Origin of the sequence: Mesorhizobium sp. Cs1321R2N1 (assembly GCF_037179725.1) — a bacterium.
In the GTDB taxonomy this organism is placed as follows: domain Bacteria; phylum Pseudomonadota; class Alphaproteobacteria; order Rhizobiales; family Rhizobiaceae; genus Mesorhizobium; species Mesorhizobium salmacidum.
In genome coordinates, this window is the sequence record NZ_JAPYKP010000009.1 from 1 (window position 1) to 54,888 (window position 54,888).

Annotated in this window: 56 protein-coding genes, 3 pseudogenes and 1 riboswitch; of the genes and pseudogenes, 37 read left to right on the plus strand and 22 right to left on the minus strand. The window is 61.3% G+C overall.

Annotated features, from left to right (window positions below; genetic code table 11):
* Positions 1 to 804 precede the first annotated feature (804 nt).
* On the plus strand, positions 805 to 1,503 hold the full coding sequence (locus O7A61_RS04255; RefSeq protein ID WP_337128548.1) for a host specificity protein: 699 nt from the start codon (positions 805 to 807) through the stop codon (positions 1,501 to 1,503).
* A gap of 209 nt (positions 1,504 to 1,712) precedes the next feature.
* Here the strand turns inward: O7A61_RS04255 and O7A61_RS04260 are convergent, their stop codons facing one another.
* Positions 1,713 to 2,120, minus strand: a complete 408-nt coding sequence (locus O7A61_RS04260; RefSeq protein ID WP_442921042.1) for an IS66 family transposase — start codon at positions 2,118 to 2,120, stop codon at positions 1,713 to 1,715.
* A 447-nt stretch (positions 2,121 to 2,567) separates the two neighbouring features.
* Between O7A61_RS04260 and O7A61_RS04265 the strand changes: the two genes are divergently transcribed.
* Both O7A61_RS04265 and O7A61_RS04270 read left to right on the plus strand, forming a co-directional pair.
* Positions 2,568 to 4,613 carry a ParB/RepB/Spo0J family partition protein gene (locus O7A61_RS04265; protein WP_442921043.1) on the plus strand — a complete coding sequence of 682 codons (2,046 nt, stop codon included), beginning with the start codon at positions 2,568 to 2,570 and terminating at the stop codon, positions 4,611 to 4,613.
* Positions 4,614 to 5,546: 933 nt separating this feature from the next.
* Positions 5,547 to 5,858: a DUF736 domain-containing protein gene (locus O7A61_RS04270; RefSeq protein ID WP_337128550.1), complete on the plus strand. Its 312-nt coding sequence runs from the start codon at positions 5,547 to 5,549 to the stop codon at positions 5,856 to 5,858.
* A 98-nt stretch (positions 5,859 to 5,956) separates the two neighbouring features.
* Here the strand turns inward: O7A61_RS04270 and O7A61_RS04275 are convergent, their stop codons facing one another.
* Positions 5,957 to 6,490, minus strand: coding sequence for a MucR family transcriptional regulator (locus O7A61_RS04275; RefSeq protein WP_337128551.1), 534 nt, complete (start codon positions 6,488 to 6,490; stop codon positions 5,957 to 5,959).
* Between the two features lie 413 nt (positions 6,491 to 6,903).
* Here O7A61_RS04275 and O7A61_RS04280 point away from each other — a divergent pair, with 413 nt between their 5' ends.
* A complete protein-coding gene (locus O7A61_RS04280) occupies positions 6,904 to 8,118 on the plus strand; it encodes a DUF932 domain-containing protein (RefSeq protein WP_337128640.1) in 1,215 nt (404 codons plus the stop codon).
* 186 nt (positions 8,119 to 8,304) lie between these two features.
* On the opposite strand, the gene O7A61_RS04285 is transcribed toward O7A61_RS04280, so the two are convergent.
* On the minus strand, positions 8,305 to 8,565 hold the full coding sequence (locus tag O7A61_RS04285; protein ID WP_337128553.1) for a helix-turn-helix domain-containing protein: 261 nt from the start codon (positions 8,563 to 8,565) through the stop codon (positions 8,305 to 8,307).
* A 37-nt stretch (positions 8,566 to 8,602) separates the two neighbouring features.
* Between O7A61_RS04285 and O7A61_RS04290 the strand changes: the two genes are divergently transcribed.
* The 4 genes from O7A61_RS04290 (at position 8,603) to O7A61_RS04305 (ending at position 9,958) form a co-directional block, all read left to right on the plus strand.
* The gene (locus O7A61_RS04290; protein ID WP_337128554.1) at positions 8,603 to 8,761 is read left to right on the plus strand and encodes a hypothetical protein; all 159 of its coding nucleotides are present in this window, start codon (positions 8,603 to 8,605) and stop codon (positions 8,759 to 8,761) included.
* Complete coding sequence (locus O7A61_RS04295) at positions 8,754 to 9,032, plus strand: DNA -binding domain-containing protein (protein WP_337128555.1); 279 nt, start codon at positions 8,754 to 8,756, stop codon at positions 9,030 to 9,032. The genes O7A61_RS04290 and O7A61_RS04295 overlap by 8 nt, the downstream gene beginning before the upstream one ends.
* Before the next feature lie 133 nt (positions 9,033 to 9,165).
* On the plus strand, positions 9,166 to 9,390 hold the full coding sequence (locus tag O7A61_RS04300; RefSeq protein ID WP_337128642.1) for a transcriptional regulator domain-containing protein: 225 nt from the start codon (positions 9,166 to 9,168) through the stop codon (positions 9,388 to 9,390).
* The gene (locus tag O7A61_RS04305) at positions 9,332 to 9,958 is read left to right on the plus strand and encodes a DUF2285 domain-containing protein (RefSeq protein ID WP_337128557.1); all 627 of its coding nucleotides are present in this window, start codon (positions 9,332 to 9,334) and stop codon (positions 9,956 to 9,958) included. The genes O7A61_RS04300 and O7A61_RS04305 overlap by 59 nt, the downstream gene beginning before the upstream one ends.
* Here O7A61_RS04305 and O7A61_RS04310 read toward each other — a convergent pair.
* On the minus strand, positions 9,953 to 10,198 hold the full coding sequence (locus O7A61_RS04310) for a hypothetical protein (protein WP_337128559.1): 246 nt from the start codon (positions 10,196 to 10,198) through the stop codon (positions 9,953 to 9,955). The two genes, O7A61_RS04305 and O7A61_RS04310, sit on opposite strands and share 6 nt — an antisense overlap.
* Positions 10,199 to 10,476: 278 nt before the next feature.
* Here O7A61_RS04310 and O7A61_RS04315 point away from each other — a divergent pair, with 278 nt between their 5' ends.
* The 9 genes from O7A61_RS04315 (at position 10,477) to O7A61_RS04355 (ending at position 17,577) form a co-directional block, all read left to right on the plus strand.
* Positions 10,477 to 10,758 (plus strand): helix-turn-helix transcriptional regulator, encoded by a 282-nt coding sequence (locus O7A61_RS04315; protein ID WP_337128561.1) that lies wholly within the window; start codon positions 10,477 to 10,479, stop codon positions 10,756 to 10,758.
* 24 nt (positions 10,759 to 10,782) lie between these two features.
* Positions 10,783 to 11,649, plus strand: coding sequence for a replication initiator protein A (locus O7A61_RS04320; protein ID WP_337128562.1), 867 nt, complete (start codon positions 10,783 to 10,785; stop codon positions 11,647 to 11,649).
* A 292-nt stretch (positions 11,650 to 11,941) separates the two neighbouring features.
* On the plus strand, positions 11,942 to 12,406 hold the full coding sequence (locus tag O7A61_RS04325) for a DUF2840 domain-containing protein (protein WP_337128563.1): 465 nt from the start codon (positions 11,942 to 11,944) through the stop codon (positions 12,404 to 12,406).
* On the plus strand, positions 12,403 to 12,963 hold the full coding sequence (locus O7A61_RS04330; protein WP_337128564.1) for a S26 family signal peptidase: 561 nt from the start codon (positions 12,403 to 12,405) through the stop codon (positions 12,961 to 12,963). The genes O7A61_RS04325 and O7A61_RS04330 overlap by 4 nt, the downstream gene beginning before the upstream one ends.
* A 34-nt stretch (positions 12,964 to 12,997) precedes the next feature.
* Complete coding sequence (locus O7A61_RS04335; protein ID WP_337128566.1) at positions 12,998 to 13,324, plus strand: DUF736 domain-containing protein; 327 nt, start codon at positions 12,998 to 13,000, stop codon at positions 13,322 to 13,324.
* Between the two features lie 389 nt (positions 13,325 to 13,713).
* Positions 13,714 to 14,418, plus strand: a complete 705-nt coding sequence (locus tag O7A61_RS04340) for a lytic transglycosylase domain-containing protein (protein ID WP_337128568.1) — start codon at positions 13,714 to 13,716, stop codon at positions 14,416 to 14,418.
* Positions 14,419 to 14,664: 246 nt separating this feature from the next.
* Complete coding sequence (locus O7A61_RS04345) at positions 14,665 to 16,404, plus strand: relaxase/mobilization nuclease domain-containing protein (protein WP_337128569.1); 1,740 nt, start codon at positions 14,665 to 14,667, stop codon at positions 16,402 to 16,404.
* A 388-nt stretch (positions 16,405 to 16,792) separates the two neighbouring features.
* Positions 16,793 to 17,314, plus strand: coding sequence for a hypothetical protein (locus O7A61_RS04350; RefSeq protein WP_337128570.1), 522 nt, complete (start codon positions 16,793 to 16,795; stop codon positions 17,312 to 17,314).
* Positions 17,315 to 17,415: 101 nt separating this feature from the next.
* Entirely contained in the window at positions 17,416 to 17,577 is a 162-nt protein-coding gene (locus O7A61_RS04355) for a hypothetical protein (protein WP_337128650.1), read from the plus strand.
* A 381-nt stretch (positions 17,578 to 17,958) separates the two neighbouring features.
* Here the strand turns inward: O7A61_RS04355 and O7A61_RS04360 are convergent, their stop codons facing one another.
* Positions 17,959 to 18,237: a DNA -binding domain-containing protein gene (locus tag O7A61_RS04360; protein ID WP_149906625.1), complete on the minus strand. Its 279-nt coding sequence runs from the start codon at positions 18,235 to 18,237 to the stop codon at positions 17,959 to 17,961.
* A 108-nt stretch (positions 18,238 to 18,345) separates the two neighbouring features.
* On the opposite strand from O7A61_RS04360, the pseudogene O7A61_RS04365 reads away from it, so the two are divergent.
* Positions 18,346 to 18,558: pseudogene (locus O7A61_RS04365) on the plus strand (helix-turn-helix domain-containing protein); the annotation flags it as partial.
* On the opposite strand, the pseudogene O7A61_RS32545 reads toward O7A61_RS04365, so the two are convergent.
* A pseudogene (locus O7A61_RS32545) lies at positions 18,522 to 18,617 on the minus strand (hypothetical protein); the annotation flags it as partial. The pseudogenes O7A61_RS04365 and O7A61_RS32545 sit on opposite strands and share 37 nt — an antisense overlap.
* 90 nt (positions 18,618 to 18,707) lie before the next feature.
* Between O7A61_RS32545 and O7A61_RS32550 the strand changes: the two are divergent.
* Entirely contained in the window at positions 18,708 to 18,893 is a 186-nt protein-coding gene (locus O7A61_RS32550; RefSeq protein WP_442921044.1) for a transcriptional regulator domain-containing protein, read from the plus strand.
* A gap of 488 nt (positions 18,894 to 19,381) precedes the next feature.
* Here the strand turns inward: O7A61_RS32550 and O7A61_RS04375 are convergent, their stop codons facing one another.
* Both O7A61_RS04375 and O7A61_RS04380 read right to left on the minus strand, forming a co-directional pair.
* Complete coding sequence (locus tag O7A61_RS04375; protein ID WP_337128575.1) at positions 19,382 to 20,812, minus strand: sigma-54-dependent transcriptional regulator; 1,431 nt, start codon at positions 20,810 to 20,812, stop codon at positions 19,382 to 19,384.
* A 6-nt stretch (positions 20,813 to 20,818) separates the two neighbouring features.
* The gene (locus O7A61_RS04380; RefSeq protein ID WP_337128644.1) at positions 20,819 to 22,690 is read right to left on the minus strand and encodes a sensor histidine kinase; all 1,872 of its coding nucleotides are present in this window, start codon (positions 22,688 to 22,690) and stop codon (positions 20,819 to 20,821) included.
* Positions 22,691 to 22,909: 219 nt separating this feature from the next.
* Between O7A61_RS04380 and O7A61_RS04385 the strand changes: the two genes are divergently transcribed.
* Entirely contained in the window at positions 22,910 to 24,304 is a 1,395-nt protein-coding gene (locus O7A61_RS04385; RefSeq protein ID WP_337128576.1) for a dicarboxylate/amino acid:cation symporter, read from the plus strand.
* Positions 24,305 to 24,547: 243 nt separating this feature from the next.
* On the opposite strand, the gene thiD is transcribed toward O7A61_RS04385, so the two are convergent.
* The 6 genes from thiD to thiC are packed head-to-tail and all read right to left on the minus strand — an operon-like array spanning position 24,548 to position 29,664.
* Positions 24,548 to 25,309: a bifunctional hydroxymethylpyrimidine kinase/phosphomethylpyrimidine kinase gene (gene thiD / locus O7A61_RS04390; protein ID WP_337128577.1), complete on the minus strand. Its 762-nt coding sequence runs from the start codon at positions 25,307 to 25,309 to the stop codon at positions 24,548 to 24,550.
* On the minus strand, positions 25,300 to 25,905 hold the full coding sequence (locus O7A61_RS04395; RefSeq protein ID WP_337128578.1) for a thiamine phosphate synthase: 606 nt from the start codon (positions 25,903 to 25,905) through the stop codon (positions 25,300 to 25,302). The genes thiD and O7A61_RS04395 overlap by 10 nt, the downstream gene beginning before the upstream one ends.
* Positions 25,902 to 26,675 (minus strand): thiazole synthase, encoded by a 774-nt coding sequence (locus tag O7A61_RS04400; RefSeq protein WP_337128579.1) that lies wholly within the window; start codon positions 26,673 to 26,675, stop codon positions 25,902 to 25,904. Before O7A61_RS04400 ends, O7A61_RS04395 begins: the two co-directional genes overlap by 4 nt.
* Position 26,676: 1 nt before the next feature.
* The gene (thiS, locus tag O7A61_RS04405) at positions 26,677 to 26,874 is read right to left on the minus strand and encodes a sulfur carrier protein ThiS (protein WP_337128581.1); all 198 of its coding nucleotides are present in this window, start codon (positions 26,872 to 26,874) and stop codon (positions 26,677 to 26,679) included.
* Positions 26,843 to 27,844, minus strand: coding sequence for a glycine oxidase ThiO (gene thiO / locus O7A61_RS04410; protein WP_337128583.1), 1,002 nt, complete (start codon positions 27,842 to 27,844; stop codon positions 26,843 to 26,845). The genes thiS and thiO overlap by 32 nt, the downstream gene beginning before the upstream one ends.
* Entirely contained in the window at positions 27,841 to 29,664 is a 1,824-nt protein-coding gene (gene thiC / locus O7A61_RS04415; RefSeq protein ID WP_337128584.1) for a phosphomethylpyrimidine synthase ThiC, read from the minus strand. The genes thiO and thiC overlap by 4 nt, the downstream gene beginning before the upstream one ends.
* Positions 29,665 to 29,766: 102 nt before the next feature.
* Positions 29,767 to 29,883: riboswitch (TPP riboswitch) on the minus strand.
* Between the two features lie 664 nt (positions 29,884 to 30,547).
* Between thiC and O7A61_RS04420 the strand changes: the two genes are divergently transcribed.
* The 3 genes from O7A61_RS04420 (at position 30,548) to O7A61_RS04430 (ending at position 33,819) form a co-directional block, all read left to right on the plus strand.
* Positions 30,548 to 32,380 (plus strand): potassium transporter Kup, encoded by a 1,833-nt coding sequence (locus O7A61_RS04420; protein WP_442921045.1) that lies wholly within the window; start codon positions 30,548 to 30,550, stop codon positions 32,378 to 32,380.
* A 924-nt stretch (positions 32,381 to 33,304) separates the two neighbouring features.
* On the plus strand, positions 33,305 to 33,646 hold the full coding sequence (locus tag O7A61_RS04425; RefSeq protein ID WP_337128586.1) for a DUF3307 domain-containing protein: 342 nt from the start codon (positions 33,305 to 33,307) through the stop codon (positions 33,644 to 33,646).
* Complete coding sequence (locus O7A61_RS04430) at positions 33,643 to 33,819, plus strand: hypothetical protein (RefSeq protein WP_337128588.1); 177 nt, start codon at positions 33,643 to 33,645, stop codon at positions 33,817 to 33,819. The genes O7A61_RS04425 and O7A61_RS04430 overlap by 4 nt, the downstream gene beginning before the upstream one ends.
* A gap of 511 nt (positions 33,820 to 34,330) precedes the next feature.
* Here the strand turns inward: O7A61_RS04430 and O7A61_RS04435 are convergent.
* Positions 34,331 to 34,519, minus strand: a complete 189-nt coding sequence (locus O7A61_RS04435; RefSeq protein ID WP_337128589.1) for a hypothetical protein — start codon at positions 34,517 to 34,519, stop codon at positions 34,331 to 34,333.
* Between the two features lie 535 nt (positions 34,520 to 35,054).
* Here O7A61_RS04435 and O7A61_RS04440 point away from each other — a divergent pair.
* Positions 35,055 to 35,267 carry a cold-shock protein gene (locus O7A61_RS04440; protein ID WP_337128590.1) on the plus strand — a complete coding sequence of 71 codons (213 nt, stop codon included), beginning with the start codon at positions 35,055 to 35,057 and terminating at the stop codon, positions 35,265 to 35,267.
* A gap of 1,111 nt (positions 35,268 to 36,378) precedes the next feature.
* Here O7A61_RS04440 and O7A61_RS04445 read toward each other — a convergent pair.
* Positions 36,379 to 36,644 (minus strand): annotated as a pseudogene (locus O7A61_RS04445) (IS3 family transposase); the annotation flags it as partial.
* 131 nt (positions 36,645 to 36,775) lie between these two features.
* Here O7A61_RS04445 and O7A61_RS04450 point away from each other — a divergent pair.
* The 8 genes from O7A61_RS04450 to trbK-alt all read left to right on the plus strand — a co-directional run bounded on the left by O7A61_RS04450 (position 36,776) and on the right by trbK-alt (position 44,651).
* The gene (locus O7A61_RS04450; protein WP_337128591.1) at positions 36,776 to 38,767 is read left to right on the plus strand and encodes a conjugal transfer protein TraG; all 1,992 of its coding nucleotides are present in this window, start codon (positions 36,776 to 36,778) and stop codon (positions 38,765 to 38,767) included.
* 5 nt (positions 38,768 to 38,772) lie between these two features.
* On the plus strand, positions 38,773 to 39,216 hold the full coding sequence (locus tag O7A61_RS04455) for a CopG family transcriptional regulator (protein WP_337128646.1): 444 nt from the start codon (positions 38,773 to 38,775) through the stop codon (positions 39,214 to 39,216).
* 213 nt (positions 39,217 to 39,429) lie between these two features.
* Positions 39,430 to 40,428, plus strand: coding sequence for a P-type conjugative transfer ATPase TrbB (trbB, locus tag O7A61_RS04460; protein WP_337128592.1), 999 nt, complete (start codon positions 39,430 to 39,432; stop codon positions 40,426 to 40,428).
* A gap of 34 nt (positions 40,429 to 40,462) precedes the next feature.
* Positions 40,463 to 40,741 (plus strand): TrbC/VirB2 family protein, encoded by a 279-nt coding sequence (locus O7A61_RS04465; RefSeq protein ID WP_337128647.1) that lies wholly within the window; start codon positions 40,463 to 40,465, stop codon positions 40,739 to 40,741.
* Positions 40,741 to 41,004 carry a VirB3 family type IV secretion system protein gene (locus O7A61_RS04470; protein ID WP_337128594.1) on the plus strand — a complete coding sequence of 88 codons (264 nt, stop codon included), beginning with the start codon at positions 40,741 to 40,743 and terminating at the stop codon, positions 41,002 to 41,004. Before O7A61_RS04465 ends, O7A61_RS04470 begins: the two co-directional genes overlap by 1 nt.
* A gap of 13 nt (positions 41,005 to 41,017) precedes the next feature.
* Entirely contained in the window at positions 41,018 to 43,567 is a 2,550-nt protein-coding gene (gene trbE / locus O7A61_RS04475; RefSeq protein ID WP_337128596.1) for a conjugal transfer protein TrbE, read from the plus strand.
* Positions 43,564 to 44,313, plus strand: coding sequence for a P-type conjugative transfer protein TrbJ (gene trbJ / locus O7A61_RS04480; RefSeq protein ID WP_337128597.1), 750 nt, complete (start codon positions 43,564 to 43,566; stop codon positions 44,311 to 44,313). The genes trbE and trbJ overlap by 4 nt, the downstream gene beginning before the upstream one ends.
* A gap of 11 nt (positions 44,314 to 44,324) precedes the next feature.
* Positions 44,325 to 44,651 (plus strand): putative entry exclusion protein TrbK-alt, encoded by a 327-nt coding sequence (gene trbK-alt / locus O7A61_RS04485; protein ID WP_337128599.1) that lies wholly within the window; start codon positions 44,325 to 44,327, stop codon positions 44,649 to 44,651.
* Positions 44,652 to 44,779: 128 nt separating this feature from the next.
* Here trbK-alt and ltrA read toward each other — a convergent pair whose 3' ends face one another.
* Positions 44,780 to 46,306 carry a group II intron reverse transcriptase/maturase gene (gene ltrA, locus O7A61_RS04490; protein ID WP_337128601.1) on the minus strand — a complete coding sequence of 509 codons (1,527 nt, stop codon included), beginning with the start codon at positions 46,304 to 46,306 and terminating at the stop codon, positions 44,780 to 44,782.
* Positions 46,307 to 46,944: 638 nt separating this feature from the next.
* On the opposite strand from ltrA, the gene trbL reads away from it, so the two are divergent.
* The 5 genes from trbL to O7A61_RS04515 are packed head-to-tail and all read left to right on the plus strand — an operon-like array spanning position 46,945 to position 51,515.
* A complete protein-coding gene (gene trbL, locus O7A61_RS04495) occupies positions 46,945 to 48,342 on the plus strand; it encodes a P-type conjugative transfer protein TrbL (RefSeq protein WP_337128602.1) in 1,398 nt (465 codons plus the stop codon).
* Positions 48,339 to 49,025, plus strand: coding sequence for a conjugal transfer protein TrbF (trbF, locus tag O7A61_RS04500; RefSeq protein ID WP_337128604.1), 687 nt, complete (start codon positions 48,339 to 48,341; stop codon positions 49,023 to 49,025). The genes trbL and trbF overlap by 4 nt, the downstream gene beginning before the upstream one ends.
* A gap of 47 nt (positions 49,026 to 49,072) precedes the next feature.
* The gene (gene trbG / locus O7A61_RS04505) at positions 49,073 to 50,086 is read left to right on the plus strand and encodes a P-type conjugative transfer protein TrbG (RefSeq protein ID WP_337128606.1); all 1,014 of its coding nucleotides are present in this window, start codon (positions 49,073 to 49,075) and stop codon (positions 50,084 to 50,086) included.
* Complete coding sequence (locus O7A61_RS04510; protein WP_337128607.1) at positions 50,083 to 51,294, plus strand: TrbI/VirB10 family protein; 1,212 nt, start codon at positions 50,083 to 50,085, stop codon at positions 51,292 to 51,294. The genes trbG and O7A61_RS04510 overlap by 4 nt, the downstream gene beginning before the upstream one ends.
* The gene (locus tag O7A61_RS04515) at positions 51,291 to 51,515 is read left to right on the plus strand and encodes a DUF2274 domain-containing protein (protein ID WP_337128609.1); all 225 of its coding nucleotides are present in this window, start codon (positions 51,291 to 51,293) and stop codon (positions 51,513 to 51,515) included. Before O7A61_RS04510 ends, O7A61_RS04515 begins: the two co-directional genes overlap by 4 nt.
* A gap of 24 nt (positions 51,516 to 51,539) precedes the next feature.
* On the opposite strand, the gene O7A61_RS04520 is transcribed toward O7A61_RS04515, so the two are convergent.
* The 5 genes from O7A61_RS04520 to O7A61_RS04540 form a co-directional block, all read right to left on the minus strand.
* Positions 51,540 to 51,953 carry a LysR family transcriptional regulator gene (locus tag O7A61_RS04520; RefSeq protein ID WP_337128611.1) on the minus strand — a complete coding sequence of 138 codons (414 nt, stop codon included), beginning with the start codon at positions 51,951 to 51,953 and terminating at the stop codon, positions 51,540 to 51,542.
* A gap of 34 nt (positions 51,954 to 51,987) precedes the next feature.
* A complete protein-coding gene (locus O7A61_RS04525; RefSeq protein ID WP_337128613.1) occupies positions 51,988 to 52,590 on the minus strand; it encodes an acyl-homoserine-lactone synthase in 603 nt (200 codons plus the stop codon).
* Positions 52,591 to 52,665: 75 nt separating this feature from the next.
* Complete coding sequence (locus O7A61_RS04530) at positions 52,666 to 53,415, minus strand: helix-turn-helix transcriptional regulator (RefSeq protein WP_337128615.1); 750 nt, start codon at positions 53,413 to 53,415, stop codon at positions 52,666 to 52,668.
* 461 nt (positions 53,416 to 53,876) lie between these two features.
* On the minus strand, positions 53,877 to 54,308 hold the full coding sequence (locus O7A61_RS04535) for a type II toxin-antitoxin system VapC family toxin (protein WP_337128616.1): 432 nt from the start codon (positions 54,306 to 54,308) through the stop codon (positions 53,877 to 53,879).
* Complete coding sequence (locus tag O7A61_RS04540; protein ID WP_337128617.1) at positions 54,305 to 54,604, minus strand: hypothetical protein; 300 nt, start codon at positions 54,602 to 54,604, stop codon at positions 54,305 to 54,307. Before O7A61_RS04540 ends, O7A61_RS04535 begins: the two co-directional genes overlap by 4 nt.
* Positions 54,605 to 54,888: the final 284 nt, after the last annotated feature.

The window sequence follows — 54,888 nt, forward strand, 5'->3', positions numbered from 1 at the left end:
CAACCCGACCTTACCGGCGAACTGTCGATGACCACCGCAAAGCAGCTCGCTCGCTACAGCGCTGTTGAGGGCGCGCTCGCGAGCGGCTTCGCTACCGCCGAGCTACACCACCTGTGGGGACGCGACCGAGTCGATCAGTGATGGCTGCATGGACTGTTCATGTATGGCTTCGGCGTGATCAAAACCGAGCTTGGTGCACCTGACGAGTTTCGAAATGCGTTGCGGAAATCGTCAGCGTGAAGCAGTTAGAATTATCGACTTCGTCCGACCAGCCAGACCCAACCGCCCGCTCATATGGGAATTGCCCAAAACTCAATCGTCGGTTGGGCACGTAATCCCGCACGCTCGGCGGCAGAAGCTGTGCCTCATCAATCTTCCAGGGGCGAAATTCCTTGCTCATAAATCCGCAAGGAATCAGACCCGTCCCAACTTAACCAGTGACTACTCGGACCGGCTCCTAGCTTAAACGCAACGAATTCAAATCCACGCGTAAGCTTATGGTCAGCTAACCGGTCTAGCGTGCTCTTCAGTGCTTGGGAACAATCAGCCCGGGTGCCATTCAAACCTACCGACAGGAGAGCGAATCTGATGTACGGCCGAATCAATGCCTCGTCCAGCCGGTCCCCAAGTCCTAACCGGGCCGGCGGATCAAATCGGGCAGCAGATACTGACCGCTTTGCGGAGAATGTTGCAGGCGTGGCGTCCGATCTTCGCCCAAGTTCATCCTCGGGAGAGCCGCGGTCATATTTCCTGACTTCGCAACCTCCGATCGAGGAGATCGACAGGTCCACCTTCAGGAGAGAAGTGAAGGCTTTCTATGGCGATGATATCAAGCACATTGCCGATAATCCGCAAGAGTACTCGGGTTTCGTGTCGCTAAAGGCCTTGAGCGCGGCAAACGTTGCTAGAGGCTACGCCAACACCAACAACGATGCGGCCGAGGCACGATATTTCAGCTATAAGCTAGGCGACAAAAGCGTTGGCCTTCTGAAGACAGAAGGCAGCTTGAGGGTCCCCCCGGGTGGTGGACGGTTTCACGCCCAGTTTCCCGGGCGAACTGAAATCACCTCCCAAGTAGCTCTTCGGGTTACTCACCCCCTTGTCGAGAATGCCGGTGATATCCTGCTTGAGCATCAACTTCGGCTTGACGGCGAACGCCCATTGGTCCTGTCACGCCCTGCCGCTAGGGGGGCAGAGGGCCGTCTCACGCAGATGGGTTTTGCTCATGTGGGAAGAGATAACTGGGTCCTTGATCCTGCACAGCATCCGGAAAAATGGAATAATGATGACGGTGAATGGCGGCGGACAGACAAGCCTACGCTATATCTTTCCAAGAGCGGTGACGACCATAGGGAAGCAAGCGTAGAGACAGACTCGTCCGATGATGATGATCCGTCCTGGTATTTCGAACGCCTTAATATCGAGCGGGACGGTAATATCGAGCGGGACCGTAATATCGAGCGGGGCCGTGCGCCGCGGACGCGAGATGATTATACAAGGTGAGCGCTACACAGCCGAGCTGAGGACTAGGGAAGTGGATCCGAACCGATTTCCGGCTCTCAGCAAAGCTCCATCTATCTCATCCGACGCTTGAGATGGCTGAACGCGCTCGGGCAGCAACCCCACGCGTCAGCGGCCTGGTTGTCATTTTGTGGCTCCTCGACTGTAGCGCAACGGCCGCCGCGTCGCGCGCCAGGAGAGGAGCCGGCCGATCATGGCCGAGTTCGAGCCTTGGTTGAATAGAGCTCGCCGATGTGCCTCAGCGCCTCGCTGGCGATCGGCGCTGGACCGGCAACTGCCAGTTCATAAGCGCCGGCGGACGTGTGCCCTGCAGAAGGCACTCTTCTCGGCCAGCGTGCGATAGCCGCCATAACCCTCGACCTGCTGGAAGCCGCTAGACTAAAGCCGGAGAGATGGGCAATCGGCCGCTCGGCTTTGCGGTCCGGCGCATAGACATATGCTACACCCGGCGGTTCGCTGCCCTGCCATGGCCGGTCATCGCGGGCATAGGCCCATAACTGCCCGACAAAGAGCTTGGGCGGGCCTTCAGCTTCTCCAGCCGCCGCTCGTGAATGGGACGCATATGCCAGCTGACGAGAGTCGTTCGGTGACGGCTGCATGACTGTTCATGTACCGCTTCGGCGTGATCAAAGCCGAGCTTGGCGCACCTGACGAGTTTCGGAATGCGGTGCGGAAATGGTCAGCGTGAAGCAGTTAGAATTATTCACTTCGTCCCACAAGCCAACCGCCCGCTCATGTGGGAATTGCCCAAAAATTCGATCGTCGGTCTGTCAGCTATATATCTCCTCTACCTATGAGCCGAAGGGCGAAGGGAGAGATGGTCTTGGCCATCTCTCCCCCGCGATTGCCGCCTGCGCAGGGCGGGGCCGCCCGCTCGCAAGGCGGCGCTGATCCACATCGTCTGAGCTGACACGATCCGCCCCGCTCGACGCGCAGCCCAGCTCCGCTCGCCCGCATTCGCCCCCCTCTCTGCCGCGCGCTCACGCGCCCCCGGAAGGCATGCCGAGGGGCATGCCTTCGGCATGTAACGGGAAAGGACCAGAACCATGACCATCCATGCAAAGAACGTTGAAACCGCCAATGTCAGCGCAAGCGGCACCGAGGTTTTCATTCCGCTGAACAAGTTGAAAAAGTCGCCCCGCAATGCGCGCAAGACCCCTCACAGCGAGGCGATCATAGAAGCCTATGCGGCGAGCATCGCCGCCAAGGGCATACTGCAAAACCTTGTAGTTGAACCGGAGCTTGACGGCGAGGGCAGGGAAACCGGTTTCTATCTCGTCAGCATCGGCGAAGGTCGCCGGCTTGCGCAGCTACTTCGTGTCAAGCGCAAGCAGATCAAGAAAACCGAACCTGTCCGCTGCATCATCGACACCGTCAACGATGCCCACGAAATCAGCCTGGATGAAAACGTCACCCGCGAGGCGATGCACCCAGCGGATCAGTTCGAGGCCTTCCGTCGCCTCAATGAGGAACGGGGATGGGGCGCGGAAGAAATCGCCGCCCGCTTCGGTGTCACAGCACACGTGGTGAGGCAGCGCCTGCGCCTCGGTTCTGTCAGCCCCAAGCTGATGCAGGTCTATCGCGATGGTGATCTGACCCTCGATCAGTTGATGGCGTTCACCATCACTGAGGATCATGCACGGCAGGAGCAGGTTTTTGACAACCTCACCTACAATCGCGATCCCTACATGATCCGCCGCCAGCTTACACAGACCCATGTTGCGGCCGCCGACCGCCGCGCCGTCTTCATCGGCGCGGAGGCATACATCGGCGCGGGCGGTATGATCATCCGCGACCTGTTCACGGATGATCGCGGCGGCTTTTACGATGACGCGGCTTTGCTCGACCGAATGGTCATCGAAAAGCTGCAAGGCTTCGCGGAAAGCGTCAGGCAGGCCGAAGGCTGGAAATGGGCTGATGTCCATATCGACTATCCGCATGCGCATGGCCTGCGCCGCATTTATGCGCAGCCGGTCGCTCTGTCGGAGGAAGACGAAGCCGCCTATGCGGCGGCGTCCGACGAGCTCAACCGGCTGACGGAAGAATGGAGCAGCGCCGAGGAACTTCCCGATGATGTCGACAAGCGCTTTGGCAAACTAGAGGCTGAACTCGAGCGCATCGACGCTTTGCGTCACGCCTACGACCCGGATGTCATCACGCACGGTGGTGTGTTTGTCGTGCTTTCCCATGACGGGACGGCGCGCATCGAACGCGGCTTCATCCGCGCCGAAGACGATCAGCCGGAAAGGCAAGCGCAAGAAGGTAGCGATGGCTACACCATCAACGATGATGGTGAGATCATCGAGGAAGGTATCGGTCCGGAACGCGATGGCGATAGCGACGACGAAACGCAGGACGCTGGCAAGCCGCTTTCCGATCTTCTCGTCCGCGACCTGACCGCCCACCGCACACTCGGTCTCCGTCTCGCACTCGGCGAACACCCGGACATTGCGCTTCTTGCTGTGACGCATACGCTCGCCGCACAGGCTTTCTATCAGGGCGCAGAAGCGCACTGCTTGGAAATCCGGCCAACCAGCACCTACCTTGCCGGCCACGCGAATGGCATCGAGGACACGGCAGCGGCCAAGGCTCTTGCGGATCGCCACGCAGGATGGGCAGCGGATATGCCCGGTGATGTGGCGAACCTATGGGGCTTCATCGCTTCGCTCGACCATGCCAGTGTTATGGCGCTGTTTGCGCATTGCGCCTCACTCACGGTCAACGCCATGAAGCAACCTTGGGAGCGCAAGCCGTGCGCTCATGAAACGGCCGACAGGCTGGCAGCGGCGCTTAGCCTCGACATGACCGCCCACTGGGCGCCGACGGTACGCACCTACCTCGGGCGCATAACCAAGGCACATATCCTCGCCGCCATATGCGAGGCAGTGAGCGAAGAGGCGGCGGAAAGGCTCGCTGCCTTGAAGAAGCAGCCGATGGCCGAAGCCGCCGAGCAGTTGCTCGCCGGAACCGGTTGGCTGCCGCCGCTGATGCGAACGGAGCCCACTGTGCTTGCCGAGACAGGTGACGCTCGCAGCGAGGAGGCGAACGAACCGCCAGCGGGAGACCTTGCACCTCTGGATGCAACGGATTGATCGCAGGCAACAGCGGCAGCATGGCCGAGGAAGGCCAACCCTTCTACATTGCGGCCGAGTGATAGGCAAAGGCCGGAGCCGCATCAGTGGCTCCGGTTAGCATCTTTGACAGGTAGGAGAATTTTCCGGCCGCGCGGAAGCGCGGCCGGGGACCTCGACAGCACGACACCATCGGTCGCAGCAACGAAAAGGCCACTCCGATAACGCGTAATGCGCGTCAACCCACGACGGCGACGATGCTGGCGGACTCTCCCGCCGAAGCTCCGGCGAGGCACGCAAGCTTCCCGGTTGGCGGATCACGCGGCGACGCTGCGCAGGATCAGGTGCAAATGTATCGTGCCGCGCTGTGGTCTCGACCAGGCTCGCTTGGATCGGAGCGCGACAACTCGGATCTTCTGTAAGATGGGGCGTTAGTCGCTGCCTCGGTGCGCGTATTGTTTCCGTGTCGCATCGAATGCAGTGGGGTGCAGGGCAAGGGCGCCGACAAGCCTGGACCTTCCATTGCCACCATCATATTTCCGCGGTGAAGTGATCCCTGCCTTGCCGTGAATAGGCTCCCGCACCGATCCAAGAGCCTGTTGCGGTGTGAATCCAGTCGACCGCGATTGCGGCGGTTCCTCTTCATCTGCTGGCAAGCCACGCCCACGGCGCCCTCGGATGGGTTGGTCTGACCGAAGACCGGCTTCGCCTCGATCGTCTTCCCGCAACGGCCGCCGCTGGCTTTTTTCCGCCGCCGGCCCAAGCGGCCGGCTTTGCATCGCGAGACAAAAAAGCCAGCGTCAGCCGCCTTTCACTTCGTTCCAGCCCTGAGGACCACCCCATTGCGCAAGCGCAACGGGGACCCCGGTGGGTGCGGATCCGATCGTCCCCGGTCTCACGACCCCCATCGAGGCCGCGATGGGCGCGGCCCGATCAACAGAAGGAACCACCGCAATGGCTACGATCGGCATCTTCACCAGCACCGGCAAGGGCTTCAAGGGCTCCGTCAAGACCCTCAACCTCAACGTCAAGACCGTGGATTTCATCCCCGCCGATGGCGACAACGAAAAGGGTCCGGACTTCCGCATCTTCGCCGGGGGCACTGAATTCGGGGCGGCATGGAAGAAGACCTCGCGCGAGGGACGTGATTATCACTCGGTCAAACTCGACGATCCAAGCTTCCCCGCTCCGATTTATGCCAGCCTGGTCGAGACCGAAACGCAGGGCGAGTTCTCGCTCATCTGGTCCCGCCGCACCGCCGAGTGAAATCGGCCTAACCAAAAAACAAGCCCCGGCGCGCAGCGCCGGGGCTTCACCATGCTCAGTCCGCCACCGCCGGACAATAGGCAATTGGCCGCAGCAGGCTAGCCCTTCGCAGCAACTTTGCGCGTTTTCTTGGCAGGCGATTTTGCGGCGGGCGCCGTTACCGCGGCGGGCGCGGCGCGCGGCATCCGTTTCGGTTTCTCCACCTTGGCTGCTTCTGGTGCCGCCGGCTTGCGCCCGAGCCCGGCTGCCTTCGCCATCGCGGAGCGAGCGGCGGCGTAGTTTGGCGCCACCATCGGATAATCGGCAGGCAGGCTCCACTTGTGCCGATAGTCCCCAGGACTCAGATTGTAACGGGTAGCGAGGTGCCGCTTCAGCGATTTGAACTTCTTTCCGTCTTCCAGGCAGATGATGTACTCCGGCGTTACCGACTTTCTGACCGATACGGCTGGCTCCAGTTTAACCGCAGGTTCGGCAACGGGTGTGCCGACGTTTCGCAAAGCAAAATGGATATCGCCGATCAGCTTCGGCAATTCCGCGACAGGCACTGGATTGTTCGACACATAAGCGGAGACGATATCAGCAGCAATCGCCATGAGATCGGTTTTGTCCTGTTGCTCATCGGAAACGGTCATGGAGGTTCCTTCTTTGTCATCAATCACATCCCCATGCTATTTGTGCATTTGTACAATAGATCAAGCGAAATATCATTTGTTCGCTCCACAAATCGCCAAATGCGCGAAATTCCGGCCAAACGTCGTTGCGATCTATTGTGATCACTGCGGAACAATCTGCCAACTGCCCTAAGGGAAGCGAGGAGACTTTCCCCTCGCTTCCCCGCCATTGCCGCCTGTGCAGAGCAGGGCCGCCGGCTCGCAAAGCGGCCCACCAATCACCAACAGCGCGATCAATCCCCTACGCTTCGCTCGACCGTGCAGCCCGGCTCCGCGCGCCGTCAATGGCCCCCATCACTCCCGCGCGCTCACGCGCCCCCGGAAGGCATGCCGCAGGACATGCCTTCGGCATCGACAAAAACAGGAGTGACCCTATGAACGTGACCACGACCATCGGCACCGCCGACAACAACCACCACCAGCAAGCTGTTTCCAGCGCGTTTGGCGTCGACATCGCGCGCGGCGAGCGCATCGGGCGCGTTTCGTCGGAATGGTTCTCGCGCCCCGACGATGAGCGTTATCTGTCGCTGACCGAACTTTATAATGCGGTGCGCATGCGGGCGGATCGTGCCACGGCCCGCACCGTTGAGAGCCGCGCGGTTCGCGTCGAGGCAAGCCGGGACAATGCCGAGCGGCTTTCACTGATCGTTCCTGGTCAGGAGCAGATGATCGCCCCCACCCATTGGAGCTTCGGCCAGCTGTGCAGCCTTGTCGGTGCGCCCGCAACCTACATGCGCCAGCTTCCCGCACCGCTGGCTGGCATCAACCTGCAGCACGGCCTGCTCTCCCATCGCGCCGAGCTTGTCAAAACTTTGGAGGCGGAGGACGGACGGTTCGAGCTTCGAGCCGTCACCGGCCCTGACTATGGCCGCATCTGGGATCATGAACTGGTCGCAGCCGTCATGAAGATCGCCGGCAACGGCACCGGCGACACCATGTGGAAGGTACCGGGTATGCTGGACTGGGCGACCATGACCCACAATCCCTTCGTGGACATCACCAAGGACACCACCACGCTTTACGCCAGCGATCGCGACGTGTTCCTGTTCCTGGTCGACGATACCCATCCGATCGAGGCTGGACGCCTGCCGAACGGAGAGCCGGATTTGTATTTCCGGGGATTTTATTGCTGGAATTCGGAAGTCGGCAGCAAGACGCTTGGCATCGCGTCGTTCTATCTTCGCGCTGTCTGCATGAACCGCAACATTTGGGGCGTCGAAGGTTTCGAGGAAATTAGCATCCGGCATTCGAAATTCGCGGCGCAACGGTTTGCCCATGAGGCGGCACCAGCTTTGACCAGCTTTGCCAACTCCTCGCCGGCGCCGTTCATCGCCGGCATCAAGGCGGCGCGCGAGAAGATTGTCGCCCGCAGCGATGATGATCGCAAAAGCTTCCTGCGCAAGCGCGGCTTCTCCAAAGCCGAAACGGGCAAGGTCATCGAGGCGGTTTTGCACGAGGAGGGTAGGCCACCCGAAAGCATTTTTGATTTCGTGCAAGGCATGACCGCGCACGCCCGTACCAAGTCCCATCAGGACAGCCGCCTCGAGCTTGAAGGAAAGGCGAAGGCATTGCTGGAAAAGGCAGCTTGATCGTTCCGACACTGCGCGGCCGGACATCCGGCCGCGCGGATATCCGCGCAATTCGCCGCCGATCCGCGACCTGGATCGTTGCGGCCGCGCCTGGTGGGCGGCCGCCGCTCGCCGGGCTATGCCCGGCTCGCGATGCGACTGCAGTCAGTTTGCGATGCGTGGCTGGTCATCAAACGCGACAAATCGTCAGCGACGCTTTGACGTGGCGTTTTGAACGGATACAACCTCACGCAAGACCTCGTGCGGATCGAAGCCGATCGTTTCGGCCAGATTGATAAATTCGACAACGTCGATTCGTCGGCCTCCGGATTCGATGGCCGCGACCACCGATTGGTATCTGTCCAACGCCTTCGCCAGATCAGCCTGGCTCAGGCCGGCTTTCCTGCGCTTTTCGACGATCAGTTGGACAAGACGCAGATGTCTTGGTGATCGAAGCGTCTTCTGCATTTTTGCCGGTCCTTGACGAAGCCGGCAGATCAATTAAATGGAAAATCAGATAACCAGAAAATCTGATAATCTGGTCGCCCTCATCGATCAGCATGAACTCATCGAGGTGAAAGCCGTGGTGCATCCAGGCATCCCAATCAGGATTTGGCAGCACATCGAAGAAAAAGGTCTCGGCGCACGAGATTGCCATGCTTAAGCCTCTCCTCGATCCCGATGTCGCCGACGTCGCGCCAGACGTCCCCATCCTGACCGGCTACGACGAGGAGCGGCTGCTCACCTACATCCGCCTTCTCGATGCAGCAGCCGAAGACGCCGACTGGCGCGAGGTGGCCAGGATCGTTCTGCACATCGATCCCGCAAAGGAGCCGGAACGGGCATTCAGGGCGTGGGAGACGCATCTCGCTCGCGCCCGGTGGATGACCACCAACGGCTATCGCTACCTCCTGGCCGGCGGTGCACCACACTAGGCACGCGAACCGACGCTGTGCTCATTCAGCAAAGCGGTTTGCCGAACCTCTGACTACTCAAAGCAACAGTTGCCTCGGAAGCTGATGGCGAAGCTCGCGGCAGACCGCGGGCGTCGGTGTGGGGACCGTGGCCATGCACAGCGATTGGACCGATCCGGCAGTATACGAGCACATGCGCGGCTACGAAGCCGACGCGTTTGCCGCCGAGTATCTGATCCGGAACGCCGATTTCGTCGCCGAATGTGAGCGCTTGGCGTCAGGTCAGCTGACGGCAGGAGAAATCACCGGCTCGCCCGACTTTGCCGCTCGCTGGGGCGCGCGATTTCACGATTCCGGGTGCCGAGCCTCTCTCGCCTGAACACATCGTCTGGACAGAACAGGCCTCGCCACGGGTTCTTCGCGCAACGCGGTTGAGGACTGGCGCTTCATCGTCGCTGCCGGCCGCTCGACTTCAACTCAGGACGGCTCGCGGGTGGACAGAAGCCGGGCGAGTTCATGCTCTCTGGCCGTCGGCACAAGAGACATATCACATCGTCTCGGCTGAACCAGGAAGCCTGCTCGACATCAATGCTGTTGTCCTGCCGCTCGATGCGAATTTTGAAATACGGCTCGACGCCGCGCGCGGCTTCTGGCGCGCATTGAATGGTCGACAGGCCGGCGTCCGCCACGGTTCCCTACCTCTGCAAAGCAAGTTGAGGCACATCCTCAATCTGCGCGCTGTCGATGGAAGGCGCGCGCGGGTTCCCTACCGACGGCTCGCGGAGGAGCTGCTGGCGCGCGAGCCCATCGCACCGCGTGACTGGCGCGACCATCACCTTCGCCACAAGATACGGGCGATCCTGCGACGGGCCGACCGCCTGATCGCCGGCGGCTATCGCGGCCTTATCGTCTATCCTCAAAGCCGCCGCCGCAAAACCGGGTTATGAGGCTGGGCTCTCATCAGCAATAGCCTTCGCTAGGAACCCAACGAAGCAATCCAACGCTTGGCGATGAAGAGGATTGCGCGGCGTCCACGCCAGAAAATCCTCAACTGACATCCACCCTTTGGACACGGGAGTAGAGCCGAAGCGAATGAACTCCACTCGAAGGTGGAGTGCTTCGCGATCGAAAGCGAGTTGCCATTTTCCGGCTTTATCTTCGGCCAGGCAGAAGCTGACGAGTGGCATGACGTGCCCCCTTTGCCGGTAAGAGGCCACAGCAAGATCCGAGGTCGATCATCAGATCCTGGTATTGATCATTGCTCGCCTGCAGCCCCAAAAATGTATCGGCCGGGCTCACCCAGATGAGGTCTGCGGCAACGTGAGCGCGGACGCCGTGCAGCCGGAGGGCGCAAAAACACCCACTCGCATCTTTGCCCTCCCTCGCTTTTTCTCATTTCGGCCATCGTCCGTTTTGCGCGTCCCGGCAGGCCAGGACGACAGCAGAACCGGATGGAGATCGAGCAATGTCGAAGGGTCCCGCGGACGCGCCCCAAAAATATCTTAGGACCAAGGAGGCCGCGCCTATCCTTGGCCTCTGCGCCCGGACACTGGAAAAACACCGGACCTATGGCACTGGTCCCAAATACCGCAAGGTCGGTGGCCGCGTTCTCTACGACATCGCCGACCTGCATGCCTGGATCGAGCTTGGCGCGCGCACCTCCACCAGCGACACGAATGCCACCTATGTTCCGCCCGCCAAGCCGCACGCGGCGCGGGCGCCGGCGTATGCCGGCAAATCGCGCTGAACTTCCAGCTCTGCGGATTTGGACATGCGACCACCACCGACAGACCTGGAGCCGATTGCGCTGTTTCATGCGCGTCCCGGCAAGATGGCGTTGCGCGATGCACAGGACCTGATGGCCTGGCCATTCTTCTCGCTGGCCAAATCGCGCCGCATCAGACCGATCGATTTCCGCATGGGTGAAATTGCCATCCGTGTCGAGGCAACCATCGAGCACGGGATGGCGACTATCTGGGATGCCGACATCCTGATCTGGGCCGCCTCGCAGATTGTCGATGCTCGTGACAAGGGACTGCGGACCTCGCGCATGATGGCAGCGACGCCGCACGAAATCCTCACCTTCATCGGACGAGGCACGTCCGCCCGCGAGTATCTGCTGCTCAAGGCGGCGCTCGACCGTCTCCAGGCGACCACTGTCGCCACCTCGATCCGCCAACCCACCGAGCGGCGCATGCACCGCTTCTCCTGGATAAACGAATGGAAGGAACGGGCCGACCATCGCTCTCGACCGCTTGGCATCGAGCTTGTCCTGCCCGACTGGTTCTACGCCGGCATCATGGTCGATGCCTTCGTGCTCACCATTGACCGCGCCTACTTCGAGCTGACCGGAGGCATCGAACGCTGGCTCTATCGCCTCGTGCGCAAGCACGGCGGCCGACAGGCGCATGGCTGGTCGTTCGACTTGCGCCATCTCCACGTGAAATCCGGCAGCCTGTCTACCTATAAGCGCTTCGCATTCGAAGTTCGCGGCATCGTTCGCCGGCAATCCTTGCCGGGTTATCGACTCGCGCTGGGTGTGACGCAGGCCGGCGAACCTCTGCTCACTTTCAAGGCCTGCCATCCCGACCCTTTCAATCGCTTCGGCAAGGCCAGGGCAGCGGAGGACAAGCTGTGAATCAATTCGTCATTTCAGGAACCCGACGGCACGGGATTTCAGGAACCCGATCCTCGTCATTTCGGGAACCCAAACCGCAATCAACCCGTGGAATCGAAAGACGAATTCGCGCCTCTAACTTACCTAACGTCGAATCCTTTGGATTCTTTCTAACGGCAAGTGCACATCCGACGAGCTGTGAACGACCTGAGCGCCGGTTCACGTTTGGCAAGATCAAAATCCGTTCTCGTACCAGCCGGTCTTTCCCTAAGCACGCCGTTCCGACTGCTCGCCTCCCGCAAGGGAGGGCGGCATGAACGAGCTCACACATGTCGAACTGCTCTGGCTGAAGAAGCGGATCGAGAACTACATCCGCTTCGGCAGAACCGTCGAGAACAGGATCATCGACAAAAGCCGCCGCGTCGTCGCGTTCGCGCCCGGCAGCATCTTCGCCTTCGTTCGATGGAGGGCCAACGATTTCGGTACCATCGCTTCGCGCATCGACATTCTGCACGCCGTCGGCCCGGGCAAACGCTGCTCGACGATCGCTTATGTGCGGCCCGGCGCCGACATATTACTGACCGCCATTGGCTGGCCGAAGGTCGAGCGGGTGCTCGAGATCATCGATGCCGTCGAAGCGCTCGATCTCGACGCTGCAGACGTTCCACCGGAATACTGGCGACATGTCCATAGCCGGCTCGCCGCGCGGGAAAGTCCTCGGCCCTACACACGGCAGCGGCATGAAGCATGGCTGCTGCGCCGCCGGATCGAGCCATGAGCGCGCGCGGCAGGATCTTCGCGGCAATGCTCGCCGGCGCGACCCTTGCCGTCGCTCCGGCCTTGAGCAGACATACGCCGTGGCTGATCTGGAATGTCTCGGCCAGCGTTCCGATCGGGCTCTATCGCATCGCGCCTGTCCGCAAGATCGATGTCGGCGACATCGCCGTCGTCATGCCGCCCGAACCCCTGGCCGGCTTGCTTGCAGAGCGCCGATATCTGCCGCGCGGCGTGCCGCTGTTGAAGCACGTCCTGGCGCTCGGCAGACAAACCGTTTGTCGTGATGGCGCTGCCATCATCGCGCACGGCAAGATCTATGGAACCGCGATCGAGCACGACAGCAAGGGTCGACCACTGCCGGTCTGGCGCGGCTGTCGTGTGCTTGCCGATGGCGAAGTGTTCCTCATGAACTGGGATGTCGCCGACAGTTTTGACAGTCGGTATTTCGGCCCAGTCCCAATCACCGACATCGTTGGTCGCGCGGTCCCCCTCTGGACCACCAACCGTATTTTCCCGGCGCCGGATGCCTCCGGCGAACCGGCTCCCGACGAGCCGTGATGGCTCGTCTCCCTCACCTTGAAAGGACAGTCGCATGAGTCAGATCGGCATTTTTACCCGCAACGATGACGGCTTCTTCGGCAACATCGTCACGCTGACGATCGACGCCAAGCTCGCCATCCTGCCTGTCGAGAAATCGGACGCGGAAAATGCCCCCGAACACCGCATCTACTGCGACGGCGTCGAAATCGGCGCGGCGTGGGACCGCACCGGGGAGAAGGCAGGCGCCTACCTCTCGGTGCTCATCGACGATCCGTCCTTCACGCAGCCAATACGCGCCAACCTGTTCCAGGTCCCCACGGAAAAGGACGTCTGGAATCTGCACTGGAGCCGGCCGTCGAAGCGCGAAGAACGGGCCTGAGTTCGATGTTTCGATCGCGCACCATCGATCTTGCCATGGCAAACCCTTTGATCGATCGAATGCCGGTCAAACCCTTCGACCCGATCGCCTGTCAGGCGGCCGTCGCGCGCAGCGGAGGTCAAGGGCGGCCGAACGGTTCTCCATCGACTGAGGCGCTGCTTGCGCTGCAGTCTTGCATGAGAAGCATGGTCGGTCGGCGAAGCCTTGCCCTTGACGGAAGCGAGCACGGCGGCAGTCTCTCGACGGGTCGGGACTGTGGTCCACGCGTCACTCGCCTACGTATGTCGACGCTTTCGGCATGCGCGCTGCTCATGTTTGTCTCTGTGTCCAGCCCGGCAGCAGAACCTCCATCATACCTGCTAAAATCCTGCGCCGGGAGAGCGATCGGGATGAGCGGGACGTGGTCCGCTTACATCTGTGAAGCCGCGAAACGTTATGATCTCCCCGAGCGCTTGATACGCGCAGTGATGTATGTCGAGAGCGCCGCCGATGTGCGTGCTCTCTCGCCAAAGGGTGCCATGGGCTTGATGCAGATCATGCCCACCACCTGGGAAGAACTGCGCGTCAAACAGGGTCTCGGAACCGATCCGTTCAATCCGCGAGACAACATCCTGGCTGGCGCCGCGTATCTTCGCGAGATGCTCGATCGTTTCGGTCCGAAGGGATTTCTTGCCGCCTACAACGCCGGACCACAACGCTACCAGGAGCATCTTTCAACCGGTCGTCCGCTGCCTCGCGAAACGATCGACTACGTTGCGAAGCTGATGCCGTTGATCAAGGGAGCTGTTGCGATCCCGCCCCAATTGGGACGATTGGGAAAGCGGTCGAGCGCGGATCGTTCGCAGCTTTTTGCTCGCGAGTTTGCTCGGATAAATGACATCGAATGGCGAGACAAAAGAGGTTTCGATTCCGTCGACCAAACGGTGTTCGCGCAGATGCGTTCAGTCGCAATGCCGCCACAGAGCGACGCGACGTTGAGCGATCTCACAGCGCTTGAGCCGGAGCCGGCTACTTTGCGCACAAACGCCTATCCCACCCCAAAGCCGGCTGCGAACAACCTCTTCATCCCACGATCGCGCGGTGCATCTCGATGAGCGCTGGATTTCGCGTCGATCTGGTTCTGGCCTGTTTTGTCGCGGAATGGGCGGCGGAAGTGCTGGCGGCTAGGGAGGTCGGCGAGGGATGGCAAGATAAAAGGCCGCGATGTGCGGCTCGGTCGGTCGGTTGTTTTGATTGGCTTTTCTCGAGCTTTGCGCACATCGCCAGAAATACACGCACATCGCGCGAATTGGTATTCTGCAACGGTTTCAGCGTGGATCGCACATCGCGGGGGAATTGTCGTGAGAGGTGACGATGATTTCCGCGTGCGGCCCGGCCGTATCCGCTCGCGCCAAAGCCAAAGGGCACGGCCCTTCATCGCCCAAGCGCTTGCCGCCGCGCGGAAAGCTGGGGGGAGGATTTCTCGCCATGGCAGAATCACGAACGGGCACGGCTCCTATTTTGGACGCGGCCGGGTGGCGAGCATTCGCGCCAGTCGCTTCATCAGCCGCCGCTCTCGTTCCTGCACAGTCAAGGCGCTCGTGGTCCGTCACAAGCGACAGAATGGCCCGCTTGCCCGACACCTCAATTATCTGCGGCGCGAAGGGGTCACCCGCGACGGCGAGAAGGCGCGCATGTTTGGACTGCAAACCGACGATGTCGATGTCAAAGATTTCGCCGACCGGTGCGCGGATGATCGGCACCATTTTCGCTTCATCGTCTCGCCCCAAGACGCCCTCGACATGGCCGATCTCAAGACCTTCACTCGCGATCTGATGGTGCAGGCTGAGAAGGACCTTGGCACCACTCTAGATTGGCTGGCCGTCGATCATTGGAACACCGACAATCCCCACGTCCACATCATCCTGCGCGGCAGATCCGGGGACGGTCAGGATCTCGTCATCTCTCGCGACTACATAAAAAATGGGATGCGCAGTCGTGCGCAGGATCTGATCACTCAGGAACTTGGGCCAAGGACCGATCGTGAAATTGATCGCACATTCCATCGACAAATCGAAGCCGAACGCTGGACGGAACTCGACCGCCAGCTTGTTCGTGAACTCGACAGGCATGGCATGGTCGACGTCGCCCCTATCGGAGGTCGGAAGCCTGATGACTATCTCACGGTGAAAGTCGGCCGCTTACGAAAGTTGGAAAGCCTCGGCCTCGCGCACCCGATCGGTGGAGGCCAGTGGACAATGGTCGCCGAAGCCGAAGCCACCCTGCGGGCGCTTGGCGAGCGCAACGACATCATCAAGCGGATGCATCGCACGCTGGCCGAACATGGGCTCGACAGAGGCGCTGCCGACCAAGTTCTTGCGGGCGAGGCGAGCGACGCGCCCATCATCGGCAGGCTCATGGGCCGAGGCCTCGATGACGAGTTGCGCGCGTCTGCGTACGCAATTGTCGACGGCATCGATGGCCGCACCCACTACATCCGGTTTCAAGATCTGGATGCCACGGGAGATTCTGCACCAGGTTCGATTGTCGAGCTTCGGCGCTACGAAGACGGGCAGGGCCGGAGCCGGGTCGCCCTTGCTGTCCGTTCGGATCTTTCGATCAAAGAACAGGTCGGTGCTGACGGCGCGACGTGGCTCGATCGGCAACTGGTGGCGCATCGGCCAGCCAGACTAGGCGAGGGCGGATTTGCACAGGAGGTTAGACAGGCGCTGGAGAACCGCACCCAACACCTGGTCGAGCAAGGCTTGGCGCGGCGTGAGGCTGAACGTGTCATATTCGCGCGCAACCTAATTGCAGAGCTTCGCGGTCGCGAGATTGATGCACTGGGCGCGCAGCTAGCCGCCGCGACAGGTCTGGTATTCGCGAAGGCAGCTGAAGGTGACCAAATTGCTGGTGCCTGCCGACGGCGCTTCTCTCTTGCGACAGGCCGCTTCGCGATGATCGACGATGGGCTCGGCTTCAAGCTTGTGCCTTGGTCACCCCGACTCGAGACTCACCTGGGCAGGCATGTTACCGGCGTCATGCGGGCCGGGGGTGGTGTGGATTGGACACTAGGCAGGAAACGAGGGCTCGGGCTATGAGGCTGGTTGGTCAGGTACGCGACATAGTCCGGTCGAGCCCCTTTTTTCATAGGAGCAACCCCGTTGCTGCGCAGTCGGCGCGGCTCTTGAGTCTGACTTCTCCCGACAAAAAAAGGTCGCCGTATCCCAGTCTGTCCCCTGCTGATCAATCTGAAGAAGAATGTGACCAACATGTCACCGTCGTCAGAGAGACCATGCGCGCGCGAATGCAGAGTTGGCTTGGCGGCAACATCCTGCGATCTGGGTATCTCAAACAGACGACGACCTTGTTCAAACAGCTGAGATCCAGAGTTGACACTCTGCGCGTCCTGCTCTTGACCGCCGCGCGGACGCTCGCTGCCCCGATGCATGAATGGGTTGCCGGAGGGCATATCGAAGGGACAAGACCATGACCAAGATCGCCCTCGTCGCGATGACCATTGTCGGCTGCGACTGCGACGCCAAGCTGTGCGAATATATCGGCGAGACGCCGGCTAAATGGTCGACCATCGCCGAGTGCGAAGCCGCGATGAAGAGCCAGATCCTGCATGAGCGCAATTTCGACTACCCGCTCGTCTCCGGCATCTGCCGCACCAAAGGGTCGTCGTCCACCGCGAAAGGGGCCGCGACCGCTTCCCGCCCGAAACTGAAGTCTACGAGCCCAACCACTGAGCCTGAAAGAGCGCTGCCGGCAGAGCTCAGCCATCGCCCCAGTGTGCCGGTCGGTTCACCGACCACGGCCACGGAGGCCGCCGCCGCCCGACCTGTCGCCTACGAACTGGTGGTCGATGGCGGGACCGGCGTGCTTTATCGGACGAAAAACGGATATGCGGTGGTCGAGACCGATCTTGGCCGCGCCGTCTCGGCGATCGCCGAGGCCGCAAAACGCTCAGTGAACTGGCTAGCCGGCCTGATGCCGACGGGTCTGTAGGCTGGCCTCTACGTCTTCAGCTTGAGGCTCTCAGAACTTGTCGGTCAGCGGCTGTTCGGTAGCGGCGTCCTCGCCGGCGACGCGCTGATGTACATGAGACCGTGATCGGCAAGGCCGAGGCAGCGCTCGCCGCAGACGGCGGCACATACGGATTCCTGCTCGAAAACGGCTGGAAGTGGTTCGTTATTCCCGACCATTGCCCACCGATTGTCACCCCAAATCGTATGTACAAGATCGGCAGTGCAGATGAGCCGGGTGAATAGCTCTGATGTCCAAGGCGACGACCCATCACGCGCCGGCTTGCACGCGCAGCCGATGCTGGGGCCGCTGAACTGTGTATTCAATGCGGTCGAGCCAAACTGATCCGGCCTGTGAACCAGCTCACCCAGGCCGTTTATTGGCGTAAACCATTCGGCCCTTCCGGCAGGAAACGAACGTGGTGGCTTTTGATGCCGCAGCGCAGGGACAATTGAAGATCTCCAATTGCCGGATCGGTCCAATCGCTGTACATTGCAGCGGTCCCCACTGCCCGCCCGCGGTCTGCCGCGAGCTTCGCCATCAGCTTCCGAGGCAACTGTTCCTTTGGGTAGTCAAAGGTTCGGCAAACCGCTTTGCTGAATGAGCACAGCGTCGGTTGGCGTGCCTTAGTGTGGTGCACCGCCGGCCAGGAGGTAGCGATAGCCGTTGGTGGTCATCCACCGGGCGCGAGCGAGATGCGTCTCCCACGCCCTGAATGCCCGTTCCGGCTCCTTTGCGGGATCGATGTGCAGAACGATCCTGGCCACCTCGCGCCAGTCGGCGTCTTCGGCTGCTGCATCGAGAAGGCGGATGTAGGTGAGCAGCCGCTCCTCGTCGTAGCCGGTCAGAATGGGGGCGTCTGGCGCGACGTCGGCGACGTCGGGATCGAGCAACGGTTTCAGCACAGTACGACTTCCCCCCTTCAACGAGCACTCTTCGGACGTGCACTGAGTATAGCGAATAGGAACGATCATTCCTAGAACGTCAGTTCCTCTTCTGATTCCTAGTCCGTCATGGATCTCAAGGAGATCTTGGCGATCAATTTGCGTCGTTTGCGCCATGATCAGGACCTGACGCAGGAGGAGCTGGCATCCCGTTCGGGGCTGAGCATGCGTTACCTCGGCTCGATCGAGCGTGCTCGGGTTTCGGCCAGTGTCAGTGTTCTGGGTAGAATTGCAGATGCGTTTGAAGTCGACCCATGCGAACTCATCAGTCTCGCAAAACGGCAAGTTCCGCAGGGGTCCGACCGGCGCAATAGCGTGTGAAAGTCCTGGGCCGCTGTCATTGGCGCGGCGCTGGGCCGTGCCGTAGCTTGGGCTGTGATTCGAGGCCCGGGTCTTCGGGGTTTAGTCCACCCAATAGAGTATACGAGCACATGCGCGGCTACGAACCCGACGCGTTTGCCGCCGAGTATCTGATCCGGAACGCTGATTTCGTCGCCGAATGTGAGCGCCTGGCTTCAGGTCCGCTCACGCCAGGAGAAATCACCGGCTCGCCCGACTTCGCCGCTCGCTGGGGCGCGCGATTTCACAATTCCGGGTGCCGAGCCTCTCTCACCTGAACACATCTTCTGGACAGAGGCCTCGCCACGGGTTCTTCGCGCAACGCGGTGGACAGCTGCCGCCGGCTCCTCGCAGCCGGCCCGGCGACACACTCGACTCAGCAGAGTTCAGAGCTGGACAGAAGCCCGAGATTTATGCCGCGCCGCGTCGATGCCACTGACAATCCGCTCTCCAGCGGTGCAGGACGAAAAGCCCGCGCCTCCAAGGAGACGCGGGCATGTTGCCTGGGCGCTTGTGGCGCCGCGGTACTCGAAACATTACCGCAGGATTGAACCCTGCCGATTTGCGGTAAAGATAAGCTTAACCCACCGGCGCGTCTCGCAGGCTATTCGCACCGTAAAAGAATTGGATGGGATGGCCGCGCCTAACCTGCGATCCAGACGCCGAAGTTGGAGCCCGACAGGAGAATTCTCAACTCGCATCATCACTACAGTCGCGGCGCCACCGAGCACAGCACACGGCCGATTCAGCGGCGTCGGACGATTTTTCAGCCTGGGCCGAACTGCCGCCTGCCTTTCTCGCGTGCGTCCAGCGCTTTTGCACTCAGTTCGGAGACCCCCGATTGCTTGGAAAAATCGCCGCGTACGATGCCGTGGCGCTGCAGCTTATCGTAAAACGTCTTGCGCGGAATGCCGAGCGCCTCGACCGTGCGCCTGACATCGCCGCCGTTGCGGCCGAGCGTCTCGCGGATGATGTGTGCCTCATAGCGCTCCAGGCGCTCGGGCAAGGACACGACGGTGTCCGGATCGGCCGGCCGAAGAGAAGAGCTGCCACCGATCTCTTCCAACCCGAGCACGAAGCGCTCGGCAAAATGCGCGAGTTCGCGAACATTGCCGGGCCAATCATGTTGCCGGAGATGGTGCTGGACGGCGGCTGGCACGGCGGGCACCGGGCGACGAAAGCGGATTGCGGCGCGCTCTGCGAAGTAGCCGAACAGAAGAGCGACATCATCGCGGCGCTCGCGCAGCGGTGGAATGGAGACGGTGACCACGTTGAGCCGGTAATAGAGGTCCTCCCGGAAATCGCCGCGCTGGCGCGGGTCGCCGAGATCAACTTTGGCGGCGGCGACGACGCGCAGATCCACCGGCCTCACGTCATTGGTGCCAAGCGGCATGACCTCGCGCATTTCCAACACCCGCAACATGCGCACCTGTGTCGAAACCGGCATGCTTTCGATCTCGTCGAGGAACAGCGTGCCGCCGCTTGAATGTTCGACACGGCCGATCCGCTTCTTTTGCGCGCCGGTGAAAGCGCCGGCCTCGTGTCCGAACAATTCGCTTTCGATCACCGTCTCCGGAAGGGTGCCGCAATTGAGAGCGACGAAATTGCCCTTGGCGCGGCGGCTCCAGCGATGCAGCAGCCCGGCCACCACCTCCTTGCCGGAGCCGGTCTCGCCGGTTACCAGCACGTCGACATCGGTGTCTGCAATTTGCCGTAAGGTGCGGCGCAGCCTTTCCATCGCGGGGGTCTGGCCGATCAGCGGCAGGCTGTCCTGTGCCAGCTCACCCGCCTCGCGCAACGCCCGGTTCTCCATCGTCAGACGCCGCTTTTCCGCGGCCCGCCGCACGCTCTGTGCCAGGCCCTCAGCGGCGAACGGCTTGGTGATGAAGTCGTAAGCGCCATCCTTGATCGCCTTGACAGCCATTGCGACGTCCCCGTGGCCGGTGACAAGAATGACGGGGATGTCCGGATCGAGCCGCAGGATGCGGTCGAAAAGCTGCAACCCGTCGATCTCGGGCATGCGGATATCGGACACCACCACACCGGCAAAATCGGAATCGATCCCGGCCAAGGCCTTCGCCGCCATCGAGAAGGCCGACACCGAGAATCCGGCCAGCTCAAGCGTCTGGGCGGTGGCTTTCAGGAGGTCACGGTCGTCCTCGATTAGTATCACTGGTGCTGGGCTCTGGTGCGTCATGTTCGACTACGCTGCCTTCAAAAGATGTATGGTGAAGCAGGTGCCCCTCTCGCCGCTCTCTACCTCGATGCGGCCGCCATAGTCGGCGACGATTTCCTTCGAGATCACCAAGCCAAGGCCGAGGCCGGTTTCCTTCGACGTGTTGAACGGCGTGAACAGCGACTTCAGGATGGTCGGCGGAATGCCGGGCCCGTTGTCCAACACGCTGAGCGCCACACCATCGGCCGTTTCATCGATCGAGACGTCCACCCTAGCGTGATCGCAGCCGTCAAGCGCTTCCAGGGCATTCTGGAAGAGATTGATTAGCACCTGTTCGAGCCGGACCCGGTTTCCCATGACCTTGAAGGAGGCAGGCGCGGGCTCGATGACAAGCGCGTCGAGCCGGGCCGCAAAACGACTTCTCAGCAGGACGACTGCACTGTCGATGACGCCGCGCAAGTCCACCGGCGCAGCGGCCGTGCGGCCCTTGCGGGCGAAGGCCTTTAGTTCATTGGTGATTGAGCCGATGCGTTCCGTCAGCGCGGCTATGGCGCCGAGGTTCTCCTCTGCCGGAGCGGTTTGCTTGCGCTCCAGGAAGACGCGGGCGTTGTCGGCATAGGCCCGGATGGTGGCAACCGGCTGATTGATCTCATGCGCAACGCCGGCCGCGACCTGCCCCAGGATGGCCAGTCGATTTGCCTGGACCAGATCCTGCTGTACCACCTGGAGCTTGGCTTCCGTGCTGCGGTGGCCGATGATCTCGGACTGCAGCCGATCGCGAGCGCGGCTTAGATCCTCTGTTCGCTCGGCGACGCGGCGTTCGAGCTCAGAGCGGGCCGCCTGTTCGGTCGCGATTCTCATCTGCGCCGATTGCCGGCGCCAGAGCAGATAAGCAGCCAGGCTCAGAAGCGGAAGCACGATGCCAAGCGCCAGGAGCCGCATGCCGCGGACAGCGGCCGCTAGCGGTGCTTCCGCAGGTAGGAGATAGTCGAGTCGCCAGCTTGTCGTGGGGACCTGGGTCGAGAGGCGCAGATATTCCGCGTCGCTGCCGCCTGGCACCATGGCGTGGACAATCGATACATCCTGGCTCAAGACCTCGGGGCGTGTGATCGGTAACGGCGTCAGAGGCGCATGGCCGACCTGCTGGCTGTCGCGGACCGCGACAAGGTCAGGCCCAGCAAGAGCTGCTGTCGTCCTGAAACGCCAGGATGGAATACTGGTGACCAGCACGATACCATGTTCGTCGCTGACATAGGTCGGCCGATTCGCCTCGAGCCAGTTCGCTTCGATCTGATCGAACTCCATCTTGATGACGACGACCCCGAGCGGTGCTGTGGCATTGCCGACACGTCGCGAAATGTAAAGGCCCGCACGCTTGCTGACATTGCCGAGCGCGAAATATTCGGCTGTTCCGGTCTGCATCGCCCTAGAGAAGTAGGCGCGAAAGCCGTAGTCGCTGCCGACAAAGCTGTTCGGCTCGCGCCAGTTGCTGGATGCGACCGCCACACCATTGGCGCCGGTGACGTAGAGCACCGATGCCTTGGTGCCGGAGACCAGCCCCTCGAGCTTCCGGTTCAGCACATTGATCGCGACGGGATCGCGCCGTGCCAGAGCATCGTGCACCTGCTGGTCCTGCGATAGCAACAGCGGCAGCGCGCGTGGATTTTCCAGAACAGCGCCCAGTAGCGCCACTTTCAGGTTGACATCTGTGCGCCCCTGCGCCGCCAGCGCCTTGAGTTCGATGCCCTGCGCGTAGAGACCGGCGCTATAGAGCGCCGCCGCGATGATCGCGAGCCCTACTGCCGCGAAAGCGAACCAGGCTCGGCCCGCACGCCTGCCGAGTTGCTCCTGCGTCGAAGATTGGTCGGCGCGGCGCTGTAGCATCGCCCAGTTGTGCATAACTTCGCACAACGGGCAATCCGATTTGTGCGGCCGGCCGCACTATTTGCCCGCCGGCAAGCATCGGGAATTGAAGATCACGCGGCGAGATCAGAGACTTACCGGTAACAGGCTGCGTCTGGCACGCCAGTTGCGAAGTCCGATTCAGCAGCCGCGAGGCTGTTGAGCTCAAGGTCCCGGGAGGTCGGGCTTCCCGATCGGGGCGCAACGGAGGATATCATGCAGACAGCAATCGCTGCCGCCGAGCCGCGCGGCAAGGTTCCCCTATATCGGCATCTCTACGTACAGGTTCTGGTGGCGATCGCCGCCGGCATTGTTCTCGGCCATTTCTATCCCGAGACCGGTGCCGCGATGAAGCCGTTCGGCGACGCCTTCATCAAGCTGGTGAAGATGATCATAGCGCCGGTGATCTTCCTGACGGTGGCGACCGGCATTGCCGGCGTTTCCGACCTGCAGAAAGTCGGCCGCGTCGCAGGCAAAGCGATGGTCTATTTCCTGGTGTTCTCGACCCTGGCGTTGGTTGTCGGCCTCATCGTCTCCAATGTTGTCCGGCCCGGCGCCGGCATGCATATCAACCCGGCCACGCTCGACGCGTCGAAGGTGATAACCTTTACCGAAAAGGCGCATGACACCAGCATCGTCGGCTTCCTGATGAACATCATCCCCGACACGATCACTGGCGCCTTTGTCCAAGGCGACGTATTGCAGGTGCTGTTCTTTTCGGTGCTGTTCGGCATCGCGATGGGGCTCGTCGGCGACCGCGGCCGCCCGGTCCTCGATTTCCTGCAAGCGCTGACCGCGCCAATCTTCCGCCTTGTCGGCATATTGATGAAGGCCGCGCCGGTCGGCGCCTTCGGTGCCATGGCCTTCACCATCGGCAAGTACGGCATCGGCTCGATGGCCAATCTCGCCATGCTGATCGGCACCTTCTACGCGACCTCACTGCTGTTCGTACTGCTGGTGCTTGGCACGGTCGCCCGCTACAACGGCTTCTCGATCCTGGCGCTGATCCGCTACATCAAGGAAGAGTTGCTGCTGGTTCTCGGCACCTCTTCGTCGGAGGCGGCGCTGCCCGGCCTCATGGTCAAGATGGAGCGTGCCGGCTGCAAGCGCTCGGTGGTCGGCCTGGTCATTCCGACCGGCTATTCCTTCAACCTGGACGGCACAAACATCTACATGACGCTGGCGGCCTTGTTCATCGCGCAGGCGACCGACACGCCGCTCACTCTCGGCGACCAGATCCTTTTGCTACTCGTCGCCATGCTGAGCTCCAAGGGTGCCGCTGGCATCACTGGCGCTGGCTTCATCACCCTGGCGGCGACGCTGTCGGTCGTACCCTCCGTACCGGTTGCCGGCATGGCGCTGATCCTCGGCGTCGACCGCTTCATGTCAGAGTGCAGGGCGCTCACCAATCTCGTCGGCAATGCGGTCGCGACGATCGTCGTGGCGCGCTGGGAAAAGGAACTCGATGTGACGAAGCTCGCCGCGGCCATGGCCGGTCAATTGCCAGACGAGCCAGACCTGTCGCTGCCGCAAGTGCAGGATATCTCTATCTCGCCGGGCGATCGACCACGGTTCTGGGGCAACGATATGTACGAGGGCAAACCTCACTGAGATCGTTCCGCTCGGGCCGATATGCCGGCCGGACTTGTCGGGTACTCGCGCCATTCCAAAGCCGGGCGTCGAAACAACTGGCCGTCAGCCCTCGGCTTACCTTTGCACCTCATGGTCCGAAGGGGAGGTGTGACGTCGAGGAATGATGCTCAATGTGCGCAATCAGCGAAGTGTACAATCTCCCGGGGCCGGCGCATGGAGGCAAGCACAATCTCCTCCATGCGAGCTCGGGTGATTATAGAGTCACCCGGCAGAATTCTCCTTAAGTCTGTTGAGGACGAATCGCTTGCCTTCGACCACGCTGTCGTGAAGCGATCTCGCATTGGCCAGATGCGCGGCGATCGCGCTGGCCAGCATGCATCCCGTCCCGCGCATCGTTCCGGCAACACGCGGTGCCTCGAAGCGAATGGATTCTTGGTTGGAGCTCAGCAAAATATCTGTTGATCGCGGTCCCGTCGCGTGGCCACCCTTGAGCAACAACGCCTGCGGCCCGGCTGCAAGCAATCTTTTTCCCTGCTGGAGCGCGTCATCCTCGTCTGCTGCCAGTTCCGATCCGACAAGGGCCGCCAGCTCGATGAGATTTGGCGTGACGAGCCGGCAGAGCGGCATGAGATCCCGCTTCATGGCGCCGATCGCTTTCGCTTCCAGCAGTGGCCTGCCCGAAGAGGAAGCCAGTACAGGGTCGAGTACAGCCGGTATCCATGGATATTCGCTGAGCACGGCCGCGACCGCGACAATGACCCGCCCGGTTGAGAGCATGCCGATCTTGATGGCCGACACCTTGTTGGCCCGCAATGCTGCGCGCATCTGGTCGGCGACCAGCCCGGGTTGCTGGTGATGGATTGCGATGACGGCATCGTGGGTCTGCACCGTCACCGCGGTGACGGCAAGGCAGGTGCGCACGCCGACGGCAGAGATCGTCTCAATATCGCGTGCAACGCCGCCACCCCCGCTGGAGTCCGATCCCCCCACGACAAGCACGTGCGGCTCTTGCCTTAGCGCCATCGGTTTGTCTTCTCGATCCATTGTTGCGTGCGCGCTTCGGGATCGGCATTCAGCGTAATGTCGGTGACCACTGCCGCGCAGTCTGCGCCAGCCTCGAAGACACTGTCGAGCCGGTCAGGGTTGAGGCCGCCGATGGCAACCAACGGAATCGGTGCAACTTGTCGCTTCCACGCGCTGATCCGTTCGAGCCCTTGCGGCGCCCATTTCATCTTCTTGAGGCTGGTCGGATAAATGGGTCCCAGCGCCACATAGTCCGGCTCGGCCGCCAGCGCCGTTTCCAGTTCAGTGTGATCGTGGGTCGAAAGCCCGAGCTTTAATCCAGCGTATTTAATCGCCAGCAGATCGGCCGCAGCTAAATCCTCCTGGCCGAGATGGACGAAGTCGCAGCCTTCCTCGATGGCCAGCCGCCAATAGTCGTTGATGATCAGTTGGCAACCATGGATCGTGCAGACGTCGTTCGCGCGGCGGATTTCCGTCCGCAGCGTGGCCTCATCCCTGTCCTTGATGCGCAACTGCGCCAGCTTGACGCCAAGCGGCACCAGCCGTTCGATCCAGGCAGCGCTGTCGACGATCAGGTAGAAGGGATCGAGCTTCATGAAAGGGCCGCCCTGCCAAACGTGGGCGTCGACGGCATGGCAACATCGCGCGGTTCGAGCATTCCCGATTTGAAAGCCTCATATCCGGCATCGACCGCCTTGCCGAACGCACCCGCCATGCCGACCGGATCGGCCGCCTTGGCGACCGCCGTGTTCAGGAGCACGGCGTCAAAGCCGAGCTCCATCACGGTTGCCGCGTGCGACGGTCGTCCGAGCCCTGCATCCACAATCAGCGGGACGCCGGGGAAATGTCCGCGCATCGAGCGCAGCGCCGGGATGTTGACCGGGCCGAGGGCGGAACCGATCGGCGCGCACCACGGCATCAGAACCTTGCAGCCCGCGTGCAGCAGCCGTTCGGCAACGACGAGGTCGTCGGTGGTGTAAGGGAAAACCGCAAAACCATCTTCGCACAGGATACGAGCGGCTTCGACCAGGCCGAACACGTCTGGCTGCAACGTATCATGGTTGCCGATCACTTCGAGCTTGATCCAACTCGTCCCGAACACTTCGCGCGCCATGTTCGCAGTCATGACCGCTTCCTTGATGGAGTGGCAGCCAGCAGTGTTGGGCAGGATTTTCGTGCCGAGCGATCGAACCAGCGACCAGAATTTTTCGCCGGCCCTGCCGCCCGCCATCTCACGCCGCAAGGAGACGGTCACCACGGAGGTGCCCGACGCCTTGACCGCATCAGCAAGGATGGCCGGCGAAGGATATTGCGCCGTGCCGAGAAGCAGTCGGGAGGGAAGTGGCGTCCCGAAAAGCTCGAACATGCTAGCCTCCCTGCATCGGCGAGAGGATTTCGATCCGGTCACCGTCGCTCAACTGGAATTCCGCCCGGCTGGCCTTGTGCACGAGATCGCTGTTGACGGCCGTCGCCAGCCAATCGCCCTCATAGTCGAGCGCTGCAAGCAGCTCTGCCAGCGTGGTGGCGGCAACCTCACGCGCTTCGCCGTTTACGACCAATTTCATGGGCAAGCTCCACGGGTTTGTCTTTGCTGAAGAGAAAGTCTGCCGCCTGGCGCGCCATGGCCGGGGCCAAAAGAAAGCCATGACGATAGAGGCCGTTGATCCTAACGGTGTCTCCGCTCGCTTCGACTAGCGGCAGATTGTTGGGAAAAGCTGGACGAACCCCGGCGCCTGTCTCAATGATGCAGGCTTCGCCAAAGGCCGGGTGGAGCGCGCAGGCCGCGCTCAGAAGTTCCATCATCGAACGGACCGTGACCGGACCGCTGTCATCGCTCTCGATCATCGTGGCGCCGGCCATGAATCGGTGATCGGGGCGCGGCACCACATAGAGCGGAAAGCGCGGATGCAGCAGCCGGACCGGGCGCGACAGCGAGATATCGGGTGTGTGCAGGATCAGCATTTCGCCGCGAACGCCGCGCAGCCTCTCATCGCCCGCTGCCATTCCCACGCAGTCTATCTCACGGTCGAATCCGGAAAGCTGCCGGGCGTCCGTGGCAAAGCGGAAGTCGACGCCCATCGCGACGAGCTTTTCGTGAAGCGCTGCCATTGCAGTGCGCGGCTCGAGATGCGCCTCGCCGGCGAAGAACAGGGCGCGGCGAAAACGGCCGGCGAGGTCGGGCTCCAGCCGCGCGATTTCCTCCTCATCGATCCAGCGATGGCTCGAGGTGCGGCTTGCGAAGCGGTCAAGCTCGCCCGCATCCCGCGGCGTTGCAACAACCAGCGTTCCGGCCCGCGTCACCTGACCTGGCAGCACGGCATCCCACCATTCGGCGGCGCCGCGTCCGAGGTCCAGCACAGGCTGCTCCGCGCTTTCGCGCTCGCACCAGGGCGCCAGCATGCCGCCGGCAAACCACGATGCGCTGCCGCCGAGACCACACCCGATTTCAGCGACGGTGACCTCCGCGCCGCGACTGGTGAGCTCGAAGGCCGCGGTGAGGCCGGCGACGCCGGCCCCCTTGACCAGCACCCTCATGACGGCTCCGGCACCTCGGGCGTGGTGTCACTCACCGGCATATAGAGATCGCCGCCCGCGCGGTATTTTTCCGCCATCGCCGCCATCCCCTCCTTCTGCGCTTCGGCGCGGATGTCGTGGGAGATGCGCATCGAGCAGAATTTCGGCCCGCACATCGAGCAGAAATGCGCCACCTTGTGCGCCTCCTTCGGCAAGGTCTCGTCGTGAAAGGAACGGGCGGTTTCCGGATCGAGCGACAGGTTGAACTGGTCCTCCCAGCGGAACTCGAAACGGGCGCGAGAAAGGGCATCATCCCTGGTTTTCGCCGCCGGGTGGCCTTTCGCCAGGTCGGCCGCGTGCGCGGCAATTTTGTAGGTGATGACGCCGGTTTTGACGTCGTTGCGGTCCGGCAGACCGAGATGTTCCTTCGGCGTCACATAGCAGAGCATGGCGGTGCCGAACCAGCCGATCATGGCGGCGCCGATGCCGCTGGTGATGTGATCGTAGCCGGGCGCAATGTCGGTCGTCAGCGGTCCAAGCGTGTAGAACGGTGCTTCGCCGCAGACTGCGAGCTGCTTGTCCATGTTTTGCTTGATCTTGTGCATGGGGACATGGCCCGGCCCCTCGATCATCACCTGGCAGTCCATGGCCCAGGCGATCTTCGTCAATTCGCCGAGCGTCTCCAGCTCGGCGAATTGCGCCGCGTCGTTGGCGTCGGCGATCGAGCCCGGCCGAAGGCCGTCACCGAGCGAGAAGGAGACGTCGTAGGCTCTGGCGATGTCGCAGATCTCCTCGAAATGCTCATAGAGGAAGCTTTCGCGGTGATGATGCAGGCACCATTTCGCCATGATCGAGCCGCCGCGCGAGACGATGCCGGTAACCCGCTCGACGGTCAGCGGGATGTAATGCAGACGGACGCCGGCATGGATGGTGAAATAGTCGACGCCTTGCTCGGCCTGTTCGATCAGCGTATCGCGATAGACCTCCCAATTCAGGTCCTCGGCAATGCCGCCGACCTTTTCCAGCGCCTGGTAGAGCGGCACCGTGCCGATCGGCACCGGCGAATTGCGTACGATCCATTCGCGGATGTTGTGGATGTTGCGACCGGTCGACAGATCCATGACCGTATCGGCGCCCCAGCGGGTCGCCCAGACCATCTTTTCGACCTCCTCAGTCATTGAGGAGGTGACAGCAGAGTTGCCGATATTGGCATTGATCTTGACCAGGAAATTGCGGCCGATGATCATCGGCTCGCTTTCGGGATGGTTGATGTTGGCGGGAATGATTGCCCGCCCCCGCGCTACCTCGTCACGCACGAATTCCGGCGTGACAAAATCGGGGATCGCCGCACCGAAGGCCTCGCCGTCCCGCTGCAGCTTGCCGCGCAGGCTTTCGCGTCCAAGGTTCTCGCGAATGGCGACGAATTCCATTTCGGGCGTGATGATGCCGGCGCGGGCATAGGCAAGCTGGGTCACCGCCTTGTCTGCGTTGGCCCTGAGCGGCCGATTGCGAATGGGAAATTCCGGCGTCAGGCGCGCGCCAGTCGCAAATCCGTTGTCTTCCGGCGTGATGTCGCGGCCATCGTAGAATTCGACATCGCCACGAGCCGTAATCCATTCGTGCCGAAGCCGGGCGAGGCCTTTCTCTATACTCGTTTCGACCGTTTGATCAGTGTAGGGGCCGGATGGATCATAGACCGTCACAGGCGGTTCGCCGGCGGTCGGGTGGACGGAGATTTCGCGCATCGGCACCCTGATCTGCGGGTGGAGGGTGCCTTGCTTGTGTATCTTGCGTGAGGCGGGCAGGGGTCCCGTCGAAACTGCGGGGGTCAAGGCATTCATTTGAGGCTCCTTTGCTCATTTGCAATGGAGACCCAGTTCTGTGCCGGAAGGATGGAGACACCTTGGTCGACCTGCTCGAGACAGGTCTTCGGGCATGACTCCCGCAAAGCGCTTGCACCGTCCCTACGCCAGTATGAACTGGATCAGGTTCAACGGGTCACTGCGCCGCGAAAGCCAGCAGTATCTCAGCCCCTTGCCGGGACTCCCCTGGTGAATGGGTCAATTGGACCGAGCCGGTGGCCTTTTGTCAAGCGCATTCGGTCCAGGGCGGTAGGTCGAAGCCAGAAGGAAGGGTTGTATAAACAGGACGCGGACCGGCTCGGTCCGCGCTCGATTCTGTAGTCGCGGGGGGCCGGTGAAACGCTCATGGTCTATGACAAACCGACCGAAATGCTACATCTGAAACCATGAAGATATTGACTTTCATAAACTGCTCGTTGATAGTTGTAGCTCGATAATATCTAGGAACTCGTGACTTAATGAAAATATTACTTCGGTATAGCAGTTCAATCGACATCAGTTTGATGACGTAATATTGTTTCATCCATAGTTTAAATCTTAAAAATTGCTAATTTGCTGGTTGATGGAGTAATGGGCTGGTGACATGCCAGCCGACTTCAACATGGCAGTCCCGATTGGCAATTTCCAGACGCCTCGGCCGATAGCGGCAGTGCAGCGAGCTCCTCCCTCTCCTTGTCGCACCGCCCAATCGGCCGAGGCTACCCGTCGCAAGGACGCGTGCCTCGGAAATGCAGAATTGCGTTGGCCGTAGAGCACAGTACCCGTGGGAAGCATACGAATGGCTGTCGTGGATTCTGCCAACAGTTGTGACGTTGAGGAACTAGCGGGACATCCCGGCTCGTCTCAAAGTACTGAGTTGTTGATGCTTGGCGCACTCGGTGTGGTCTATGGCGATATCGGCACCAGCCCGATCTATGCGCTCCGCGAAGCGCTGCATGCCTCGTCGGGCGGCAACGTCGCTGATCGCACAGATATTCTCGGCGTCCTGTCGCTGATCATCTGGTCGCTCACGATCACAGTTACAGTAAAATACATCATGTTCGTGCTGCGCGCCGACAACCGCGGCGAGGGTGGCGTGCTGTCGCTGATGGCGCTGGCGCGCGGCAGCTTTCCGAAGCGCTCGGCGGTGATGCTCGGCATCGGCATCATCGGCGCCTCGCTGTTTTTCGGCGATGCCGTCATTACGCCAGCGATTTCCGTTCTGTCGGCGGTGGAGGGCATGGATGTCGTCACGCCGACGTTCCAGCCTTATGTCGTGCCCCTGACACTGGTCGTTCTCGCCATGCTGTTCGCGGTACAGCGCTTCGGCACGGGCGGCGTCGGTCTGGTGTTCGGGCCGGTGACCGCTGTCTGGTTCCTGGCTATCGGCCTGTCCGGCCTCAACCACATCATCGCCGATCCGGAAATCCTGTGGGCGATCAGCCCGTACTACATCGTCGCCTTCCTGATCCATTCGCCAGGCGTCGCCTCCGTCACCATCGGCGCGGTCTTCCTTGCCGTCACTGGCGGTGAGGCGCTCTATGCCGATCTCGGCCATTTCGGCCGCAAGCCCATGGTGCTGGCCTGGCTGACGATCGTGTTTCCCTGCCTGCTGCTGAACTATGCCGGGCAAGGTGCCTTCATCCTTGCGAACAAAGGTGTGGTCGGCCATCCGTTTTTCGAGATGAACGGGGGCTGGACGCTGATCCCGATGGTGGTGCTGGCCACCGCAGCGACCGTCATCGCCAGCCAGGCGGTGATTTCAGGGGCTTTTTCGCTGACCCGGCAGGCAGTGCAACTCAACATGCTGCCGCGGCTGGAAATCCTGCACACATCGGAAAAGCAGTCCGGCCAGATCTACATGCCGCGCGTCAATCTTCTGCTGGCCCTGATGGTGATGATGCTGGTGGTCGGCTTCGGCGAATCCAGCAAGCTGGCCTCCGCCTACGGCATCTCGGTAACCGGCAACATGCTGGTGACGACAGTGCTGCTCTATGTGGTCATGACCCGTATCTGGAAGTGGAAGCTGTCGGTGGCGATCCCGCTGACCGTGCTGTTCGCCTTCATCGACATCGTTTTCTTTGCCTCCAACATCGTCAAGGTGTTCGAAGGCGGCTGGGCGTCGCTGGTCGTGGCCTTCACCATCGTGCTGGGCATGTGGACCTGGGTGCGCGGCAGCCGCTATCTCTTCGACAAAACGCGCCGCAACGAAATCCCGCTCGATGTCCTCGCCGGCAATCTGTTGAAGAAAAAGCCGCAGCTGGTGTCCGGCACCGCCGTGTTCCTGACCAGCGATCCCTCGAGCGCGCCGACCGCCTTGATGCATAGTCTCAAGCACTACAAGGTGCTGCATGAGCAGAACGTTATCCTTTCGGTGGTGACCGCGCCGCAGCCGGTGGTGCCCGACAGCGAGCGCGTCAAGATGGAGACGGTCAACGAGCTGTTCATGCGGGTGACGCTGACCTTCGGCTATATGGAACAGCCCAACATTCCACGCGCGCTGGCGATCTGCCGCAAGCAGGGCTGGAAGTTCGACATCATGACGACATCCTTCTTCCTGTCGCGGCGCTCGCTCAAGGCTTCACCGAATTCCGGTATGCCGGTATGGCAGGACCGGCTGTTCATCGGTCTTGCGCGTACGGCGGCGGATGCGACGGAATATTTCCAGATTCCGACCGGACGGGTGGTCGAGATCGGCACGCAGGTGGTTGTCTAGCTCTCCCCATGTCTGTCCGGTAGGACACGGGCAACTCATAAGCCGAGTTCGTCCCGCCCCGAGCCGATTCAAGGCGTGACCGCCCGAGGCCGCATCGGTGTAAGCACCGGCGTAACCGCGACCTCCAGAGGCGGACCAAGCGCGCTCGGCGGCTCCAGGTCGTAACGCTTCCACAGGTTGAGCCCCGTTACCACATCGCTCTTCGAGCCCGATTGCCTAGCGGCGATGACGGGCTGCTTCTCATCAAGATACCTGTCTGCCCAGAGATCCCGAGCAGGCTGGCGATTTCGCTCTTGGAATTGCCCGGTGGGATGGGTCTTCGCAAAGGAGTTCGCCGGGGTGCATCGCGGGCAGGCTGCGCTTGATCGCGCTGAACAGTGGCGGGCCTCCAAGTCGTCTTCCCCCATCTCATCCGAATCACGCGCCGGAGGCCGAAGCGCGAGCCGAATAGCGAGCTTTCTCGCGACCAGTCAGGTTTTGGACATCTAGTCTTGGCACACATCCATGTCCTTCGGGCGCTTGGTCTCATCCAGATATTAAATGGGCTCACGCACCTGTGGTCTCGCGCGCTCAAACCCGCGCACGGCCGGTTACGAAAAAAGCCCTACAGGGTTTGTTGCGAAAGAACGTGATCATGAATTTTTGTAAGGCGACCCCTGGCGCAAGCCGATGGAAATGCGAGGGGGGCGGCATGCACTGCCGGGCTCGTGTTGCACGCTTTGAACAGAAGGGTAGATCGACGCTTCCCCCGGTGGGCAGTGGGCCGATTTACCAGGTGAGTGACTTTCCTGGCTGGGTGAATGCGCTGCATCGCGCTGGAACCAACCGCCAAAGCAACCTTTGGCGGGCGCACTGACCGAATCCGCGCCGCGGGACTGATCCCACTCTCGGCCAGCAACCTCAAGACAGGCAAGGTGCAGTGAGATGACCGCGCTACTGACCACGATCGCGCTTCTTCTGGCCGGTCACGCGCTGGCTGACTATCCGCTTCAGGGCGACTTCCTTGCCAGGGCCAAGAACCGCGCCAACCCGATTCCGGGCGTCCCCTGGTATCATGGCCTTCTTCCTCATGCGGCAATCCACGGCGGGACCGTCGGCCTGATAACCGGCAGCCTCGCGCTCGGTATCGCTGAATTCGTCGTTCACGGCCTCATCGACGACGCGAAGTGCATGGGGCGGATTTCTTACAATATGGACCAATCTCTGCACATCTCCTGCAAACTCTGCTGGGTGGTAATTTTGATGCTCTGGGGAACATTCTCATGACCGCTCTACTCGCATTCCTGTTTTCCAACCCCACCATCCTCGCGGTGGGCGCCGGCATGATTGGCGCCGCCGGCGCGTGGATGCATGGACGCCTCACCGGTGCCAAGGCTGAACGGCTCAATCAGATCGCGACGGGCGCCAAGACCACAACCGGAGGGCGAGCAGATCGGTGATGCCGTGGCCGGCCGCGTACGGGGGACGCCAGCGGCCGTCCATGGCGCGAACCCGACGGCTCAATGAGCGGATCGACCGGATATTCGAAGACCAAAAGCTGCCGCTCTCCGGTTACGGCAATCCAACACGTCTGATCTCCGGTCCGGCCAGATTTCCAGCGTTCGAACAAGTCGTAACCCGCCGCTACCCCTAAGAAAATAGGCCGCACGCCATAGCAACAATATCAAGCGACTTGAGAGAGAGTGAGTGTGAGAACGAGAGTGAGGTGGATCGGTTAGTCTCCATAATAGAATGGTCGAGAGCTATGATTGGCGTCAGTTACTCGTATCCACAGCCTACCAGGTCCTCGATCAAGCTGGAGCGGTCGCGGTATCACCTTCATGGCCGCGTGCACATGGCATTGTGCGTCGACTGACACGCTACGGATTGCTTTTGCGCCATCCATCTCCTCAACCCTGAAAGTTTCCACAGGTCCGCTTCCTCGCACCTAACAGATGGTTGTGTCGCCAGTTAGGCGTCAGACTTGCCATTGTCGCTTTGCACGGCCCAGCTCGACCTAATTCGATCGCTGGCCTCCAGGTAAGCCATGTCGATCAAATAGGTCAGCAGGCTTTCCCCGTCAGCCTGCACCGTCTGACGAATCTCTCGCAACATTGCTTGGACAAACTTCAAATTATCCAACTTTTTTACCTGTCTCATGGAATCCCCCTCAATTATCCTGTCAACGAAACACCCAAATCGCGTTTCAACCGATTCAATAACGAGAAAACACCCGCCTAGCAGGGCCGTTACGGAACCGAACAACCAAGCAGTGAGATCACAAACTCTCGCCCAGCAATACTTATGGCACCTTCAGATGTTTTTTACCGATAAAGTAAAGCTTGAGAGCCAATTTCGACGGCGCAGAACTCTCACATTTTGTTGTTATAAACAAGCAGCTTGCCAGTTAAAATTTGCCATGACTGAGCCGCAAACGGGCGCGCAAACACTGCCTCCCGTGCATTGCCGGTTAAACAACAGCGATGGTCACATCCGACGGCAGAGCGTCCACGAAGTTGCTCTGATATCGGTGGACGGAATTCTGTTGGCTACATAGGGACTCGGAACCACACATGACGGCCGCGATTTTCGGCGCGATCGATCCATGTCTTGCGATTTCTCGACTTTGCTGCGTTTATGGAACCGGTTTGGCTTCTAAGCCAAGCCGCGATCAATCGTTAGGAAGGAATACAGTATGGCGACTGGAACCGTGAAGTGGTTCAACAGCTCCAAAGGCTTCGGCTTCATCACGCCCGATGCCGGCGGCCAAGACGTGTTTGTCCACATTTCCGCCGTCGAGAGAGCGGGTCTTTCGACCCTCGCCGACGGCCAGAAGATCAATTACGAGATCGAGCAGGACCGCCGCAGCGGCAAGTCCTCGGCCGGCAATCTTAGCAAAGCAGGCTGACCGCCGGCGCAAGCCGGAACGACACGGAAAACGCGCATCTGCTGGCTGTCGTTCAGCGAGCGCGGGAACAGGGCTCAAGAGCCGCTGTTGGCTTTTCTGACTTCTGGCAGGACAGCATGTGAAGCGAGGCGGGGAGTCCCCGCCTTTGGTATCGGCATACGTCTGGGGGGCTGCTATGCGCCAGAACGACCGGCCGGCCGATTCGATCAGCCGTCGCGTCCTTGCGTATCCGCTTCGTACGCCCTTGATCTTCCTTTTGCGTGGGTTTGCGTCCGAGACCCGTGATCTTGGCCAATGCCGAGCGTGCGGCGGCATTTGGCGTCACCACCGGATAGTCCGTCGGCATACCCATTCAGGCAGACGATGTAGTTCGGCCTGACCGATTTCTTGATCGGAACGGCAAGCTTGAGAGCTTCCGGCTTCTCGTGCGCCACGCCATCGCCGTGCTCTTCAGATCTGCATGCACTTGGCTCATTAGGGCCGGAGGTTGGCCGACCCGCGCCTTAAACCGGAAGGTTTGTCATTTCCTTTTTTGCGAGTTCGCTAAAAAGTCTTCGGTCCAACCCACCTCATTTGTGGTCTGCCCTGTCATATTTTTTGCGGCCATCGCGCGGTAGAATGGCGCTTGGCTAGTGCGGCCGGAAAGTTCAGAGAAAGCTGGAGTTGAGCCGAGTGCCGAGCCTGTCAGGGTTAGGCCGAACCAGGAACACAAATCCTCATTTGCATGGAATGGCAAAGGTGAAGGACCCACAAGACGGCTCAGCCCGTCGTGCTCGACAACAGTGACTATTCTCGACAGGGGATCATCATCATCCAACCGCCGGTCGGGAGGAACGGCCGGCTGAAAGAGGACGATGGAAATGCTGCGGTCAGGCGATGGGCGGCACGACATACACAAGCCAGTTGCACGGTTTCTCTGCCAGAAATGGCGGACCGGTCCCGCAATCAGCCCCCCATCGCGAACTGTTCGCGCCGGTGGAGGCTTCGCTGTTTGCTATCCGCAGGATGAAGCGCGTAGCAGATGAGGCCTGCGCCGTAGGCCTATTCTTAAACCGCTCGCAGCGTTGTGTCTGGCCTGGTGGGTTTTTCGGAGACGGGGGGTTAAGCCTAGCTTGTCCCTGTACTTGACCGAGCTCAGATAGCCTGGGGTCGGTGCCTTCGCCGAGGGCTGTAGAAGCGCTCGACGTAATCGAACACATCGGCCCTGGCATTATCGCTCCCTTGTAGATCTTGCGGGCTGTCCACTCGGTTTTCAGCGACGAGAAGAAGCTTTCCATCGCAGCATTGTCCCAGACGTTGCCCGACCGGCTCATTGAGCAGGTTGATGCCATGATCGGTCCTCAGCCGCTGGAACTCCTCGCTGGCGGATTGCGATCCCATGCCCAGCGCAGATCGCCAGTCTTTTTAGGTCTGGGCACAATGAGGTGCCGGGATGGAGCCTTTGCTATTGCACTGCCTGCGTTCGTACTCTGCTTACTCGCTCCCGAGATTTTGAATCGGGAGTAACGATGCCGGCAACCAGAATATTGTGGGGTCAGATCGTCGCTGTTTTGACCATCGTGCTTACGACCACCTGGGGAGCAACGCAATGGACCGCCTGGCAACTGGGTTACCAGGAGCAACTTGGTTCGCCCTGGTTCGAACTCGTCGGCCAACCGATCTATCCGCCACCGGCATTTTTCTGGTGGTGGTTTTTCTATGACGCCTATGCACCGACGGTCTTTGTTGAGGGCGCGGTGATCGCGGCGAGCGGCAGTTTCATCGCGATTGCTATCGCTATCAGCATGTCACTATGGCGAGCACGGGAGGCGAAATACGTGGCAACGTACGGCTCGGCGCGCTGGGCTGTGCGAAAAGAGATTGAAGCCGGAGGACTGCTCGGCGCCGATGGCGTGGTTCTGGGCAAGTTTGAGTTGGACTACCTTCGCCACGATGGCCCGGAGCATGTCCTGTGCTTCGCGCCGACCCGAAGCGGCAAGGGCGTCGGACTGGTCGTGCCATCCCTGCTCACTTGGCCGGGAAGCGCAATCGTTCACGACATCAAGGGTGAAAATTGGGAACTCACCGCTGGCTGGCGAGCACGTTTCGGCCGTGTGCTGCTGTTCAACCCAACCAATGCTGCCTCAACCGCTTACAACCCGCTGGTGGAAGTCAGGCGTGGCGCTTGGGAAGTCCGAGACGTCCAGAACGTCGCCGACGTGCTGGTCGACCCAGAGGGGTCTCTGGAACGCCGGAATCATTGGGAAAAGACGAGCCACGCGCTGCTGGTCGGCGCGATCTTGCATGTCCTCTACGCCGAGAATGACAAAACGCTGGCCGGTGTTGCCAAGTTCCTCTCCGATCCGCAGCGGCCGATTGAGACGACGTTGCGAACGATGATGCTAACCAAGCACCTTGGTGATGTCGGTCCGCACCCCGTTGTGGCATCGGCAGCACGTGAACTTCTCAACAAATCGGAGAATGAACGCTCTGGCGTGCTGTCGACCGCGATGAGCTTCCTCGGCCTGTACCGCGATCCGGTTGTGGCCCAGGTCACGTCCCGTTGCGATTGGCGCATTGCCGATCTGGTGGAGAACGCGCAACCCACGACACTCTATCTGGTCGTGCCGCCATCGGATATCAGCCGCACCAAGCCGCTGGTCCGGCTTATCCTGAATCAGATCGGCCGCAGGCTGACAGAGGATCTCCATGCGAAGGATCGCCGGCATCGCTTGCTACTGATGCTCGATGAATTTCCGGCACTCGGCCGGCTTGATTTCTTCGAGTCGGCCCTCGCGTTCATGGCCGGCTATGGCCTCAAGTCGTTCCTTATTGCCCAGTCCCTCAATCAGATCGAAAAAGCCTACGGGCCGAACAATTCCATTCTCGACAACTGTCATGTTCGTGTGAGTTTCGCGACCAACGACGAGCGAACCGCCAAACGCGTCTCCGACTCGCTGGGAACGGCAACCGAAATGCGGGCGATGAAGAACTATGCCGGGCATCGTCTGTCACCCTGGCTTGGGCATCTCATGGTCTCGCGACAGGAGACGGCTCGCGCGCTGATGACGCCCGGCGAGATCATGCAGCTGCCTCCGAGCGATGCCATTGTGATGGTCTCTGGGCTGTCCCCGATCCGGGCGAAAAAGGCGCGCTATTTCGCAGATCCGCGGTTTGCCGAGCGCGTTCTGCCTCCGCCCAAGCCCGCAACCACGAACGCCCTGTCGCGCCCCGATGACTGGACTGAAATGGCGGTTGCCAAGGTGCCGGAGGCGCAGGCAAGCCTTGCATCGCTTAACCAACAGGACAGTGATCTTGACAATGGCGGTATCCGCCGCCAGCCCGAATTGCCCGAACATGAGGATATTGCGCCGGAGCCCACGCTGGTGCGCATTGATGAATTCGACCTTGATCGCGACGAATCCGATGATGAGGTTGCCCGACGCCGGTCGGTCGACCAGACGATGCGGCGCACCGCGCGACAGGTCGCACTCGATCCCAAAGACGGAATCGAACTTTGACCTCCATGAAGAAGCGCCGTCTCTCAGCCTATCTGGAACCGGAGGTCATGAATGCGCTTGCCGACTACGCCGCAAAGAGGGATGTGTCTCTGTCGCTGATCGCCGAAGCGGCCATCGCTTCTTTTCTCTCCCCCGATTCTGAGGAGCGCAAAGAAGCGGCAATCACAAGGCGGCTCGACCAGATCGACCGGCGCGTTCAGCGCGTCGAACGCGATCTCGGTATCTCAATCGAGACGCTGGCGTTGTTCGTGCGCTTCTGGCTCAGCTCAACTCCGGCCTTGCCTGACGCCGCTCAGCCCGAAGCGCGCGCAAAAGGTCGGCAGCGTTATGACGCTTTCATCGATGCGCTCGGGCGCAGGCTGAGCAAAGGACCAAAGCTCAGGCAGGAGATCGCCGAGGACTTTGCGGCTCCATCATCGCCGGACACCGCTGAGTCGCACACGGGCTAGGCAGCCGAGGCGGGCGGCGAACTCATCGGTGCCGCATTTTGCAAGTCTCTGCACGTCGCATTGCTGCCAGCCGTTTTCCTTGTTGCAAGGCGCACATTCCTGCTTCTTCTAATCATCCCCGTCAGCGGTGCGAAGCAATTCGTCCGAGAAATGGGGACCATCGTGGCAGACACTCAAAATGCCGGCAGGGAAGCGGTCTCGCGTGGGGCGCGCATGCTGCGCACGGCGCTCGGCCCGGCGATAGCCGGGTTTCTTGACGATCCCTGCATCGTCGAAGTGATGCTGAATCCAGACGGGCGCCTGTGGGTCGACAGGCTGACAGAAGGCCTGTCTGCCACTGAGGAAATGCTGAGCCCGGCCGATGGCGAGCGGATCATCCGGCTCGTTGCCCATCACGTCGGCGCCGAAGTGCATCCCGGCGCGCCTCGCGTCTCGGCCGAACTGCCTGATAGTGGGGAGCGGTTCGAGGGTCTGCTGCCGCCGGTCGTTGCAGCTCCTACCTTCGCCATCCGCAAGCCGGCCGTCGCCGTGTTCACGCTCAACGATTACGTTGCCGCTGGCATCATGACAGAAGCCCAGGCCGACGTGCTGCGGCTCGCCATCGAACGGCGAAAAAACCTGCTGGTCGCTGGCGGCACGTCGACCGGCAAAACGACGCTGATCAACGCGCTGCTGGCAGAGGTGGCAAAAACCTCCGACCGTATTGTGCTGATCGAGGATACGCGCGAGCTGCAATGTGCTGCACCCAATCTTGTGGCGCTGCGGACCAAGGAGGGCGTCGCCTCCCTCTCCGACCTGGTGAAGTCATCGCTGCGGCTCCGCCCCGACCGCATCCCGATCGGTGAAGTACGCGGCGCGGAAGCCCTCGATCTCCTGAAGGCCTGGGGCACCGGCCATCCCGGCGGCATTGGGACTATCCACGCCAGCACTGGCCTTGGGGCCCTGCGTCGACTTGAGCAGCTCGTACAGGAAGCTGTGGTCACCGTCCCGCGCGCACTCATTGCCGAAACGATTGATCTTGTCGTTGTGCTTGCCGGCCGCGGTTCGGCCCGCCGCCTCGTCGAGATCGCGCTCGTCGACGGGCTCGATGCAGCCACCGGCGATTACCGCATGCTCGAAGCCAAAATCGGGCCCGAGCCAACCATAAATCCCGAGCCATCCATGGAGCTTCAGAATGAACCCGATCCGCTTCACTTCATCATCTATCCCTAAGGTTGGTGCGGTCCTCCCGCATGTTGCCACGGCTATGGCGATTGGGGCCACGATGACTGTCCCTGCACGCGCCGCCGGTTCTTCCATGCCGTGGGAGCAACCGCTTCAACAAATCCTCGAATCGATCGAGGGACCGGTCGCCAAGATCGTGGCGGTGATCATCATCATCGTCACCGGCCTGTCGCTCGCATTTGGCGACACCTCGGGCGGCTTTCGGCGTCTGATCCAGATCGTGTTCGGACTGTCGATCGCCTTCGCGGCGAGTTCTTTCTTCCTGTCCTTCTTCTCGTTCGGCGGCGGAGCGCTGATCTGATGGAGGAGGAGGTTCGCGGCTTCTTCACACCGGTCCACCGGGCGCTCACTGAACCGATTCTTCTCGGCGGCGCACCGCGCGCGGTGGCTATCGCCAACGGAACGCTGGCCGGCGCGGTTGGGCTTGGGCTGCGGCTTTGGCTCGCCGGCATCGGGATTTGGGCAATCGGACATTTCGTGGCCGTCCTGGCGGCGAAGCGCGACGCCCAGTTCGTCGACGTGGTCCGCCGGCACGTTCGATATCCCGCGCATTTCGGCTGCTGAGAGGCTTTTCCCAATGATGAACCTCGCCGAATACCGCAAGCGCTCGAAAAACGTCGCCGATTATCTGCCCTGGGCTGCCTTGGTGGCGCCGGGAGTCGTCCTCAACAAGGACGGCTCGTTCCAGCGGACTGCCAGGTTTCGCGGCCCCGATCTCGACAGTGCAACGCCGACCGAACTGGTCGGCACGACAGCTCGGCTCAACAATGCGCTGCGCCGTCTCGGTTCCGGCTGGGCGATCTTCGTCGAAGCCGCCCGGCTTGCAGCGCAACATTATCCGGAAGCGCTTTTCCCCGACAGTGCGTCGGCGTTGGTGGATCTCGAGCGTCGTGAACAGTTCGAGGGCGAGGCTGACCAGGGATCGCCCCAAGGGGGCGGTGGCGAGTCGCATGGTGAGCTCTTCGAGAGCAGCTATTTTCTCACCTTCGTCTGGCTGCCGCCGGCCGAGGAAGCATCCCGCATGGAAAGCTGGCTCTACGAGGGCCGCGAAAAGAGCGGCGTCGATCCTTGGGAGCTTTTGAAGAGTTTTGTCGACCGCACCGACCGTGTGCTCAACCTGATCGAAGGTTTCGTTCCCGAAGTCGACTGGCTCGATGACACCGGCACGCTGACCTATCTGCACTCGACGATTTCGACCAGGCGCCATCGCGTCCGCGTTCCCGAAACGCCAATGCATCTCGATGCATTGCTGGTCGATGAACCGCTGGCCGGCGGGCTGGAGCCGCGGCTCGGCGAGGCCCACCTGCGCACGCTGACGATCATAGGCTTCCCGACCGCGACCTTTCCTGGGATTCTCGATGAACTCAACCGACTTGCCTTCCCATACCGCTGGTCGACCCGGGCAGTCATGCTCGACAAGACCGACGCAACCCGCCTGCTGACAAAGATCCGGCGGCAGTGGTTCGCCAAAAGAAAATCCGTCGCGGCCATCCTCAAGGAGGTGATGACCAATGAGGCGTCGGTCCTGGTTGACACGGATGCCGCCAACAAGGCAGCCGACGCGGATGCCGCCCTGCAGGAACTCGGCTCTGACCAGATCGGCCAGGCCTACGTCACCGCCACCGTGACGGTGTGGGATCTCGATGCAGGAATAGCTGACGAAAAGCTGCGGCTGGTCGAAAAAATCATCCAATCCCGCGACTTCACCTCCATGGTTGAGCGCGTCAACGCCGTCGAAGCATGGCTCGGCAGCATTCCAGGCCATGTCTATGCCAACGTCCGGCAGCCACCGCTGTCGACACTGAATCTCGCCCACATGATCCCGCTGTCGGCGGTCTGGGCAGGGCCGGCAACTGACGAGCATTTTCGGGCGGCGCCGCTCTTCTTCGCCAGGACGGAAGGCACGACGCCGTTTCGGTTCAGCCTGCATGTCGGCGACGTTGGCCATACGCTTGTCGTCGGCCCGACCGGCGCCGGCAAGTCGGTGCTGCTGGCGCTGATGGCGCTGCAGTTCCGGCGATATGAAGGCAACCAGATCTTCGCCTTTGATTTCGGCGGCTCGATCCGTGCGGCCGTGCTCGCCATGGGCGGCGATTGGCAGAATCTCGGCGGCAACCCGTCGAGCGGAGAGGGCCACGACGATCCGCTCGCGATGCTCACGCTGGCTGACCTGTCCGACTATATCGGAGACGTTTCGCTACAACCCCTGGCCGGTATTCATCACACGCCCGAACGGGCATGGGCAGCCGACTGGCTCGTCGACATTCTCCAGCGCGAAGGCGTGCCGGTCACGCCGGAGGTGAGGGAATATCTGTGGTCGGCGCTGACGTCGTTGGCCTCCGCGCCGATTCACGAGCGGACTCTGACCGGCCTGTCGGTGCTGCTGCAGTCGTCGGCATTGAAGCAGGCGCTGCGACCCTACTGTATCGGCGGTCCCTACGGCCGGTTGCTCGACGCAGAACACGAGCGTCTCGGCGAAGCCTCCGTTCAGGCCTTCGAGACCGAGGGTCTGATCGGCACGGGTGCGGCGCCGGCCGTGCTCGCCTACCTCTTCCATCGCATCGAGCAGCGGATGGATGGACGGCCAACGCTGCTGATCATCGACGAGGGGTGGCTTGCGCTCGACGATGGCGGCTTCGCCGAACAGCTGCGCGAATGGCTGAAAACCCTTCGCAAGAAGAACGCTTCCGTCATCTTCGCCACGCAATCGCTCTCCGACATCGATGGCAGCAAAATTGCCCCGGCAATTGTCGAGAGCTGTCCAACGCGGCTCTTCCTGCCGAACGAGCGCGCCATCGAGCCGCAGATCACCGATATCTATCGACGCTTTGGATTGAACGACCGCCAGATCGAGATCGTCGCCCGAGCGACGCCGAAGCGCGACTACTACTGCCAGTCGCGGCGCGGCAACCGGCTGTTCGAACTCGGCCTCGGTCCGATCGGGCTGGCGCTGTGCGCCGCATCGTCGAAGCCTGATCAGGCGGCGATTGATCGGATTATCGCGGAGGGCGGCCGCGAACATTTCCTCGAGGCCTGGCTTGCCGATCGGGGTCTCAACTGGGCCGCCGACCTAGTTCCCGATCTCACCAATGTCATCGACCAATCCGCAAAGGAGGTTCCGTCATGAATTCCGTCCGCAACCGTCTCCGTGTCCGGCATTTGATCGCGACCAGTGTTGTTGCTATCAACGTCGTGCTGTCGTGCGCGCCCGCATCCGCATTGATCGTCTTCGATCCCAGAAATTATGCGGAGAACGTGCTTTCCGCCGCCCGCGCGCTGGAGCAGATCCAGAATCAGGTCACCTCGCTTCAGAACGAGGCGCAGATGCTGATCAACCAGGCGAAGAACCTGACCTCGCTGCCGATCTCGCTGCTCGGCCAAATCGAAGGCAATTTTTCTGAGATGAAGGCTCTGCTCGGCGAGGCCGACAAGCTCGCCTACAGCGTCCAGGACATCGAGAGTCAGTTCAAGTCGACCTATGAGAATTTCGGTTCGGATATCTCCAGCCAGCAGCTCGTCGACGGTGCACGCGAACGCTGGAAGACCTCGGTTTCTTCATTCGAGCATTCGTTGAAGGCTGGAGCTGTCGCCGTCGGCAACATCGAAGGGACGCGGGAGCAGACGAGCACGGCGGTCGACGCCAGCCAGTCGGCAGTCGGCATCCTGCAGGCAACGCAAGCCGGCAACCAGCTTCTCGCCGTGCAGGCACGGCAGGTCGCCGACCTCACCGCGATGATGGCTGCGCAAGGACGGGCGGCAGCCCTTGAAAGCGCCAGGCAGGCAGCCGCCCAGGAACAGGCGCGAGAACAGTTCAGCCGCTTCATGGTTGGCAAAACCTATAGCCCCTCCTCGGTTCGCATGTTCCACGACTGAGGTTTTCTCCGATGAACGTGAAGACAACCGCCCGCTTGATCGGCGTGACGGCGCTCGCACTGGCGGTCGCCGTCACCATCATCTCGCGCCATGACGACAAATACACCGTTCCGCCAACCCTGCGCCCAGCAGATCCCGATGGCGGTCCGCTGGTCGGTGAGCTCATGCGTTGCCGCACGCTCGGCGAACAGGCCACCCGCGACATTGCCTGCAAAGCGGCTTGGGAAGAAAGCCGGCGCCGCTTCTTCATGCCCAGCAATCGCGACAAACCGGCGTGGCCGGCCGACGACCGCTTCGGCCGGATCGACCGCTCGCTCGGCGAGGACAAGACGCCGTGAAAGTAGAGATGAAGCGCTCCATCCCCTTTCGGAGACAAGTTTCTCCATCCCTCTTCCCGAACCGGACATGCAAGTTTCCAAGCATCCGGCTCTCCATGCACAGGCGCTCGCGCGCCCATGGGTGGTCCTCAGATATGTCTGAGGCATTGGAATGCGTTCCAGAAGGCATGCACGCTTTCGCGTTGGCGGTGCTCCTCTTCCGAATTCCATCCGTTCGGTTTCGCTATGCTCTGGTCCGGGTAACGCATGGTTCCTCCCTCGGAGAGGAACCGCAGGCGTTTGGACCCGTCGGTCCATTGCCTTCGCTTTCCCGGAGCGCTGTGGAAGTGAAGGCGTCGCAGCGTCGGCCACGTTGCCTTCGGATATTTCTTCCTCAGCCAGCGCCCCACGCGCTGCCATATCCAGAAGTCGAGGTGGCTGAACTCCCGGTAAGCCTTGGTGGCATATCGGTAGTAGTTCCTCCACCCCGTGAGGACAGGATTGAGATTGTCGATGAGCTGGCCGAGCGCACTTCCCGTGGGAATGCCCTTCACCATACCCTTGATCTTGTGGCGCAGGTCGTTCAGCTTGCCCTTCGGTATGAAGAGGTTGCCAACCAGACGTCCCGTACGGAGCGCCTTGGTCTGCACCACCCGGTAGCCGAGGAAGTCGAAGCCTTCCCCGACGTCGGTAATCCGGGTCTTTTCCATCGACAACTCCATGCGGAGCTCCGTTTTCAGGAACTCAGCCAGCGCGAACTTTTCCGCTTCCGCCTGCTCCCTCGTGCCGTCAACGAGGACGACGAAGTCGTCCGCGTATCGCACCATGTAGAACACCGGCCTGCCTTTCTTGTGGTCTTTGACCCTTCGAGCAGCGGCATTTATACTTGGCTCACGGGGGCGCATGGACCACCGCCCGTAACGCTCATCGACGGCCGTCAAATAGATATTCGACAGCATCGGCGAGATGATCCCGCCTTGCGGCGAGCCGGTTACAGGGTGACGAATGGTCCCCTCGATCATCACGCCCGCCTTCAGGAACGCGAGGATCAGCTTCAGCACCTTGCGGTCGCCGATGCGTCGTCGCACTCCCTCCATCATGACGTGGTGATCGATGGCGTCGAAACAGCCCTTGATGTCACCCTCTATGGCGTAGCGATAGACCGAAGGTCCACGCTTCGTCGGTTGAAGGAATCTCTGGATTCGCTCCAGGGCATCATGGGTGCTCCGTCCTTTCCGGAACCCGTAGGAGGTCGGATAGAAGTCCGCCTCGAAGATGGGTTCCAGGATCAGCTTCAAAGCCATCTGCACCAGACGGTCGATCAACGTGGGAATGCCGAGTGGCCGGAACTGTCCCGGTTTGCCGAGCTTCGGGATGAGCCGTTGCCTGACAGGTTCCGGGCAATAATTTCCGTTGCGGAGCGCCTCTCGGATTTCTTCGAGGAACGCCGCTGCGCCACCGGGACGTTGTTCGACTGTGCGCCGCGTCATCCCGTCAGTGCCCGGTGTCTGGCTGCCGCTGTTGCGGGCGAGCCTTCGCCAAGCCTCGTTCAGGATTCTGCGGTCGCATACGAGATTGAACAGATCAACAAAGACCTTGTCGGGGTCCTCGTTGCTCCACCGATAGAGCTTGCGCTGCATGTCGAGGACAAACGAGGTATTCACCACGTCGGACATACGTCCACCTCCTGCCTGCTTGCTGTATCCACTGCCTCCCTTCGCCATGTGGACGGCTTTCCCGTCCCCGGACTACTACGAAGGCTCCGCCCCCTGTCACCGCGATCGCTGGTCGCTTCAGCCATCCACCGTTCGAAAGCGTCGGAAGCGATGAGAGGGTTCTTAGGTTCCGCAACTGATCTCTCGCCTGCTTTAGGCGCCGACTGTACCCCGTGTGGAATCCGGCCTCGATACCACGCAAACCCATATCGAGGCTGGCCCGCAGCACGCTGCGTGCCCCCGGTCCCTGTGCCCATAGCAAGGACCAGCGCTCCACCGGCTCGCGGTTCGCACCACGTGCCGGCCCGCCCACTTCCGAGTTGGCGGGTTCCAGTGTCTGACGAGGCGTCCGCCATCGGTTCGGTTTCCCTCGCCATGGCAAGCTCGCTGGCCGGACCGGCTACGGGATCGGAAGTCCCCGTCCGTCCGGCTTCGATGGGTTCTGCTGATTTATGGCTCCCCGGAAGCACCCGGTTTGCCTCACCCATCCGCTCATCGCCGCATGTTGCGTCACACGACGTGCAGGGTCTCTCACCCCGCGAGATCAGAAACGACAATGAAATCAAAGCACTCCTTTCTTTGATTAGGACCTAACGCACATGAACGACACCGGCGTCATTGACCGGTTTCTCGAAACCTTCACCCGCTACATCGATTCCGGCTTCGGCCTGCTCGGAAACGAGGTCGCCTTTCTCACTTCGACTCTGATCGTCATCGACATCACGCTCGCCGGCCTGTTCTGGGCCTGGGGCGCTGATGAGGACGTGCTGCATCGGTTGGTGAAGAAAACGCTTTATATCGGCTTCTTCGCCTTCATCATCGGCAACTTCAATCGGCTCGCCGGCATCGTCTTCGAGAGCTTTTCGGGGCTCGGCCTGAAGGCGGGAGGGTCGACACTTTCCGGTTCTGCGCTGCTGCAGCCAGGCCGAGTCGCGCAGGTCGGCATCGACGCCGGCAATCCGATCCTCGAAGCCGCCAGCCAATTGATGGGCTACGTCTCCTTCTTCGAGAACTTTGTCCAGATCGTCGTTCTGATGGTGGCCTGGGCGATCGTGCTCATCGCTTTCTTCATTCTGGCCGTGCAGATCTTCGTCACGCTGATCGAGTTCAAGCTGACGACACTTGCCGGCTTCGTGTTGATCCCGTTTGCGCTGTTCAACAGGACGGCTTTCCTCGCCGAAAAGGTACTCGGCAATATCGTGGCCTCGGGCGTCAAGATCCTCGTGCTCGCCGTCATCGTCGGGATCGGCTCGGGCCTGTTTGGCGAGTTCACGCAAGGCTTCGCAGAACAACCCACGATTACCGATGCATTGTCGCTTGTGCTCGGCGCGCTTTCCCTGATGGGGTTGTCGATCTTCGGCCCTGGCATTGCGACGGGGCTTGTCTCCGGCGCTCCGCAACTCGGTGCAGGTGCAGCCGTCGGCACCAGCCTCGCCGCCGCCGGTCTTGGCGCGGCGGGTTACATGGGCACGCGTGCGGGACTGAGTGCTGCTGCAAGTGCCGTCGGCACCGGAGGCCGCATGTCGGCTGCCGCGGCGCGAGGCGGCGCTCATGTGGCGGGAAGTACATCGACGGCCTATGGGCTCGCCACTGCTGCATCAGGACAGAGCGGCGCCGCTGCAGTTGCGGCCGGTCTCGGCGGTATCGCCCGGGCCGGGGTAGGGGCCGCGGTTCAACCGGTCAGGCAAGCCATGTCGCGTGCCGCGTCGGGGCTGAGCAGCAGCAATCAAGCGGGTCGCTCAGCCGGGTGGACTGCGACTGGCGGCCAATCCGTGGTTGGCAGTACCGACGCCGCCGCAAACAGTTCCTCCTTTGCCGGATCGCCCACCGCATCCCCTTCGAACTCCACAGCCGGCTCTCCGCCGGAATGGGCCACTCGCATGAAGCGCAGCCAGGCCATCAGCCATGGCGCCAGCACGGCCGCTCATTCCATCCGCTCCGGCGATCATGGCGGCGGCTCGATGAATGTTTCTCTCCATCAGGATGACCACCGATGAATCCTTTCAAACGACCTTCCGTTCGTTATGGCACGAGGCCCCAGCCCGAGACGCCCTACCAGCGTGCCGCGCAGGCTTGGGATGAGCGCATAGGCTCGGCCCGGGTGCAGGCGAAAAACTGGCGATTGATGGCCTTCGGTTCGCTCGTGCTCGCCGGTGGCTTCGCCGCGGCATTGGTCTGGCAGTCGGCGCGCGGCTCCGTCGTTCCCTGGGTCGTCCAGGTCGACAAGTTCGGCGAGGCGCAGGTGGTCGCCTCGGCCACGGCCGACTTCAAGCCAACCGATCCGCAGATCGCATGGCATCTCGCCCGCTTCATCGAGCAGGTGCGAAGCATCGCGGACGATCCGGTCATCGTCCGCCAGAACTGGTTGCGCGCCTACGACTACACGACGGATCGCGGCGCCGTCTCTCTCAACGACTACGCCCGGTTGAACGATCCTTTTGCCAAGGTTGGCAAGATCCAGGTCGCGATCGACGTCTCCAGCGTCATCCGTGCCTCGCCGGATTCGTTTCGTGTCGCCTGGACCGAGCGCCGCTACGAGAACGGCAGCCTGGCCAGTACCGAGCGTTGGACCGCCATCCTCACCATCGTCATTCAACAACCCCGCGATGCCGAGCGGCTGAAGGCCAATCCGCTCGGTGTCTACGTCAACGCCATAAACTGGTCGAAGGAGCTCTCATGATGCGTGCGGCACAAACACGGAATCCGGCGCCACAGAACGCGCGCAGCATGTCGATCACGTGCTTGCTTGCCGTAGGGCTGCTGTCGGCGACAGCGCTCGTCGGTTGCGCCTCGAAAAGATACATTCCGCCGGAGGTCGGTTATGATGATGCCGCACCCGCTCTGCGGAAAGCCGACCCGCCCGGTCCGGTGAAGGTGGTGGAGCTTCCAAAACCACTCCCGCTACCCGGCCAATTGAAGCCGGTCGAAAGTGGTAGGGCAAAGACCGAGCCGGCCGATCCCAAGCAGCGCATCAGCCAGGCGAACGAGGCCGCGCGAATGCAGCCCGTTCGCGACGGCTTTATCAACGCGATCCAGCTCTACCCCTGGAGCGAGGGGGCGCTCTATCAAATCTATGCCGCGCCCGGACAGGTCACCGATATCGCCCTGCAGCCCGGCGAGCAGCTTGTCGGCTCCGGCCCCGTCGCCGCTGGCGACACGGTGCGCTGGATTATCGGCGATACGCAGAGCGGAACAGGGGACCGGCTTCAGGTCCATATTCTCGTCAAGCCGACGCGTCCCGATCTCCAGACCAATCTTGTCATCAACAGCGACCGGCGCACCTATCATATCGAGCTGCGCTCGACCGAGAAGACGTACATGGCCTCGGTTTCATGGCAATATCCGCAGGATCAGATCATTGCGCTTCGGCGCCAGAACGCGGAGGCTTCCGCCGCTCAGCCTGTTGCGTCCGGCGTCGACATCCAAGAACTCAACTTCCGCTATCGCATCGAAGGTGACCCAGCACCCTGGAGGCCACTGCGCGCTTTCGACGATGGCGCAAAAGTCTACATCGAGTTCCCCTCGGGCATCGGTCAGGGTGAAATGCCGCCGCTCTTCGTTGTGGGTCCGTCCGGTGGCTCCGAACTGGTCAACTACCGTGCCCGCCAGAACTACTACGTGGTCGACCGGCTGTTTGCCGCAGCCGAACTAAGGCTGGGCGACAAGACCAGCGAAAAGCGCGTCCGGATCGTGCGCACCGACGGAAGAAAGCCGCAGCGCAGCGTGGGGCTGTTTCGATGAGCGACACCGCCACTTCACCGAACTCGGATATCGCCGCGGAACTGCGGCTGCGGCCCGAACCCGCCAGGGTGACGCGACTGTCGCGCAAGCTGCTCGTTGGCCTTGGCGGCGTCGCAAGCGTTGCGATCCTTGGCACGCTAATTTGGGCGCTGGACACCAGACGGCGCGGCAACGAGCAATCATCCGAACTGTTCACCACCGAAAATCGCACCACTGCCGACGGACTGCAGGTGCTGCCGAAGGACTATTCAGGTGTCCCGAAACTTGGGCCTGCTTTGCCTGGCGATCTCGGACGACCGATCCTGCGCGCGCAAGAGCGCGGACAACAGATCCAGGTGCCAGACATCCGCACACCGCCTGCCGATCCTGACGAACAACGCCGCCTGGCCGAGATCGAGGCCGCCCGCGTGGCGAAGCTATTCACCGACAGCAACGCGCGGGCCAATCCAGCGCGACAGAGTTCTGGCGCAAATGACGGCGGCGGCGCCTTGTCCGGGTCCGCGCCCTCGCCCAAACAGCCCGCGCTTGAGCCGAACTCAGCGCAAAATGGGCAGGACCGCAAAACTGCCTTCGTCAATGCAGCGCCCGACCGCCGCACCGTCAGTCCCGATCGTCTCGCCGAAAAAGCCTCGCCCTACGTCGTCCAGGCCGGAACGATCATCCCGGCCGCTCTCCTCACCGGTATTCGATCCGATCTTCCCGGCCAGATCACCGCCCAGGTCACGGAGAATGTCTTCGACAGCCCGACAGGATCGTACCTGCTCATCCCGCAGGGCGCTAAACTGATCGGCCAGTACGACAGCCAGGTCGCCTTCGGTCAGTCGCGCGTCCTGCTGGTGTGGAATCGTCTGATCATGCCCAATGGCACCTCCATCGTGCTGGAGCGCCAGCAGGGCGCGGACACTGAAGGGTTCTCCGGGCTCGAGGACGAGGTCGACCATCACTGGGGCCAGCTGTTCCGGGCTGCAGCACTTTCGACCCTGCTCGGGATAGGGACGTCTCTTGGTTCCAGCAACGACGAAAGCGACATCGCCAAGGCCATTCGCGAAAGCGCACAGGATTCCGCTTCCAATATTGGCCAGCAGGTCGTGCGCAACCAGCTTACCGTCCAGCCGACGCTGACCATCCGGCCGGGTTTTCCAGTTCGTGTCATCGTCAATCGCGATCTCGTTCTGGAGCCCTACGGTCAAGCGAAGGATCCGTCATGACCAAGCTGAAACTCTCCGCCATTCCCGACGATCGGCCGGTCAAGATCACGGTCGAATTGCCAGCCACCGTTCATCGCGATCTGGTCGCCTACGCCGAGGTCCTCGGCCGCGACACCGGCCAGGCTGCAGATCCGGCTAAATTGATCGCGCCCATGGTGTCGCGGTTTATGGCCACGGATCGGGCCTTCGCCCGGGTCCGGCGCAGCCTGAAAGAGAGCTAGTTTCGGGCGGACGCCGCTGGCGTATCAGGGCGGGCAATGCCTGCGCAGAAAGTCGATGAAATCAGTCACGTCGGGATCTTTGCCCAAGGATCCAACGACGGCATTGAGGAACGCGCAGTTGCAAAGGGGTGGATCCGTTCGCACCGATTGCTCCCCAACCTTTGCCGGATCGGCTGTTTCAATTCCCTGGAGCGTGTCGTCCAGGTCTTTCAAGATGCGCCGTATTTTGGCCAGGAAAGTTTTGCCTGAGGCCGTTGCTTTGACCCCACCGGGCTGACGTTCGAACAGAGTTACGCCCAGCCTTAGTTCGAGATCTTTTATGCGCCTGCTGAGCGCGGAATGATGAATCCGCAGCCGTCGGGATGCGCCGAGGAAGCTGCCCTCCTCGGCGACGATGGTGGCAAAATGAAGCGTGAGAAGCTGGATGGCGCGGTGCATGGCACCTCTTCCGTGCGCGGACCGTGACTTGCGTTTACGAAGCGGATCTATTGCTACCTGGGCTGCGTGTCTCACGAAGCCTTTGCAGCGTGCGTTCATCAAAACAGGCTGTCACCGCGACAGTCTCTTCCCCGGCGATCATTTTCGGCAGTCCCAGCGGCGTCACCTTGAAATGCAACTGAACCAGGCGCAGCAGCCACAGCGGGTTCATTTCGATAATGATTGTGTCCACCCCGCTACCCAAGCCCCACTCGACGATGCCGGACAGCAGCGCATTGGCAACCGGGCTCAGCATCCGTCCGCGTTCGCGATATTGCGGCTCGACGCAGTAACGCGACCATTCCCAGATGTTTTCGCCCACTGGACGCGTGCCTTCGCACAGCTCCTGCAAAATGTCCGACAGAAGGTGAGGTCGCGTCGATGGCAGCAGGCGCTGATAGCCGACCACCCGGTCCTGCTCGGTGAAGAGCATGTGGACGGCACGCCTGTCGTCAAAGCGGTCGACCTCACGACCGTCTTCACGCCACAGGTCCGTCCAGCCCTTTTCCTCGACAAACACCTTGTGGCGAAGGCGGAACGCCTGATCCAGTTCCGCCTGATATTCGTCGGCATTGCGCGACGTGACGACATGAAGCATCTCGGTTGTCCTCCAGTTTCGAGGTCAACCAATGGTTCATCGCGGACCGATGCGGCATCACGCGATTGCGTGAGGCTAGTTGATCAGCCCCAGGCGGAAAGCTGTCGTGACGGCCTGCACGTTGTTTGTCACGCCGAGCCTCTGGCGCATCAATCGCAGATGCGTATCTGCCGTGTTGCGGCTGACGTTGAGGCGATCAGCGACCTGCTCCACGGTGAGGCCTTCGGCAACCCAGCGCAGGACATCCTGTTGTCGAGGTGACAGACGCACTGGTGTCGAGGCCTGTTTGCCATCCGCAAGAAGGGCCGCGCATCCGAAGGCGCAGGCGGCGACAAACTGAAAGGCGAGACGGTCGTGAGGACCCGGCTCGAGCTTCTCCCCTGCAATGGAAAATCCCACCGGTTGCCCGTTCAGTGTCGCGAACGGAATCGTGAAGCCGTCACGCAGATTAAACTCTGATGCCTCCGCCATGATCTGTCGGCCGAAGGAACACACCCGGGAAACTTGATCAATCTCGCTCCACCGGAAGGGTGTGCCCCCACGCTTTACAAGCTGAATGGTAGGATCGCGATGAAGATAGCCTTTGGAGAAATAGCGCTCCGACCATTGCTGCGGCCAGGCGTCAAGCAGCACATGGGAAATCTGCTCACGCCTCAGCGCACGCGGCGGTGGGATCGGTCCTGCCAGCACGTTTCTGGCGCCAAAGCGCTCGGCATAGGAAATCAGGTGCTGACAGATTTCCTGCTGGCTTGAACTGTTGCGGATCTGATTGAGAAACTCGAACGTGTCATCGAGGTGCCGACGCCAAAGCGCAGGTGCTTCCATAACGCGTTGCTTCCATGATGGTGATGGTAGTGGGTGGTTTGGGGCTCGGGTGGGATTGCAGGCATCAAGCTGCCGCATTGCTGGCCGACCGGTGCTGGTCGACAACTCTCCTCGATTCTTGTTGCATCAGTTGAGCGAGTTGCTCGGGTTAAGGTCGACAGCGGCCTTGATGCCAACGGCGGAGCTGGGACCGACCGGCGGAGCGGTCCGTTTCCTCGCGCGCCTGCCGGATGCCTTGGGAAATGGCGTGTGATTGCCTCTCCTATGCTCACTTCGAGTATATCAGGAATGTTGCTTCCAGCCTCGTCGGAGTCAACCCCCGACAACAGGCAGTATGGCCCTGCGACAGTCAGGTGGCGCAAGCGGGAGAAACTGAGGAGCCCGCAGCCAATGTGGAATCAGCCCCCATATCTGAGTCCAGCCATCTTGCCCTTCCGAGCATTCTGTAACCCGCCTACGGGTCACACCGCTCCGCGTAACGGATTGACGAATTCGAGTCCTGCAAAGTCCTTTTCGTTATCCGTCACCACCACGCACTCGTTCGCGCCGGCGACAGCGGCTATGATCATGTCGAGCCCGCTGCGTGGCTGGCCGGCCGCTCTCCCTTCGGCCATCAGTCGGGCCCAGATCAGCGCCGCCTTGTCGTCGAACGAGAGGATACGGTTCGCAAAAAGCGCTTGCGGCCCGTCAGACCCCGAGAACCACTTGTCGAGCGCGTCGCGCTTTTTGCCTTGCGGCTTCTCCAAAACACCGCGGCGGATCTCCGCAAGCGTCAGCGACGCGATGAACAGATCATCGTCCCGCTGAGACGACATCCATGCCATGAGCGATTCCGATGGCTGCGGTTTGACTACATTACTGATGATGTTGGTATCAAGCAGGTAGCGCGTCACAGATCGACCTTGCGCCCTTCTTCGCGGGGCCGCGAAAAATCGAGATCGGCGCCCACCAGCGGCGACCGCAGCAAAACGGCGAGGATTCGGCCAGGTTTGGGGGGCTCGCCGGCGATCGACTTGCTCACCGTCGCGCGAAGTTCTGAAGCTTCGGGGGTATCCTCCGACAGGCGCCGGGCAAGCGATCGGATAAGATCGCGATCGGCGTCCCGACCAAGCACTTCGAAACGCGTTAAGCCGCGCAGGGCAAGTCGGGAGCGGTACTGTTGGATCGCACGTTTCTGTGAACTTCCCATAGTGAACCTCTGATATTTCCAGTAATATAGCCAGAAACGGGGATTTCAGCAAGGAGTGGCGCGGCTACTGCGGGCGCAACGCGGCGGACGGCAGCGACGAGACGGACGTGCTCGTCAGGTTGGTCTGCGTAGGGCCGAAGCAAAAAATCGCACCACGATCTGTGCGGATGGCGTGGTTCTGTCGTTCGTGAGCTACCCTGGCATCTATTCCCGAGCGGTGGGTGAACAACTCCGCTCTGTCAAACAGCAGGGCGCTTTCACCGCATCTGACATGCCCCGAATAG

Excerpts from the sequence above, each read along its gene's own strand:
- O7A61_RS04430 (WP_337128588.1), top strand. The coding sequence starts at position 33,643 with ATGACCGCTCTACTCGCATTCCTGTTTTCCAACCCCACCATCCTCGCG.
- trbE (WP_337128596.1), top strand. The coding sequence starts at position 41,018 with ATGATGAACCTCGCCGAATACCGCAAGCGCTCGAAAAACGTCGCCGAT.
- O7A61_RS04300 (WP_337128642.1), top strand. The coding sequence starts at position 9,166 with ATGCACAGCGATTGGACCGATCCGGCAGTATACGAGCACATGCGCGGC.
- trbJ (WP_337128597.1), top strand. The coding sequence starts at position 43,564 with ATGAATTCCGTCCGCAACCGTCTCCGTGTCCGGCATTTGATCGCGACC.
- O7A61_RS04325 (WP_337128563.1), top strand. The coding sequence starts at position 11,942 with ATGAACGAGCTCACACATGTCGAACTGCTCTGGCTGAAGAAGCGGATC.
- O7A61_RS04440 (WP_337128590.1), top strand. The coding sequence starts at position 35,055 with ATGGCGACTGGAACCGTGAAGTGGTTCAACAGCTCCAAAGGCTTCGGC.
- O7A61_RS04340 (WP_337128568.1), top strand. The coding sequence starts at position 13,714 with ATGAGCGGGACGTGGTCCGCTTACATCTGTGAAGCCGCGAAACGTTAT.
- O7A61_RS04350 (WP_337128570.1), top strand. The coding sequence starts at position 16,793 with ATGACCAAGATCGCCCTCGTCGCGATGACCATTGTCGGCTGCGACTGC.
- trbL (WP_337128602.1), top strand. The coding sequence starts at position 46,945 with ATGAACGACACCGGCGTCATTGACCGGTTTCTCGAAACCTTCACCCGC.
- O7A61_RS04315 (WP_337128561.1), top strand. The coding sequence starts at position 10,477 with ATGTCGAAGGGTCCCGCGGACGCGCCCCAAAAATATCTTAGGACCAAG.
- O7A61_RS04395 (WP_337128578.1), bottom strand. The coding sequence starts at position 25,905 with ATGAAGCTCGATCCCTTCTACCTGATCGTCGACAGCGCTGCCTGGATC.
- O7A61_RS04295 (WP_337128555.1), top strand. The coding sequence starts at position 8,754 with ATGCTTAAGCCTCTCCTCGATCCCGATGTCGCCGACGTCGCGCCAGAC.
- O7A61_RS04435 (WP_337128589.1), bottom strand. The coding sequence starts at position 34,519 with ATGAGACAGGTAAAAAAGTTGGATAATTTGAAGTTTGTCCAAGCAATG.
- O7A61_RS04530 (WP_337128615.1), bottom strand. The coding sequence starts at position 53,415 with ATGGAAGCACCTGCGCTTTGGCGTCGGCACCTCGATGACACGTTCGAG.
- O7A61_RS32550 (WP_442921044.1), top strand. The coding sequence starts at position 18,708 with ATGCGCGGCTACGAACCCGACGCGTTTGCCGCCGAGTATCTGATCCGG.
- O7A61_RS04330 (WP_337128564.1), top strand. The coding sequence starts at position 12,403 with ATGAGCGCGCGCGGCAGGATCTTCGCGGCAATGCTCGCCGGCGCGACC.
- ltrA (WP_337128601.1), bottom strand. The coding sequence starts at position 46,306 with ATGTCCGACGTGGTGAATACCTCGTTTGTCCTCGACATGCAGCGCAAG.
- O7A61_RS04335 (WP_337128566.1), top strand. The coding sequence starts at position 12,998 with ATGAGTCAGATCGGCATTTTTACCCGCAACGATGACGGCTTCTTCGGC.
- thiC (WP_337128584.1), bottom strand. The coding sequence starts at position 29,664 with ATGAATGCCTTGACCCCCGCAGTTTCGACGGGACCCCTGCCCGCCTCA.
- O7A61_RS04515 (WP_337128609.1), top strand. The coding sequence starts at position 51,291 with ATGACCAAGCTGAAACTCTCCGCCATTCCCGACGATCGGCCGGTCAAG.
- O7A61_RS04310 (WP_337128559.1), bottom strand. The coding sequence starts at position 10,198 with ATGCCACTCGTCAGCTTCTGCCTGGCCGAAGATAAAGCCGGAAAATGG.
- O7A61_RS04510 (WP_337128607.1), top strand. The coding sequence starts at position 50,083 with ATGAGCGACACCGCCACTTCACCGAACTCGGATATCGCCGCGGAACTG.
- O7A61_RS04375 (WP_337128575.1), bottom strand. The coding sequence starts at position 20,812 with ATGACGCACCAGAGCCCAGCACCAGTGATACTAATCGAGGACGACCGT.
- O7A61_RS04400 (WP_337128579.1), bottom strand. The coding sequence starts at position 26,675 with ATGTTCGAGCTTTTCGGGACGCCACTTCCCTCCCGACTGCTTCTCGGC.
- trbB (WP_337128592.1), top strand. The coding sequence starts at position 39,430 with ATGCTGCGCACGGCGCTCGGCCCGGCGATAGCCGGGTTTCTTGACGAT.
- thiD (WP_337128577.1), bottom strand. The coding sequence starts at position 25,309 with ATGGCGCTAAGGCAAGAGCCGCACGTGCTTGTCGTGGGGGGATCGGAC.
- thiS (WP_337128581.1), bottom strand. The coding sequence starts at position 26,874 with ATGAAATTGGTCGTAAACGGCGAAGCGCGTGAGGTTGCCGCCACCACG.
- O7A61_RS04265 (WP_442921043.1), top strand. The coding sequence starts at position 2,568 with ATGACCATCCATGCAAAGAACGTTGAAACCGCCAATGTCAGCGCAAGC.
- thiO (WP_337128583.1), bottom strand. The coding sequence starts at position 27,844 with ATGAGGGTGCTGGTCAAGGGGGCCGGCGTCGCCGGCCTCACCGCGGCC.
- O7A61_RS04540 (WP_337128617.1), bottom strand. The coding sequence starts at position 54,604 with ATGGGAAGTTCACAGAAACGTGCGATCCAACAGTACCGCTCCCGACTT.
- O7A61_RS04285 (WP_337128553.1), bottom strand. The coding sequence starts at position 8,565 with ATGCAGAAGACGCTTCGATCACCAAGACATCTGCGTCTTGTCCAACTG.
- O7A61_RS04450 (WP_337128591.1), top strand. The coding sequence starts at position 36,776 with ATGCCGGCAACCAGAATATTGTGGGGTCAGATCGTCGCTGTTTTGACC.
- O7A61_RS04465 (WP_337128647.1), top strand. The coding sequence starts at position 40,463 with ATGGCGATTGGGGCCACGATGACTGTCCCTGCACGCGCCGCCGGTTCT.
- O7A61_RS04260 (WP_442921042.1), bottom strand. The coding sequence starts at position 2,120 with ATGCAGCCGTCACCGAACGACTCTCGTCAGCTGGCATATGCGTCCCAT.
- O7A61_RS04385 (WP_337128576.1), top strand. The coding sequence starts at position 22,910 with ATGCAGACAGCAATCGCTGCCGCCGAGCCGCGCGGCAAGGTTCCCCTA.
- O7A61_RS04470 (WP_337128594.1), top strand. The coding sequence starts at position 40,741 with ATGGAGGAGGAGGTTCGCGGCTTCTTCACACCGGTCCACCGGGCGCTC.
- trbK-alt (WP_337128599.1), top strand. The coding sequence starts at position 44,325 with ATGAACGTGAAGACAACCGCCCGCTTGATCGGCGTGACGGCGCTCGCA.
- O7A61_RS04275 (WP_337128551.1), bottom strand. The coding sequence starts at position 6,490 with ATGACCGTTTCCGATGAGCAACAGGACAAAACCGATCTCATGGCGATT.
- O7A61_RS04280 (WP_337128640.1), top strand. The coding sequence starts at position 6,904 with ATGAACGTGACCACGACCATCGGCACCGCCGACAACAACCACCACCAG.
- O7A61_RS04380 (WP_337128644.1), bottom strand. The coding sequence starts at position 22,690 with ATGCACAACTGGGCGATGCTACAGCGCCGCGCCGACCAATCTTCGACG.
- O7A61_RS04420 (WP_442921045.1), top strand. The coding sequence starts at position 30,548 with ATGCTTGGCGCACTCGGTGTGGTCTATGGCGATATCGGCACCAGCCCG.
- O7A61_RS04425 (WP_337128586.1), top strand. The coding sequence starts at position 33,305 with ATGACCGCGCTACTGACCACGATCGCGCTTCTTCTGGCCGGTCACGCG.
- O7A61_RS04525 (WP_337128613.1), bottom strand. The coding sequence starts at position 52,590 with ATGCTTCATGTCGTCACGTCGCGCAATGCCGACGAATATCAGGCGGAA.
- O7A61_RS04290 (WP_337128554.1), top strand. The coding sequence starts at position 8,603 with ATGGAAAATCAGATAACCAGAAAATCTGATAATCTGGTCGCCCTCATC.
- trbF (WP_337128604.1), top strand. The coding sequence starts at position 48,339 with ATGAATCCTTTCAAACGACCTTCCGTTCGTTATGGCACGAGGCCCCAG.
- O7A61_RS04320 (WP_337128562.1), top strand. The coding sequence starts at position 10,783 with ATGCGACCACCACCGACAGACCTGGAGCCGATTGCGCTGTTTCATGCG.
- trbG (WP_337128606.1), top strand. The coding sequence starts at position 49,073 with ATGTCGATCACGTGCTTGCTTGCCGTAGGGCTGCTGTCGGCGACAGCG.
- O7A61_RS04270 (WP_337128550.1), top strand. The coding sequence starts at position 5,547 with ATGGCTACGATCGGCATCTTCACCAGCACCGGCAAGGGCTTCAAGGGC.
- O7A61_RS04520 (WP_337128611.1), bottom strand. The coding sequence starts at position 51,953 with ATGCACCGCGCCATCCAGCTTCTCACGCTTCATTTTGCCACCATCGTC.
- O7A61_RS04455 (WP_337128646.1), top strand. The coding sequence starts at position 38,773 with ATGAAGAAGCGCCGTCTCTCAGCCTATCTGGAACCGGAGGTCATGAAT.